The organism is Bradyrhizobium sp. IC4059, assembly GCF_020193615.1.
Classification (GTDB): Bacteria; Pseudomonadota; Alphaproteobacteria; order Rhizobiales; family Xanthobacteraceae; genus Bradyrhizobium; species Bradyrhizobium yuanmingense.
The window spans coordinates 111,009-166,498 of sequence record NZ_JADYVH010000009.1; the positions used below are offsets into that span (position 1 = coordinate 111,009).

The 55,490-nt window shown below is 64.4% G+C and carries 56 protein-coding genes (1 of these 56 only partly in view); 23 read left to right on the forward strand and 33 right to left on the reverse strand.

Annotation, left to right across the window (positions count from 1 at the left end; genetic code table 11):
• A protein-coding gene (locus tag I6F12_RS26110; RefSeq protein ID WP_225128591.1) for an MFS transporter crosses the window boundary here: on the forward strand, positions 1-1,161 show its 3' portion. The gene continues 465 nt to the left of window position 1, outside the view; 1,161 of the gene's 1,626 nt are visible here — the last part of the coding sequence; the start codon falls outside the window, past its left edge; its stop codon occupies positions 1,159-1,161.
• A 63-nt stretch (positions 1,162-1,224) separates the two neighbouring features.
• Here I6F12_RS26110 and I6F12_RS26115 read toward each other — a convergent pair whose 3' ends face one another.
• Genes I6F12_RS26115 through I6F12_RS26125 form a run of 3 tightly spaced genes read right to left on the reverse strand, consistent with a single transcriptional unit; the run spans position 1,225 to position 2,511 of the window.
• Entirely contained in the window at positions 1,225-1,698 is a 474-nt protein-coding gene (locus I6F12_RS26115) for a secondary thiamine-phosphate synthase enzyme YjbQ (RefSeq protein ID WP_225113009.1), read from the reverse strand.
• 13 nt (positions 1,699-1,711) lie between these two features.
• The gene (locus I6F12_RS26120) at positions 1,712-2,227 is read right to left on the reverse strand and encodes a hypothetical protein (RefSeq protein ID WP_225157616.1); all 516 of its coding nucleotides are present in this window, start codon (positions 2,225-2,227) and stop codon (positions 1,712-1,714) included.
• A gap of 41 nt (positions 2,228-2,268) precedes the next feature.
• Positions 2,269-2,511, reverse strand: a complete 243-nt coding sequence (locus I6F12_RS26125; protein ID WP_192893052.1) for a hypothetical protein — start codon at positions 2,509-2,511, stop codon at positions 2,269-2,271.
• A 75-nt stretch (positions 2,512-2,586) separates the two neighbouring features.
• On the opposite strand from I6F12_RS26125, the gene I6F12_RS26130 reads away from it, so the two are divergent.
• The 5 genes from I6F12_RS26130 (at position 2,587) to I6F12_RS26150 (ending at position 5,204) form a co-directional block, all read left to right on the forward strand.
• Positions 2,587-2,961, forward strand: a complete 375-nt coding sequence (locus I6F12_RS26130) for an AtpZ/AtpI family protein (protein ID WP_035996624.1) — start codon at positions 2,587-2,589, stop codon at positions 2,959-2,961.
• 98 nt (positions 2,962-3,059) lie between these two features.
• Positions 3,060-3,809, forward strand: a complete 750-nt coding sequence (locus tag I6F12_RS26135) for a F0F1 ATP synthase subunit A (protein WP_035996621.1) — start codon at positions 3,060-3,062, stop codon at positions 3,807-3,809.
• A gap of 52 nt (positions 3,810-3,861) precedes the next feature.
• Entirely contained in the window at positions 3,862-4,092 is a 231-nt protein-coding gene (locus I6F12_RS26140) for a F0F1 ATP synthase subunit C (protein WP_008541273.1), read from the forward strand.
• Between the two features lie 60 nt (positions 4,093-4,152).
• Positions 4,153-4,713, forward strand: a complete 561-nt coding sequence (locus I6F12_RS26145) for a F0F1 ATP synthase subunit B (RefSeq protein ID WP_036020580.1) — start codon at positions 4,153-4,155, stop codon at positions 4,711-4,713.
• Between the two features lie 5 nt (positions 4,714-4,718).
• The gene (locus tag I6F12_RS26150; RefSeq protein WP_035996616.1) at positions 4,719-5,204 is read left to right on the forward strand and encodes an ATP F0F1 synthase subunit B; all 486 of its coding nucleotides are present in this window, start codon (positions 4,719-4,721) and stop codon (positions 5,202-5,204) included.
• Between the two features lie 18 nt (positions 5,205-5,222).
• Here the strand turns inward: I6F12_RS26150 and I6F12_RS26155 are convergent, their stop codons facing one another.
• From I6F12_RS26155 to I6F12_RS26180, 6 genes are all read right to left on the reverse strand, one after another.
• Positions 5,223-5,417: a hypothetical protein gene (locus I6F12_RS26155; protein WP_225157537.1), complete on the reverse strand. Its 195-nt coding sequence runs from the start codon at positions 5,415-5,417 to the stop codon at positions 5,223-5,225.
• 16 nt (positions 5,418-5,433) lie between these two features.
• Complete coding sequence (locus tag I6F12_RS26160; RefSeq protein ID WP_035996613.1) at positions 5,434-6,084, reverse strand: hypothetical protein; 651 nt, start codon at positions 6,082-6,084, stop codon at positions 5,434-5,436.
• Positions 6,085-6,184: 100 nt separating this feature from the next.
• Positions 6,185-6,772 carry a GNAT family protein gene (locus I6F12_RS26165; RefSeq protein ID WP_035996611.1) on the reverse strand — a complete coding sequence of 196 codons (588 nt, stop codon included), beginning with the start codon at positions 6,770-6,772 and terminating at the stop codon, positions 6,185-6,187.
• Positions 6,773-6,807: 35 nt separating this feature from the next.
• Positions 6,808-8,097, reverse strand: a complete 1,290-nt coding sequence (locus tag I6F12_RS26170) for a pitrilysin family protein (RefSeq protein WP_036020577.1) — start codon at positions 8,095-8,097, stop codon at positions 6,808-6,810.
• Entirely contained in the window at positions 8,094-9,512 is a 1,419-nt protein-coding gene (gene thrC / locus I6F12_RS26175) for a threonine synthase (RefSeq protein ID WP_225157538.1), read from the reverse strand. The genes I6F12_RS26170 and thrC overlap by 4 nt, the downstream gene beginning before the upstream one ends.
• Positions 9,513-10,064: 552 nt before the next feature.
• Positions 10,065-10,709, reverse strand: coding sequence for a response regulator transcription factor (locus I6F12_RS26180; protein ID WP_028178165.1), 645 nt, complete (start codon positions 10,707-10,709; stop codon positions 10,065-10,067).
• Between the two features lie 86 nt (positions 10,710-10,795).
• On the opposite strand from I6F12_RS26180, the gene I6F12_RS26185 reads away from it, so the two are divergent.
• The gene (locus I6F12_RS26185) at positions 10,796-12,133 is read left to right on the forward strand and encodes a histidine kinase (protein ID WP_225128518.1); all 1,338 of its coding nucleotides are present in this window, start codon (positions 10,796-10,798) and stop codon (positions 12,131-12,133) included.
• 1 nt (position 12,134) lies between these two features.
• Here I6F12_RS26185 and I6F12_RS26190 read toward each other — a convergent pair whose 3' ends face one another.
• The 9 genes from I6F12_RS26190 to coxB form a co-directional block, all read right to left on the reverse strand.
• A complete protein-coding gene (locus I6F12_RS26190; protein ID WP_035996598.1) occupies positions 12,135-12,500 on the reverse strand; it encodes a nuclear transport factor 2 family protein in 366 nt (121 codons plus the stop codon).
• A gap of 115 nt (positions 12,501-12,615) precedes the next feature.
• Entirely contained in the window at positions 12,616-13,371 is a 756-nt protein-coding gene (locus I6F12_RS26195; RefSeq protein WP_225157539.1) for an SURF1 family cytochrome oxidase biogenesis protein, read from the reverse strand.
• A complete protein-coding gene (locus tag I6F12_RS26200; protein ID WP_035996593.1) occupies positions 13,368-13,769 on the reverse strand; it encodes a DUF983 domain-containing protein in 402 nt (133 codons plus the stop codon). The genes I6F12_RS26195 and I6F12_RS26200 overlap by 4 nt, the downstream gene beginning before the upstream one ends.
• A 97-nt stretch (positions 13,770-13,866) precedes the next feature.
• A complete protein-coding gene (locus tag I6F12_RS26205) occupies positions 13,867-14,763 on the reverse strand; it encodes a cytochrome c oxidase subunit 3 (RefSeq protein WP_035996590.1) in 897 nt (298 codons plus the stop codon).
• 78 nt (positions 14,764-14,841) lie between these two features.
• Positions 14,842-15,495 (reverse strand): cytochrome c oxidase assembly protein, encoded by a 654-nt coding sequence (locus I6F12_RS26210; RefSeq protein ID WP_035996588.1) that lies wholly within the window; start codon positions 15,493-15,495, stop codon positions 14,842-14,844.
• A gap of 5 nt (positions 15,496-15,500) precedes the next feature.
• Positions 15,501-15,677: a hypothetical protein gene (locus I6F12_RS26215; RefSeq protein WP_035996586.1), complete on the reverse strand. Its 177-nt coding sequence runs from the start codon at positions 15,675-15,677 to the stop codon at positions 15,501-15,503.
• Entirely contained in the window at positions 15,674-16,618 is a 945-nt protein-coding gene (locus I6F12_RS26220) for a heme o synthase (protein WP_035996584.1), read from the reverse strand. The genes I6F12_RS26215 and I6F12_RS26220 overlap by 4 nt, the downstream gene beginning before the upstream one ends.
• 61 nt (positions 16,619-16,679) lie before the next feature.
• The gene (gene ctaD / locus I6F12_RS26225; RefSeq protein ID WP_035996582.1) at positions 16,680-18,296 is read right to left on the reverse strand and encodes a cytochrome c oxidase subunit I; all 1,617 of its coding nucleotides are present in this window, start codon (positions 18,294-18,296) and stop codon (positions 16,680-16,682) included.
• 83 nt (positions 18,297-18,379) lie between these two features.
• Positions 18,380-19,234 carry a cytochrome c oxidase subunit II gene (gene coxB / locus I6F12_RS26230; RefSeq protein WP_035996579.1) on the reverse strand — a complete coding sequence of 285 codons (855 nt, stop codon included), beginning with the start codon at positions 19,232-19,234 and terminating at the stop codon, positions 18,380-18,382.
• Between the two features lie 458 nt (positions 19,235-19,692).
• Between coxB and I6F12_RS26235 the strand changes: the two genes are divergently transcribed.
• The 7 genes from I6F12_RS26235 (at position 19,693) to I6F12_RS26265 (ending at position 26,724) form a co-directional block, all read left to right on the forward strand.
• Entirely contained in the window at positions 19,693-20,226 is a 534-nt protein-coding gene (locus I6F12_RS26235; RefSeq protein ID WP_225157540.1) for an invasion associated locus B family protein, read from the forward strand.
• Positions 20,227-20,338: 112 nt separating this feature from the next.
• Complete coding sequence (gene tldD, locus I6F12_RS26240; RefSeq protein ID WP_225157541.1) at positions 20,339-21,766, forward strand: metalloprotease TldD; 1,428 nt, start codon at positions 20,339-20,341, stop codon at positions 21,764-21,766.
• Positions 21,763-22,542 (forward strand): signal peptidase I, encoded by a 780-nt coding sequence (lepB, locus tag I6F12_RS26245; protein WP_225157542.1) that lies wholly within the window; start codon positions 21,763-21,765, stop codon positions 22,540-22,542. Before tldD ends, lepB begins: the two co-directional genes overlap by 4 nt.
• Positions 22,543-22,708: 166 nt before the next feature.
• Positions 22,709-23,845, forward strand: a complete 1,137-nt coding sequence (locus I6F12_RS26250; protein WP_225157543.1) for a radical SAM protein — start codon at positions 22,709-22,711, stop codon at positions 23,843-23,845.
• On the forward strand, positions 23,832-24,683 hold the full coding sequence (locus I6F12_RS26255; protein ID WP_225157544.1) for a hypothetical protein: 852 nt from the start codon (positions 23,832-23,834) through the stop codon (positions 24,681-24,683). The genes I6F12_RS26250 and I6F12_RS26255 overlap by 14 nt, the downstream gene beginning before the upstream one ends.
• On the forward strand, positions 24,680-25,930 hold the full coding sequence (locus I6F12_RS26260) for a hypothetical protein (RefSeq protein ID WP_225157545.1): 1,251 nt from the start codon (positions 24,680-24,682) through the stop codon (positions 25,928-25,930). The genes I6F12_RS26255 and I6F12_RS26260 overlap by 4 nt, the downstream gene beginning before the upstream one ends.
• Positions 25,930-26,724 carry an exodeoxyribonuclease III gene (locus I6F12_RS26265; protein WP_225157546.1) on the forward strand — a complete coding sequence of 265 codons (795 nt, stop codon included), beginning with the start codon at positions 25,930-25,932 and terminating at the stop codon, positions 26,722-26,724. The genes I6F12_RS26260 and I6F12_RS26265 overlap by 1 nt, the downstream gene beginning before the upstream one ends.
• Before the next feature lie 20 nt (positions 26,725-26,744).
• On the opposite strand, the gene I6F12_RS26270 is transcribed toward I6F12_RS26265, so the two are convergent.
• The 3 genes from I6F12_RS26270 to I6F12_RS26280 all read right to left on the reverse strand — a co-directional run bounded on the left by I6F12_RS26270 (position 26,745) and on the right by I6F12_RS26280 (position 29,389).
• Positions 26,745-27,311: a PAN domain-containing protein gene (locus I6F12_RS26270; protein ID WP_225157547.1), complete on the reverse strand. Its 567-nt coding sequence runs from the start codon at positions 27,309-27,311 to the stop codon at positions 26,745-26,747.
• Between the two features lie 113 nt (positions 27,312-27,424).
• The gene (locus tag I6F12_RS26275; RefSeq protein ID WP_225157548.1) at positions 27,425-28,795 is read right to left on the reverse strand and encodes a glutamate--cysteine ligase; all 1,371 of its coding nucleotides are present in this window, start codon (positions 28,793-28,795) and stop codon (positions 27,425-27,427) included.
• A 99-nt stretch (positions 28,796-28,894) separates the two neighbouring features.
• The gene (locus tag I6F12_RS26280; RefSeq protein ID WP_035996519.1) at positions 28,895-29,389 is read right to left on the reverse strand and encodes a MarR family winged helix-turn-helix transcriptional regulator; all 495 of its coding nucleotides are present in this window, start codon (positions 29,387-29,389) and stop codon (positions 28,895-28,897) included.
• Between the two features lie 608 nt (positions 29,390-29,997).
• On the opposite strand from I6F12_RS26280, the gene I6F12_RS26285 reads away from it, so the two are divergent.
• Entirely contained in the window at positions 29,998-30,306 is a 309-nt protein-coding gene (locus I6F12_RS26285) for a hypothetical protein (RefSeq protein ID WP_225113003.1), read from the forward strand.
• 374 nt (positions 30,307-30,680) lie between these two features.
• A complete protein-coding gene (locus tag I6F12_RS26290) occupies positions 30,681-31,025 on the forward strand; it encodes a hypothetical protein (RefSeq protein ID WP_225157549.1) in 345 nt (114 codons plus the stop codon).
• A gap of 50 nt (positions 31,026-31,075) precedes the next feature.
• Here the strand turns inward: I6F12_RS26290 and I6F12_RS26295 are convergent, their stop codons facing one another.
• Genes I6F12_RS26295 through I6F12_RS26310 form a run of 4 tightly spaced genes read right to left on the reverse strand, consistent with a single transcriptional unit; the run spans position 31,076 to position 36,789 of the window.
• On the reverse strand, positions 31,076-33,289 hold the full coding sequence (locus I6F12_RS26295) for an FAD-dependent oxidoreductase (RefSeq protein ID WP_225157550.1): 2,214 nt from the start codon (positions 33,287-33,289) through the stop codon (positions 31,076-31,078).
• Positions 33,290-33,308: 19 nt separating this feature from the next.
• A complete protein-coding gene (locus I6F12_RS26300; RefSeq protein ID WP_109142204.1) occupies positions 33,309-34,517 on the reverse strand; it encodes an acetyl-CoA C-acetyltransferase in 1,209 nt (402 codons plus the stop codon).
• Positions 34,518-34,572: 55 nt separating this feature from the next.
• The gene (locus tag I6F12_RS26305; protein WP_036042688.1) at positions 34,573-36,363 is read right to left on the reverse strand and encodes an acyl-CoA dehydrogenase C-terminal domain-containing protein; all 1,791 of its coding nucleotides are present in this window, start codon (positions 36,361-36,363) and stop codon (positions 34,573-34,575) included.
• 39 nt (positions 36,364-36,402) lie between these two features.
• Positions 36,403-36,789, reverse strand: a complete 387-nt coding sequence (locus tag I6F12_RS26310) for a nuclear transport factor 2 family protein (protein WP_036020541.1) — start codon at positions 36,787-36,789, stop codon at positions 36,403-36,405.
• Positions 36,790-36,984: 195 nt separating this feature from the next.
• Here I6F12_RS26310 and I6F12_RS26315 point away from each other — a divergent pair, with 195 nt between their 5' ends.
• The 3 genes from I6F12_RS26315 to I6F12_RS26325 all read left to right on the forward strand — a co-directional run bounded on the left by I6F12_RS26315 (position 36,985) and on the right by I6F12_RS26325 (position 43,362).
• Complete coding sequence (locus I6F12_RS26315) at positions 36,985-37,572, forward strand: PadR family transcriptional regulator (protein ID WP_225157551.1); 588 nt, start codon at positions 36,985-36,987, stop codon at positions 37,570-37,572.
• 368 nt (positions 37,573-37,940) lie between these two features.
• Positions 37,941-41,366 carry a tetratricopeptide repeat protein gene (locus I6F12_RS26320; RefSeq protein ID WP_225157552.1) on the forward strand — a complete coding sequence of 1,142 codons (3,426 nt, stop codon included), beginning with the start codon at positions 37,941-37,943 and terminating at the stop codon, positions 41,364-41,366.
• A 352-nt stretch (positions 41,367-41,718) separates the two neighbouring features.
• A complete protein-coding gene (locus I6F12_RS26325) occupies positions 41,719-43,362 on the forward strand; it encodes a lysine--tRNA ligase (protein WP_225157553.1) in 1,644 nt (547 codons plus the stop codon).
• 9 nt (positions 43,363-43,371) lie between these two features.
• Here I6F12_RS26325 and I6F12_RS26330 read toward each other — a convergent pair whose 3' ends face one another.
• A complete protein-coding gene (locus I6F12_RS26330; RefSeq protein ID WP_081492859.1) occupies positions 43,372-44,028 on the reverse strand; it encodes a helix-turn-helix transcriptional regulator in 657 nt (218 codons plus the stop codon).
• 292 nt (positions 44,029-44,320) lie between these two features.
• Here I6F12_RS26330 and I6F12_RS26335 point away from each other — a divergent pair, with 292 nt between their 5' ends.
• Positions 44,321-44,665: a DUF952 domain-containing protein gene (locus tag I6F12_RS26335; RefSeq protein WP_225157554.1), complete on the forward strand. Its 345-nt coding sequence runs from the start codon at positions 44,321-44,323 to the stop codon at positions 44,663-44,665.
• Positions 44,662-45,759, forward strand: a complete 1,098-nt coding sequence (locus I6F12_RS26340) for a quinone-dependent dihydroorotate dehydrogenase (protein ID WP_036020519.1) — start codon at positions 44,662-44,664, stop codon at positions 45,757-45,759. Before I6F12_RS26335 ends, I6F12_RS26340 begins: the two co-directional genes overlap by 4 nt.
• A gap of 123 nt (positions 45,760-45,882) precedes the next feature.
• Here the strand turns inward: I6F12_RS26340 and I6F12_RS26345 are convergent, their stop codons facing one another.
• The 5 genes from I6F12_RS26345 to I6F12_RS26365 all read right to left on the reverse strand — a co-directional run bounded on the left by I6F12_RS26345 (position 45,883) and on the right by I6F12_RS26365 (position 51,110).
• On the reverse strand, positions 45,883-47,208 hold the full coding sequence (locus I6F12_RS26345; RefSeq protein WP_225157555.1) for an MATE family efflux transporter: 1,326 nt from the start codon (positions 47,206-47,208) through the stop codon (positions 45,883-45,885).
• Between the two features lie 3 nt (positions 47,209-47,211).
• A complete protein-coding gene (locus tag I6F12_RS26350) occupies positions 47,212-47,946 on the reverse strand; it encodes an MBL fold metallo-hydrolase (protein WP_225157556.1) in 735 nt (244 codons plus the stop codon).
• A gap of 27 nt (positions 47,947-47,973) precedes the next feature.
• Complete coding sequence (locus I6F12_RS26355) at positions 47,974-48,279, reverse strand: DUF6460 domain-containing protein (protein ID WP_035996474.1); 306 nt, start codon at positions 48,277-48,279, stop codon at positions 47,974-47,976.
• A 135-nt stretch (positions 48,280-48,414) separates the two neighbouring features.
• The gene (locus I6F12_RS26360; protein ID WP_225157557.1) at positions 48,415-50,076 is read right to left on the reverse strand and encodes an ATP-dependent DNA ligase; all 1,662 of its coding nucleotides are present in this window, start codon (positions 50,074-50,076) and stop codon (positions 48,415-48,417) included.
• Positions 50,073-51,110, reverse strand: a complete 1,038-nt coding sequence (locus I6F12_RS26365) for a ligase-associated DNA damage response exonuclease (RefSeq protein ID WP_225157558.1) — start codon at positions 51,108-51,110, stop codon at positions 50,073-50,075. Before I6F12_RS26365 ends, I6F12_RS26360 begins: the two co-directional genes overlap by 4 nt.
• A 66-nt stretch (positions 51,111-51,176) precedes the next feature.
• Between I6F12_RS26365 and I6F12_RS26370 the strand changes: the two genes are divergently transcribed.
• Together I6F12_RS26370 and I6F12_RS26375 are read left to right on the forward strand one after the other, a co-directional pair.
• Positions 51,177-52,103: a methyltransferase domain-containing protein gene (locus tag I6F12_RS26370; RefSeq protein WP_225157559.1), complete on the forward strand. Its 927-nt coding sequence runs from the start codon at positions 51,177-51,179 to the stop codon at positions 52,101-52,103.
• Between the two features lie 115 nt (positions 52,104-52,218).
• Positions 52,219-53,448, forward strand: coding sequence for an ABC transporter substrate-binding protein (locus tag I6F12_RS26375; protein WP_109142196.1), 1,230 nt, complete (start codon positions 52,219-52,221; stop codon positions 53,446-53,448).
• A 182-nt stretch (positions 53,449-53,630) separates the two neighbouring features.
• Here I6F12_RS26375 and I6F12_RS26380 read toward each other — a convergent pair whose 3' ends face one another.
• Both I6F12_RS26380 and I6F12_RS26385 read right to left on the reverse strand, forming a co-directional pair.
• Complete coding sequence (locus I6F12_RS26380) at positions 53,631-54,473, reverse strand: amidohydrolase family protein (protein WP_225157560.1); 843 nt, start codon at positions 54,471-54,473, stop codon at positions 53,631-53,633.
• Positions 54,474-54,476: 3 nt separating this feature from the next.
• Positions 54,477-55,454, reverse strand: coding sequence for an aldo/keto reductase (locus I6F12_RS26385; RefSeq protein WP_036020513.1), 978 nt, complete (start codon positions 55,452-55,454; stop codon positions 54,477-54,479).
• Between the last annotated feature and the right edge of the window lie 36 nt (positions 55,455-55,490).

Here is a 55,490-nt window from a genome sequence, read left to right on the forward strand (position 1 = left end):
CTCGGCCTGTTCCTGTCGCTGCTGGTGATTCTGTTCACCCGCACCGCGCTCGGCGAGGCCGATTTCGCGGCGTGGGGCTGGCGCATTCCGTTCCTCGTCTCCGTGCTGCTGCTCGGCATCTCGGTCTGGATCCGGCTCCGCCTCAACGAATCGCCGATCTTCCAGAAGATGAAGGAAGAGGGGAAGAGTTCGAAGGCGCCGCTGACGGAAGCCTTCGGCAATTGGCAGAACGGCAAGCTGGTGCTGCTCGCCCTGCTCGGCGGCGTCATGGGCCAGGGCGTGGTCTGGTACACCGGCCAGTTCTACGCGTTGTTCTTCCTGCAATCGATCCTGAAGGTCGACGGCTACACCGCCAACCTCCTGATTGCGTGGTCGCTGCTACTCGGCACCGGCTTCTTCATCGTATTCGGTGCGCTCTCCGACAAGATCGGCCGCAAGCCGATCATCCTCGGCGGCTGTCTGATCGCGGCGCTGACCTTCTTCCCGATCTTCAAGATGATCACGTCCAACGCCAACCCGGCGCTGGAAAAGGCCATCGAGTCGGTCAAGGTCGAGGTGGTGGCCGATCCCGCCAGCTGCGGCGATCTGTTCAACCCAGTCGGCACCCGCGTGTTCACCGCGCCTTGCGACACCGCACGCGCCTACCTGTCGCAATCGTCGGTCAGGTACACGACGAGTTCGGGTCCGGCCGGCTCGGGCGTGAAGGTCGTGGTCAACGGCAAGGACGTGCCCTACGCCAACGCCAAGGACAGCAACCCGGCGGTTCTCGCCGCGGTGCAGGCGGCCGGCTATCCCAAGGCGGGTGACACCGGCATCGTGAAGATGTCGCATCCGTTCGACGTCTTCCGTCCGCAGCCGGCGGCGATCATCGGCCTGCTGTTCGTCCTGGTCCTGTTCGTGACCATGGTGTACGGCCCGATCGCGGCGATGCTGGTCGAATTGTTCCCAACCCGCATCCGCTACACCTCGATGTCGCTGCCCTACCACATCGGCAACGGCTGGTTCGGCGGCCTCCTGCCTGCCACCGCCTTCGCCATCGTGGCCTCGACAGGCGACATCTATGCCGGTCTGTGGTACCCGATCATCTTCGCCTCGATTACCGTGGTGATCGGCTTCCTGTTCCTGCCGGAAACCAAGGACGTCGACATCAAGGCGACCTGATCGCAGCAGCAATCGACGACACCAACCGGCCGCGGTCTCCGCGGCCGGTTTTGCTTTGTGTGGTTATCGATCGCTGCCGATGAATTGCAGCACGATCTCACGGCGGTGCGGGCGGCTGCGATGCTCGATCAGGTAGATCGCCTGCCAGGTGCCGAGCGCGAGCTTGCCGCTCAGGACCGGGACCTGAAGCGAAGTCTGCGTCAGCATGGTCTTGATATGGGCCGGCATGTCGTCCGGCCCCTCGGTATCATGGGTCCACCCCGCGTTCTCCGGCGCGAGCCGTGACAGCGCCGTCGTAAGATCGACCAGCACGGAGGGATCGGCGTTCTCCTGGATCGTCAGCGAGGCCGAGGTGTGGCGGATGAACAGCGTCAATGCACCCTCGCCCGCCCGCGCCTCGGCGATGAATCGTGCGGCCTCGCTGGTCAGATCGGTGAAGCCGCGGCCAGGCGTCTGCACGGTGAGCAGTGCCGATGTGACGGTCGTGGCCTGTACGGACGATGGTGCGGAGCGGGTGACGGATCTGGCAGATGTCATGGAGGGGCACGCATCAGATCTTCCCCGACACGTCTTTCTGCACGCGGTTGGCCATGTCGATCAGCCGCCGCCAGGCCTTTTCCAGGAACGACATCATGCGGTCGACGTCCTGCTCGCTCGGCAGCGGGATCTCGATCTTGCGCTCGCCCTCGGCGACCTTGGGCTCGGGCTTCCTGAGTGGATCGGATTTCGGCAGCGCCTCGTCGATCTTGCCCGATACCGTTGGCCCCGCCGCGAGCTGTGCCTTCAGCCGCTCGACGTCGGCCTGGAGCCTGCCGATCTCGGCGTCGAGCGCGGTCCGCTCGTCGGGCACCGCGTAGCAGGCCCAACCGGCGCCGTTCCTGGTGCAGGTCGACACCGTGCCGGTGCGCGTGTCGAGCCGCAGCACGCCCTCGGGGATGGGCGTCATGCTGTAGCGGCCATTTTCGCCGTCGGGCGTAGATTGCGCGGCCGCGAGGCCGCCGCTGACTACCATCACCGCGGCCGCCGCCGCGAGCCATGATGTCGTGGATGACGTCGCAGGTCTCATCATTGTCTCCGCCCGGCACTGCTGCGGCTGCGGTTGCAATTCTACACCCCCAGCCGGCAATCCGCCGCCAAAAAGCCGCCCCCGAAATCAACGAACGCGGCGGCTTCTTTGATCCCGCGAGCGCGGCGAAAGCACGGCTGCGTCCGCCGTTCGCAAGCAGACCTGCTGCGGTGCGGCGTCACGCTGTGTGCAGCGCTGCCGTGCGCGTCAATATCATCAAGTAAATCAAATACATAATCGGAAGGGACGCAATCGTGACTTGGCTTGACTTGATTATAGGCCATCAGTATGGTCCGCGCGGCTTTTGAGGGTGACGGGCGCAATTTCCATTCAGCCGCAGCGTTTCGGGTCTTCGTTGCATGACACAGGGCACGGGACACGGCGAGGATGGAGATCGCGATAGATCGCCCGAGGAAGCCGCGCTTTCCGATCGGCTCGGAAATCTTGATCAGCGGTTGTCCGAATTTCGCGACCGCCGGGCCAAGACCGAGCAACCCGCAGGTGACGATGGAGACAAAGCGGCCAGAGCCTCGGCGATGGCGCTTGGTTTCCGACTATCCTCGGAGTTGATCGCCGGCGTCGCTGTCGGAGCGGGGATTGGCTGGGGGTTCGACCACTTGCTGTCGACGTCGCCTTTCGGATTCATCGCGTTCCTGCTGCTGGGCTTCATCGCCGGCGTGGTGAATGTGGTGAGAACGGCAGGCGCGGGTCCGAACAGGCGCGGTGGTTCGTAATTGGCCTAGCCGGGTTAACTGTCGTGCCGCTCGCCGGCACAGCCGGCCGACCAATCTTCACTGGTCGGCTTGTCCAGCAGACGAGAGATGCCGCGCGGATGAAAATCGACCCGATCCATCAGTTCAACGTCGAACCGCTCTTCACGATCGGCCGTATCGGCGATCACACGATCGCCTTCACCAATGCCTCTCTGTACATGTTCGTCGCGGTGGGGATCATCGCGCTGCTTCTGCTCACCAGCGGCAAGCAGCTGGTTCCGGGGCGTCTGCAGTCGGTGGCAGAGCTCTCCTATGAGTTCGTGGCCAGCATGATCCGCAGCACTGCCGGAGCGGACGGCATGCGGTTCTTCCCGCTGATCTTCTCGCTGTTCATGTTCATCTGCGTCTCGAACCTCGTAGGCATCGTTCCGTACACGTTCACCGTGACGAGCCATCTCATCGTCACTGCGGCGCTGGCGCTGCTGGTGTTCTTCACGGTCCTGATCTACGGCCTCTACAAGAACGGCCTGAAGTTCCTGAAAGTGTTCGTGCCCTCGGGCGTTCCGGGCTACATCCTGCCGCTGGTCATGGCGATCGAGGTGCTGTCGTTCTTCCTGCGGCCGGTCTCGCACAGCGTTCGACTGTTCGCGAACATGCTCGCCGGCCACATCGCGCTGAAGGTGTTCGCCGGCTTCGTTGCCATGCTCGGCGCGTCTCTTGGCGTGGTCGGCTGGATCGGCGGTGTCATGCCGCTGGCGCTCGCCGTCGCGCTCACCGCGCTCGAACTGCTGGTCGCGTTCCTGCAAGCCTATGTGTTTGCGATCTTGACCTGTATCTACCTCAACGACGCCATTCACCCTGGACACTGAGTGATCCGGGTGCTTTTCCACCCACACCTGTCTTTCTTCCAAGGAGTCAAAAATGGATCCGCAAGCAGCTAAGTTTCTCGGCGCGGGCATCGCGTGCATCGGCATGGGCGGCGCCGGCATCGGCGTGGCCTTCATCTTCGGCAATTATCTGTCCGCAGCCATGCGCAACCCGGCAGCTGCTCAGGGCCAGTTCGGCAACCTGATCTTCGGCTTCGCCGTGACCGAAGCGCTCGGCATCTTCTCGCTGCTGATCGCTCTGCTGCTGCTGTTCGTCCCGCTCTGAACGCGTTTCGCGCCGCTTCCAGGTGGGAGGCGGCGCGTCTGACAGCAACAGGAGAACTCCATGGCTGAAAGTCATGGCGGCGCCAAAGGTACCGGCGCTCACACGGAGGCCGACGGCGGTCACCACGGCGGTGGCTTTCCGCCTTTCGAGAGCAGCACCTTTGCTTCGCAACTGGTGTCGCTCGCGATCGCCTTCGTCGCGCTGTATCTGATCGTCTCCCGGTTCGCGCTGCCGCGTGTCGGGGGTGCGATCGAGGCGCGTCAGAACAAGATCGAGGGCGATCTCGCCGAAGCGCAGAAGCTGAAGGACCAGTCCGAGGCGGCGCTCAAGGCCTATGAAGGCGAGCTCGCGTCGGCGCGCGCACGTGCACAGGCGATCGGCAACGAATCCCGCGAGAAGGCGAATGCGCAGGCGGAAGCCGAACGCAAGGCGCTGGAAGAGCAACTGTCCGCCAAGCTCGCCGAGGCGGAGAAGACCATTGCCTCGACCCGCGCGACCGCCATGAGCAACGTCCGCGGCATCGCGGCCGATGCAGCCGGCACCATCGTTCAGCAGCTCACGGGCGTCGTTCCGGATGCAACGTCGGTCAATGCCGCCGTTGATGCGACCTTGAAGGGTTAGTCTCGATGTTCTTCACACCTGAGTTTTGGGTCGCCGTCGCCTTCGTGATCCTGATGGTGATCTTCGCCTATGTGGGGGTGTTCAAGACGGCGATGTCGGCGCTCGATCATCGCGCCGCTCGTATCAAGGCCGAGCTGGACGAGGCGGCGCGCCTCAAGCAGGAGGCCACCAAGGTGCTCGCCGACTACAAGGCGCGCACTGCCGGTGCCGAGCGCGAGGCCGCCGACATCATCGCCAACGCGAACGCCGAAGCGGAGCGCATCGCAGCAGAGGCCAAGGCGAAATTGGAAGATTTCGTCACCCGCCGCACCAAGACCGCCGAGGGCAAGATCGCACTCGCCGAGGCTCAGGCTCTCGCGGACGTCCGGGCAGCCGCCGCGGAAGCCGCCGTGCAGGCTGCCTCCACGATCCTGTCGCAGTCAGTCAAGGGCCAGATCGCCGACGACCTGCTCGCCAAGGGCATCAACGAAGTCAGGCAGAAGCTGAACTGAGGGATTTGCCTTACCCAATCAAAAAGCCGGCGCGACGAGCGCCGGCTTTTTTGTCTGTCGGGTAACAGCATCCACAAGTGCGGTATCATCACCCACCTTGTGCGCACTTGCGCACTGGGGCGGGTGATCCAGTGCGCCGAGGCTTCTCAGTTCAAGCACCGCGGCCTCTGGAATACTGGATTGCCCGCCTTCGCGGGCAATGACAGCTGACATTGCCGCAAGATCTCCCCTACTTCTTCTTCTTCCCTCTCGGCTCCGGCGAGAGCGCCTGCGGGTCGAAGCCGACATAGAAGATGTAGGTATCGGCGACCGCGGGCGCCGGCACCGGATAGGCCAGATCCTCGGCGACGAAGGTGAAGGGCACGCTGCCGCCTTCCGACATCGCCACCGTGGTCCGGTAGGCCTTCGAGGCGATCACCTTCTCGCCGACGCCGCCCTGCACGACAGCGATGCGCAGCGGCACCTCGACGGAGGCAGGCGCCCCGGCGGGGCCGGCGATGACGCGGCCCTGGATGCCGATCCGGGCGGTGATGCCGGCACTGCTGCGCAAGCATTCGCGCGCCATCTTGGTGATCGAGGCCTGGAAGCGGATGTCATTGCCGACCGCCGGCTTGCCGCTGGCGCCGACCGCGTAGGTCGAGGCGCCCGCGCGCACCGTGACCTGCGGGCAATCGAGGTCGTCTTCGGCCGGCTGCCCGGGCGCAGGCGCCGGCTTCGGCTCCGCCGGCTCGTCGGACTTGCCGCCGAACAGGCTCTTGAAGCGGTCGGTCAACGACTGTGCCGCCACCGGCGAGACGGAGGCGAGCCCGACCGATAATGCCAGCACGACCGCTGCGCCCCGCCGCAACCTCGTCCGCGATGACCGAAGCTCCTGCACCATCAACACCCGTACTCCATGACAATGTTCCGGCCGGGTTATATCGCCAATATCGGCGAACCCAAGGCGGCAAAAAGGGATTTGGCTGCATCCATCAGGCTGCTCAGCCGCGGAAGTCCTCGTGCAGCAGGCCGAACAGCAGGTGATCCTGCCAGACCCCGTTGATGCAGAGATAGCGGCGCGCCAGGCCCTCGCGCGAGAAGCCGCACTTCTCCAGCACCCGGATCGACGGCGCATTGGTCGGGATGCAGGCGGCCTCGACCCGGTGCAGATTGAGCTCGCCGAACAGCGTCGGCAGCAGCACCCGGAGTGCGGCCGTCATGTAGCCGCGATGGGCATAAGGCTGGCCGACCCAATAGCCGATGGTGCCGGCCTGCACGATGCCGCGCCGGACATTGGCGAGCGTGATGCCGCCGACCAGGGCGCCGTCGAGCTCGCGGAAGATCAGAAAGGGATAGGAGCGGTCCGCGGCAATGTCCTCGGCATAGCGGCGCAGGCGGCGGCGGAAGCCGGAGCGGGTGAGATCGTCGGACGGCCAGATCGGCTCCCAAGGCGTCAGATAGTCGCGGCTGGTCTCGCGCAAATGAGCCCATTGCAGGAAGTCGGACATTTGCGGCGCGCGCAGGAGCAGCCCGTTGCCGCGCGGCGCCAGGGCGGCGGGTCCACTGGATGGCAGGCGAAAGAGGGCCATGTGATGCTTCCCGGGGCGAGGCCCGCGCGCGGCTCCTAATGCAGCCGCGCCTTGGCGCGCGCCCGTGTCAATCCTTCCGCAAAAGACACCGCCGTGTCCAGACCCCTGCCGCTGCCCAATGCGACGACCGCAGGCCGGCTGCGCGACAGGAGCGCACGGGCCGCGTCCCGCGTCGATTCGATGCTGACGGCGTCGATCCGGGCAACCAGTTCCTGCACTGTCTGCGGCCGCCCGTAGGCCAGCACATGCCGGGCGAGCTGCTCGGCGCGGGAGGAGCAGCTCTCCAGCGCCATCAGCAACCCCGCCTTCATCTGTGCCTTGGCTCGGGCGATCTCGGCCTCAGTCAGCGTCTCCACCGATTCGTTCATGATGTCGACCACGACCTCCATCATCTCCGGCGCATCGGCGGGATCGGTGCCGGTATAGAGGCCGAAAAAGCCGGTATCGGTGTAGGGGGCGTGGAAGGTGTAGATGGAGTAGCAGAGGCCGCGCTTCTCGCGCACCTCCTGGAACAGGCGCGACGACATTCCGCCGCCAAGGACATTGGTGAAGACCTGCAGCGAGAACAGCGAAGGATCGGTCTGCGGTACCCCCTCGAGCGCCAGCGTCAGATGCGCCTGCTCGAGCTCGCGATGCACCACCTTGGCGCCGCCCTGGCCGAACCGAGCGGCCTGCGGCTTCGGCCCGGGCGTCCCCTCGAAGCTCGCAAAACGCTTTTCGACCTCGGCGACGACCTGACCGTGGTCGACCGCCCCGGCCGCGGCCACCACCATGTCGGGCCCGCGATAATGCGTCGACAGATAGCCACGCAGCATGTCGCGGTTGAAGGCGCGCAGCGTCTTGGCGGTGCCGAGCAGCGAACGGCCCATCGGCTGGTCGGGATAGCAGAGCTCGTTCAGATGCTCGAACACGACGTCATCGGGCGTGTCCTGCGCGGCACCGATCTCCTGCACGATGACGTTCTTCTCGCGCTCCAGCTCGTCGGGCTCAAAGGCCGGATTGGCGAGGATGTCGGCGAGCACGTCGAGCGCGAGCGGCACGTCGGCCTTTAGCACCCGCGCGTAATAGGACGTGGTCTCGGTCGAGGTGCCGGCATTGAGGTCGCCGCCGACCGCCTCGATCTCCTCGACGATCTCGCGCGAGGAGCGCCTGGTCGTGCCCTTGAACGCCATGTGTTCCAACAGATGCGAGATGCCGTGCTCGTTCGGCTTCTCGTCGCGTCCGCCGACGCCGGCCCAGACACCGAGCGCCGCCGTCTCGAGGTGGGGCATCTCGTCGGTGACAACGGTGAGGCCGGAGGCAAGCTTGGACATCTCGACGCTCATCCGGCAACTCCCTGCTTTGCGGCGCGGCTGGCGGACAGCACGAACCGCTCGAGCTCGACCTGATCGTTCTTCATCACCCTCATGTGTTCGGATTTGGTCATCAGGCCGTCGAGCCAGGCCGGCAGTTGCGGCCGCTGGCCGCAAGCCGCCTCGACGGCGTCGGGGAACTTGGCCGGATGGGCGGTGGAGAGCACGATGCTCGGCACCTTCGTATCGGTGGTGTCGCGGTCCGCGACGGCGAGCGCCACGGCGGTATGAGGATCGACCAGCTCGCCTGCTTCGCGCCAGGCGGCGCGGATCGCAGCCGCAGTCTCGGTCTCGTCAGCGCGCCCGGCATCGAACTCCTCGCGGATCGCGGCGAGTGTCGCATCGGGTAGCACGAAGCGGCCGGACTGCTTCAGCTGTTCCATCAGGCGACGCACGCCGGCGCCATCGCGCCGGCCGGCCTCGAACAGCAGCCGTTCGAAGTTCGAGGAGATCTGGATGTCCATCGACGGCGATGCCGTCGCGTGCACGTCACGCACCTCGTAGATGCCGGTCTTCAGCGTGCGCGCCAGGATGTCGTTGACGTTGGCGGCGATGCGCAGGGTGCGCACCGGCAGCCCCATGCGCTTGGCGACGTAGCCGGCGAAGATGTCGCCGAAATTGCCCGTCGGAACGACGAAATCGACCGCGCGCGCCGGAGCACCGACCGCGACGGCAGAGGTGAAATAGTAGACCACCTGCGCGACGATGCGCGCCCAGTTGATGGAATTGACGCCGGAGAGCGAGGTCGCATCGCGGAAGCGATGGTTGTTGAACATTCCCTTCACGAGCGCCTGGCAGTCGTCGAAGGTGCCCTCGATGGCGAGCGCATGGACGTTGGCCGCGCCCGTCGTGGTCATCATCCGCCGCTGCACCTCGGAGATGCGGCCGTGCGGAAACAGCACGATCAGATCGACGTTCTCGAGGCCCGCAAAGGCTTCGACCGCGGCGCCGCCGGTATCGCCTGACGTCGCGACCACGATGGTGGTGCGCTGGCCGCGCTTTTCGAGCACATGGTCCATCAGCCGCGAGATCAGCTGCATCGCCACGTCCTTGAAGGCGAGCGTCGGACCGTGGAACAGCTCCAGCACGAACTGGTGCGGGGACATCTGGCGCAGCGGCACCACCGCAGGATGGCGGAAGGTGGCATAGGCCTCGTTCGCCATGCGCCCGAGCTCGGCGTCGGAAATCTCGCCACCGGCGAAGGGACGAATCACGTCGACCGCGACCTCCCAATAGGGGCGGCCGAAGAAGCCGGCGATCGTCTCGCTCGGAAGCTGTGGCCACACCGCCGGCACATACAGGCCGCCGTCGCGGGCAAGCCCGGTCAGCATCACGTCACAAAAGCCGAGTTCGGGGGCTTCGCCCCGGGTCGAGATATAGCGAGTCAAACTGCCCTCCAAAGGCGGCCGGGCCGGAGCTCGACCCTTAAGCCTTTGATTTTACGTAATTACTTGTCAACAGCCGGTGGCTTTGAACCACCATAGAGTGTTTTGCGGCATCGGGAAACCGCTTCCGGCGTACCCCCTCGCCCAATGAAAAAGGGCTGCGGCATTGCCGCAGCCCTTCTCTTGGAAGGCCTGTCGTTGTGTGCAGACCAGTTGCCTCGTCGGGGTCGCCGAACCCTCAAAACTGTTCCGGCAAGCTTTCGTCGCCTGTCACGAAATCGTCAAGTCCAAAACCCCGCGCGTGTCGAAAATGTTCCTATTCTTCCCGATCCGGCTCTGGTTCGCTTTTTGCAGTTGCAGCAAGTCCCGGCCGTGATCCTGACTCTGAACTCCGCTTTTTCCCGAATCAGTCGCGGGAACGAATACAGCCTCGGCCCATTGTGTCGGCGGATGGGTGTCAGCCCGTTGTCCAATGCATTGCCCGGCCAACGGCGGCGTCGATTCGTCGGCCGAACCGCTGCATCCCGGAGCAGCCGGTTCGGTCGATGGCGAAAGTCAGTTCATCCCGATTTCCACTGCGATCCGGATCAGGTCGGAATGGTTCTTGGCGCCAAGCTTCTGCTTGAGCAGGGACGTGGTGTTAGCGACCGTCTTGTAGGAGATGCCGAGCGCCTCGGCGACCTCGACGATCTTGTCGCCGCGTCCGAGCAAGCGAAGAATTTCGAGCTCCCGCGGCGTCATCTGTGACGCGGGGTTGGCCTTGATCGCCGCGCCGGAAAACGTCACGGCTTCCGCAAGCTGCGGCGAGATGAAGTTGTCACCCGCGACCACCTTGCGCACCGCTTTGAGCAGGATCCTGGGATCGTCGCCTTTGGAGACATAGCCCTGCGCCCCGAGCTCGACGGCCCGCACGACGAACGCCGGATCGTCGTTCATGCTGAACATGATGATCTTGGCGTCGGGGTCGTCCTTGCGGATGCGCCGCATCAGCTCGAACCCGGAGACGTCGGGCAGGCTGATGTCGATCACGGTGACGTCGGGCCGCTTGCTGACATAGGCGCGATGCCCGGATTTGGCATCGCTCGCCTCGTCAATGCGGATTGAATGGTCGGATGCGAACAGGGTGCGGCAGCCGGACAGCACCACGGGATGGTCGTCGACGATCAGGACCCTCGTCGCCAGCTTGGCGGTATCTTGCATCGCGCACTCTCTTGTTTTTCGACTCATAGCCCGCCGGGAATAAATGGAAAGAGCAAATCCGGCCGATACGCGTTAGAATTGACCTAATGTGGCGACGACTTTCGTTCCGAACGCAATTGTTTCTCCCGCTCGGCGCGAGCCTTCTCGCAGCCCTGATCCTGGGCGGCATATTACTGCAGATATTTGCACCAGGTCAGGTAGCTGATGAACACGAGCCGGCTCGACGCTCGATCCAGACCATCGCCGCCGCGCTCAACAGCACCCTGCGCGCATCGGACAATCCGCAAAAGACCCTCGATGCATTTGTTCAGTCCTTGGACGCCTCCACGGATATTCAATTCCGCCGCATGGACGGAGGTCCCCCGCCTTCTCCGAAAGACTTGCGCAACCTGAAGAAGGTTCCGCAATGGTTCGTCAACCTCATCACCATACCAGAGATGGAAGCGGCGTTTCCGATCGTCATAGACGGCAGACATGTCGGCGATATCGTGTTCTTCCCGGACATATCGGCCGACTTGTTCGAGAAGTGGATCGGCTTCCTTGCGCTGACCAGCCTGGTCGCTGTCCTGATGGTGCTCACCGGCACCGTTGCCTATGTCTTCGCCGGTTCGGCCCTGCGCCCCCTGCAACATCTCGGCGACGGTCTTACGCGGATTCGGCGCGGCGACTACGCAAGGCCGATCCCGGTCGGAGGACCGCCGGAGATTCGGCAGAGCTGCGAGGAAGCCAATGCGCTGGCAGCGACACTGGCGCAACTCAGCCAGGACAATCGCGATCTGATGCACCGCCTGGTGTCGCTGCAGGATGACGAGCGGCGCGATCTCGCCCGCGAACTGCACGACGAGCTCGGGCCCCTCCTCTTCAGCATCCGCGCCGGCACGATCGCGCTGACCGATGCCTCCGAGCCAACGGGACATCTCGGCAATTCGGCACAGGACCTGCTGCAATCGGTCGAGGCCCTGCAGCAGACCAACCGCCGCATCCTGGACCGGCTGCGGCCGCTCTATATCGAAGAGCTCGGCCTTTCGAGCAGCGTGCAAACGCTGCTCCGGAATTTTCGCAAGCAGGCACCTCATATCGTGCTGACGGATGCGATCGATCGCGATCTCAGCGCAATCGGCGGACCGCTGGCGCAGACCGTCTATCGAGTGATCCAGGAGGCACTGACCAACGTGCTGCGACATGCCAACGCGGGCAACGCACATGTGCAGGCGACGGTTGCCGACAAGACGCTCGTCGTCGAGATCTCCGACGATGGCGGCGGTTTCCCTGCGGACAACGTCTTCGGCCGGGGCCTGACCGGCATGCATGAGCGCGTGCGCGCGCTCAGCGGATCGCTATCGCTGTTGCGCGTGGATGACCGAACCTACGTGCGCTGCCGCCTTCCGGCGGAGACGATGCGGGACGTTCCGTCACCAGGCTAATTCAGCAGGCGCAACCATCATGCGCATTCTGTCGCGCCGGTTCGCACAGCGTGCTGCGGATCTTGCCATCCGGGCTGAAGCGGAACGAGGCCTGAATGCGCAGCGCGCCGGCGACGGAATATTCGAGGTGGACGCCGTGGGGCGCGGGATTGATCTCTTCCAGCCCGAACCCCGCCGAGGAGAAGGCGCTGAGCCGCGGCTGCCAATAGGCCTCGATCTCGCTCCGGCCACGAAAGCGCCGCGCGCCGTCGCAGGTGCATTCGAGCTGCGCGTCGTCGGCATAGAGGTCGAGCAGGGCTGTGAGGTCGCCCTTACGGCAGGCATCCACCCAGTCGACGATAATTCCCATCTGGTCGAAATCACTCACGCCGCACCCAATCTGCCGCGGACAATATTGGCGGCTTAGAACCACCCTCGTGAATATGCGCTGAATAATAAACCCCGGGCGATACCGGGTTCCCTCGATGGACCTGCCAATGAGCTCAGCTCTGCCGCCGGCCTCCTGCCCACACGCCGAAGGCGATGAGCACGGCGCCTGCAAGCGTGAACCAGGTGATTGCATATTGCAGATGGTCGTCCTTGAGATTCACCTGGAGCGGTCCCGGACGCGGGATGCCGTTCGCCGGCGCGGGCCGTTCGAGATCGATATAGAACGGCGCAACCGTGCCCCAGCCCAGCACGCTTGCGATTGCCAGATGATCGCGCACGAACCAGAGCCGCTTGCCGCGATTCTCCGCCGGAGTCAGCCAGCTTGGCGCCTCGGGAAAGCGCAGATAGCCGGTGAGCTCAACCGGTTGGCCCGTGACGAGCTTGTTCACCGCGCGATCCTCGACGCCGCGGTCCTGCATCGTGTTCTCGACGAAACCCGCGTCGATCACGACCATCTCGCCGCCGGGAAGCCGCGCCGGCAGGAACGCCCAGGTGCCGGGGCCGGAGGCGTCCTTGCGCACCGCCGAGCCGGAGGAATAGACCATTGCATCGGGGAGGGCTGCGTAGGTCGCGGTGAAGCTGACGCGGCGGAATTCGTCGCGGGCGGGATTGAGCGCGGCCCATTGCGCGGACGGCGGCAGCGCAACCGGCGCGGCCGCAAGCCGCTCGGTGAGCGCCGCAATCAACTCGTGCTTGGCGGTGCGGCGCTGCAGCTGCCAGACACCGAGCGCCACGAACACAGCCGTGAGGAACAGCGTGAACAGCGCGAAGCCGGCCACGGGGGCCTTGCGCGACGCAGGCTCGTTCATTTCGCGCGATCGACCAACCGGCCCGGCGCCGCCTTGTGGTGGAATTGCAGCGCGATCAGCAACGACTTCATCGAGCGCAGCGGCAACAGCGTGGTGGCGAGGATGAGCGGCAGCCAGAGCACCGCATGCAGCCAATATGGCGGCTGGTATTTGACTTCGACGATGAGGGCGCACGCGACGACGATGCCGCCGGCCAGCATGATGATGAAGATCGCCGGGCCGTCGCCGGTATCGATGAAGGCATAGTCGAGCCCGCAACGGTCGCATGCGGGCGCGAGCGTCAGAAAGCCCGCATAAAGCTTGCCTTGGCCGCAGCGCGGGCATTTGCAGGCAAGCCCACGCAGCGCGCTTTGCAGGACGGTGGTTTCGGACGGGGGTGTGCCGGCACTGTCGTTCATGATGGCGGACTCTATCACAGTTTCCGACGAAACTTCGGGCGGCCGGAAAGCGAAAGGGCGGCCCTGCGGCCGCCCTTCCTGATCGGTTCGATCGGGCTCAGTGCGCGGCGCTGGCCATGGTCTCGGCGCCGCGTCCCCAGACGTAGATGCAGAGGAACAGGAACAGCCAGACCACGTCGACGAAGTGCCAGTACCAGGCCGCGAACTCGAAGCCGAGATGCTGCTTCGGCGTGAAGTGGCCGGCATAGGCGCGGAACAGGCACACCAGCAGGAAGATGGTGCCGACCAGCACATGGAAGCCGTGGAATCCGGTCGCCATGAAGAACGTCGCGCCATAGACGTTGCCGCCGAAGGAGAACGCCGCGTGGGCGTACTCATAGGCCTGCACGCAGGTGAAGAGCGCGCCGAGCACGACGGTGAGGATCAGGCCATACTTCAGGCCCTGGCGGTCGTTCTCGAGCAGCGCATGGTGCGCCCAGGTGACGGTGGTGCCTGACGTGAGCAGGATCAGCGTGTTCAGCAGCGGCAGATGCCAGGGATCGAAGGTCTCGATGCCCTTCGGCGGCCAGGTGCCCGGGACCGCGCAGGCGCCGGGCTGCGTGCCGAGGCCGCAACCGAACACCGCATCGCGGGTGGCGTGGACGGCATCGGCCGGAAACAGCGCCGCGTTGAAATAGGCCCAGAACCAGGCGACGAAGAACATCACCTCGGAGGCGATGAACAGGATCATGCCGTAGCGGTGATGCAGCTGCACGACCCGGGTGTGATCGCCCTTGTACTGGGCCTCCTTGATCACGTCGGCCCACCAGCTCGCCATGGTGTAGAGCACGCCCACGGTGCCGACGCCGAATACGATCGGCGCCGCCGAGAACATGTGGTGCATCCAGGCGACCGCGCCGACCGCCATGATGAAGGCCGAGAGCGAGCCGACCGCCGGCCAGGGAGAGGGATCGACCAGGTGATAGTCGTGATGCTTGGTGTGCGCCGTGGCCATTTCCGTCTCTCTCCTCAATCCCGTGCCTGTCCGGCACTTATCCCCTTGCGTCCAACCGCCTGCGCGTGAGCCCTGCGGTCAAAGATTTCCCTTGCGCTTGTCGGCTTCGCCCGATGCCAGCGGTTTCACCACGGGATCGCGCACCGGATAGAACGTGTAGGACAGCGTGATCGTGCTCAGCCCGTCGTTCTCGTGGTCGGCGGCGATCGACGGGTCGACGTAGAACACGACCGGCATCTCGCGCTTCTCACCGGGTGCCATGGTCTGCTCGGTGAAGCAGAAGCAGTTGATCTTCTGGAAATAGGCGCCGACCGTCAGGGGCGCGACGTTATAGGCGGCCTGGCCCGCAGTGGCGCGCGCCGCCTGGTTGGTCACGGTGTAGAAGACCGTCACAACCTGGCCGATATTGACCTCGATCTCGCTCTGCTCCGGCTCGAACTTCCAGGGCAGGCCGGGCGCGACGTTGGAATCGAACCGCACCGAGATCTTCCGCGCGATCGGGCCCGTGGCCGGCGCAGAGGTCGCCACTTGCGTCGTGCCGTTGAAGCCGGTGGCGCGGCAGAACCAATTGTAGAACGGCACCGCCGCGTAGGAGGCGCCGACCATCAGCGCGACCACGCCGCCGCAGATGGACGCGACCACCACATCGCGCCCCAGCCCGCGGCCCTTGCCCGGGTTGCGATGGCCCGGCTTGGCGCTGACGTCCTGCGATATGGTGGGCTCGTGATCCATGTTTCCTACATCGGCCGCACGAGCACGGCCGGCCCCTTGACCATGGTGACGGCGAAGAACAGCACCACGAGCACGCCGAGCGCCAAAGCGATGGCGATGGAGCGCTGACGACGGCTCTTCCGCTGCGCCTCGGTGAGGACGATTCCTTCCGGCTCGGGTTTGTCGGCCATCGCGGTGATCATGCGCCCCCAACCATCGGAGCAAGCGCCCGGTACACGACCTCGGCCAGCAGGGTCGCAAACAGCGCGAACAGGTACAGGATCGAGAAGGCAAACAGCTTGCGAGTCGCGCGCAGCGACTGGCTGCGCTCGCGGCGGAGATAGACGTTGATGGCGAGCACCAGCATGCCGGCACCGAGGATCAGCGAAACCACGCCGTAGACGGCATCGAAATAGCCGAGCGCCCAGGGCGCGGCGGCGACCGCGATCAGCACGATGGTGTAGAGCAGGATCTGCAGACGCGTGGCGTCGGGACCGGCGACGTTCGGCAGCATCGGAATGCCGGCGCGCGCGTAGTCGTCGGAGCGGAACAGCGCCAGCGCCCAGAAATGCGGCGGGGTCCAGAAGAAGATGATGGCGAACAGCAGCAGCGGCTCGACATCGACCGTGCCCGTCACCGAGGCCCAGGCCACCACCGGCGGCAGCGCACCGGCGGCGCCGCCGATCACGATGTTCTGCGCGGTCCAGCGCTTCAGCCACATCGTGTAGATCACGACGTAGAAGAAGATGGTGAAGGCGAGCAGCGCACCCGCGATCCAGTTGACGAGGATGCCGAGCGTCATCACCGAGAAGAAGGCGAGCGTCATGCCGAACGCCATCGCCTCGGGGCGGGTGATGCGGCCGCGCGGGATCGGCCGGTTCGCCGTGCGCGACATCTTGGCGTCGATGTCGCCTTCGAGCGCCATGTTGAGCGCCCCGGAGGCACCGGCGCCGACGGCAATGCAGAGCAGCGAGGTGATCGCCAGCACCGGGTGGAAATGCCCCGGGGCCATCGCCATCCCGACCAGCGCAGTGAAGATCACCAACGACATCACCCGCGGCTTGAGCAATGCGAGATAATCGCCAACCTCCGCTTCGGAGATGTGGGGATTGATGTCGATGGCGTTGTGGTCGAGGACGGACACTTAGATCTACTCGCTTCGTTACAGCGCCGCGGCGCCCGTCACGGGCGCCGCGGGGGATTGGTTACTGCACGCGGGGCAGCACTTCGAACTGATGGAAGGGCGGCGGCGAGGACAGCGTCCACTCCAGCGTGGTCGCGCCGGCACCCCAGGGATTGTCGCCTGCCGGCACCCTCTTCATGAAGGCGTCCAGCACGCAGTAGAGGAAGATAAGCACGCCGAAGCCGGAGATGTATGAGCCGACCGACGAGACCAGGTTCCAGCCCGCGAACGCATCGGGATAGTCGATGTAGCGGCGCGGCATGCCGGACAGGCCGAGGAAGTGCTGCGGGAAAAACACCAGGTTGACGCCGACGAAGGTGACCCAGAAGTGCAGCTTGGCAAGGCCCTCATTGTACATGTAGCCCGACATCTTCGGAAACCAGTAGTACCAGCCGGCGAAGATCGCGAATACCGCGCCGAGCGACAGCACGTAGTGGAAGTGGGCGACGACGTAGTACGTCTCCTGGAGCACGCGATCGACACCCGCGTTCGCCAGCACGACGCCGGTCACGCCGCCGACCGTGAACAGGAAGATGAAGCCCACCGCCCAGATCATCGGCGCGCGGAATTCGATCGAGCCGCCCCACATCGTGGCGATCCAGGAGAAGATCTTCACGCCGGTCGGAACCGCGATGACCATCGTGGCGGCGACGAAATAGGCCTGCGTCGCCGAGGACATGCCGACCGTGTACATGTGGTGCGCCCACACCACGAAGCCGATGCCGCCGATCGCGACCATGGCATAGGCCATGCCGAGATAGCCGAACACGGGCTTGCGCGAGAAGGTCGAGACGATCTGGCTGATCATGCCGAAGCCGGGCAGGATCAGGATGTAGACCTCGGGGTGACCGAAGAACCAGAACAGATGCTGGAACAGCACGGGGTCGCCGCCGCCGTCGGGGGCGAAGAACGTCGTGCCGAAATTGCGGTCGGTGAGCAGCATGGTGATCGCACCGGCGAGCACCGGCAGTGACAACAGCAGCAGGAACACCGTCACCAGGATCGACCACACGAACAGCGGCATCTTGTGCAGGGTCATGCCCGGCGCGCGCATGTTGAAGATGGTGGTGATGAAGTTGATCGCGCCCAGGATCGAGGAAGCACCGGCGAGGTGCAGCGACAGGATCGCGAAGTCAACCGCCGGGCCGGGATGGCCCGAGGTCGACAGCGGCGCGTAGATGGTCCAACCCGCCCCGACGCCGTTGGAGCCCGGCTCGCCCTCGACGAAGGTCGACATCAAGAGCAGCGCGAACGATGCCGGCAGCAGCCAGAACGAGATGTTGTTCATGCGCGGGAACGCCATGTCTGGCGCGCCGATCATCAGCGGCACGAACCAGTTGCCGAAGCCGCCGATCATCGCGGGCATGACCATGAAGAAGATCATGATTAGGCCGTGCGAGGTCACGAACACGTTGTAGGTATGGGCCTCGTGGAAGACCTGCACGCCCGGATACATCAACTCGGCCCGGATCGCGATCGACATCGCCGCACCGATGATGCCGGCGACGACCGCGAAGATCAGGTACATCGTGCCGATGTCCTTGTGATTGGTCGAATAGACGTAGCGCCGCCATCCGGTCGGATGGGCATGCTCGTCATGATGCGCGTGATCGCCGTGTGCCGCTGCGCTCGTTGCCATTTTCAAATCCTGCCTTGCGTCCCATTCGGACCTTTGGAGGTCCCACCCTTATCGCTTTCAGTCCCTCAGGCCGCCCCCGGCGCTTACTGCGTCGGGCCGGCCGCGGAGGCGTAGGTGCTGGTGCCGCCGCTCGCAAATTTCTTCTTCGCCGTCTCGACCCAGGAGGCGAACTCCTGGTCGCTCACCACGCGGATCGCAATCGGCATGAAGGCGTGATCCTTGCCGCACAGTTCCGAGCACTGACCGTAGTACATGCCGGTCTTGGTAGCCTTGAACCAGGTCTCGTTCAGACGGCCGGGAATGGCGTCGATCTTGACGCCGAAAGCCGGCAGCGCGAACGCATGGATGACGTCCGCACCCGTGGTCTGGACGCGAATCACCTTGTTGACCGGCACCACCATCTCGTTGTCGACGCCGAGCAGACGGGGCTGCTTGTCCTGCGCCATCAGCGAATCGAATTCGAACTTGCCGTTATCCGGATAGGCATAGGACCAGTACCACTGCTTGCCGGTCGCCTTCACGGTCAGGTCCGCTTTCGGAATGTCGAGCTCCAGGAACAGCAGCCGGAACGACGGCACCGAAATGCCGACCAGGATCAGCACCGGGACGAGCGTCCAAGCCACCTCGATCAGCGTGTTGTGGGTGGTCCGCGACGGCACCGGATTGGCCTTCGCGTTGAACTTGACGACCACGATCACGAGCAGCGCCAGGACGAACAGCGTGATCAGAGTGATCAGCACGAAGAGGAAGTTATGGAACCAGACGATGTTGTCCATCACCGGGGAACCGGACTGCTGAAGCGTCCACTCCCACGGCGCCGGCTGCCCGAGCTCGGCCAATGCCGCACCACCCGTCGCCAGCGTGACTCCAGTCGCCACCAAGGCGATGGTGGCCAATCCCAGCAATTGCCGGCCCACCCGACCCATCGACATCCTCATGTCGTTCGCGCTCCCCTTCCGAGATCACCCCACGTGCATTCCCCTGCTTGCGGGAAACGCTTATTCGATCCGCCAGTCCGACAAACCGCCACGCAAGAATACCTCTAAGAGGAATTGGGGCCAGATCGCTAGAACGCGAAATCAAGCCTCTCAAACCATAATTCTTGATCTATCGCAATGCAGTCTTGAGCCCCGCCTGCCAGCCATCACCGGCAAGATATTTCCCAGCAAGATCAGACAAAAATACCGTTTCCCGGGACGCTGCGGCTTGACAGCGGAATTGCCCGCGGTAGGCACTGGAAGACTGCCACGCGGCAGCCTGATTCGTGCGGGCAATGGCGGTGTGGGCGGCGCGGAATTTGCTTGGGAATCGCCTTCAAGACGCCGTCATTCCGTATCAGTCCGCCAGATCAGTCCGCCAAGCGCGAGCAACCCAGGCGAGCAGAGGGACCGACCCGATGGGGCTTTCGAGATCGATGGCAAGGCCGGCGAACGGCATCCCGGCGCTCGCCGGCCTCGTGGCTGCGATGGTCCTGCTGGCGCTGCCGGGGCTCGCCCATGCGCAGGGCGCGGTGCGCTCCGTCCATGGCGACTGGCAGATCCGCTGCGACACCCCGCCCGGCGCCCAGACCGAGCAATGCGCCCTGATCCAGAGCGTGGTGGCCGAAGACCGCTCCAATGCCGGCCTGACCGTGATCGTGCTCAAGACCGCCGACCAGAAGAGCCGGCTGATGCGCGTGGTCGCTCCGCTCGGGGTCCTCTTGCCCTCCGGCCTCGGGCTCAAGCTCGACAACCAGGACGTCGGCCGCGCCGGCTTCGTCCGCTGCCTGCCCAATGGCTGCGTCGCCGAGGTCGTGCTGGAAGACAAGCTGCTCGGCCAGCTCCGCAGCGCCAAGACCGCGACCTTCATCATCTTCGAGACGCCGGAAGAAGGCATCGGCTTCCCGCTCAGCCTGAACGGACTGGGTGAGGGCTATGACAAGCTGCCGTAGCAGCGGCTAACCTTGACAATCCTTTTGTTTCCGTAATGTGAGGCTTCGCGCTCTCGCGGAACCGATCCGAAACCATTATCTTGCCCCACATCCCCGGCTAATGGACGGACGCATGACCAATCCTGCCACGACCTCCCTGCTCGACCGTGCCAATCTCGACCGCGACCAGGTTCGCAGCGAGGTCGCGCGTGGGCTTTCCGGCGCCGACGACGGCGAGCTGTTCCTGGAATACAGCCAGACCGAAGCGCTGATGTTCGACAATGGGCGGCTGAAGCAGGCGACCTACGACACCTCGCAGGGTTTTGGCCTGCGCGCCGTCAAGGACGATGCGGTCGGCTACGCGCATTCCTCCGACGTCTCGCTGCCGGCGCTGATCCGCGCTGCCGATGCGGTTGCCGCCGTGCGCGGCGGCTACTCCGGCAGCTTCTCGGCGCCGCCGCCGCATACCAATGTCCGCCTTTATGGCGACGCCAATCCGCTGGATGCGCCGGGCTTCGAGACCAAGGTCAAGCTGCTCGCCGAGATCGACGCTTACCTGCGCGACAAGGATCCGCGGGTGCGGCAGGTCAGCGTGAGTCTCGGCGCGACCTGGCAGGTCGTCGAGATCCTGCGGCCCGACGGTGAGAGCTATCGCGACATCCGTCCGCTGGTGCGCGTCAACATCTCCGTCGTCGCCGGCCAGGGCGACCGCCAGGAGAGCGGCAGCAAGGGCTATGGCGGCCGCGCCGGCTATGCCGAGTTCATCGAGAGCAGGAATTGGCGCGAGGCCGCCGACGGCGCGCTGCGCGAGGCGCTGGTCAATCTGGAGTCGATTCCGGCGCCCGCCGGCGAGATGGACGTCGTGCTCGGCGCCGGCTGGCCCGGCGTGATGCTGCATGAAGCGGTCGGCCACGGCCTCGAGGGCGACTTCAATCGCAAGAAGACATCTGCTTTTGCGGGCCTGATGGGCCAGCAGGTCGCGGCCAAGGGCGTCACCGTGGTCGACGACGGCACCATCGCCTCGCGCCGCGGCTCGCTGTCGATCGACGACGAGGGCACGCCGACCAATCGCACCGTGCTGATCGAGGACGGCATCCTGGTCGGCTACATGCAGGACCGCCAGAACGCACGGCTTATGAACATGAAGCCGACCGGCAACGGCCGTCGCCAGGGTTATGCCCATGTGCCGATGCCGCGCATGACCAACACCTACATGCTCGCCGGCGACCGCGATCCGGCCGAGATCATCGCCTCGGTGAAGAACGGCGTGTTCGCCGCGAATTTCGGCGGCGGACAGGTCGACATCACCTCGGGCAAATACGTGTTCCAGTGCACCGAGGCCTACAAGATCGAGAACGGCAAGATCGGGGCGCCGCTCAAGGGCGCCATGCTGATCGGCAACGGACCGACCGACCTGCATCGCATCCGCATGATCGGCAACGACCTCGCACTCGACACCGGCATCGGCACCTGCGGCAAGAACGGCCAGGGCGTGCCTGTCGGCGTCGGCCAGCCGTCGCTGCTGATGGAACGCATCACCGTGGGTGGAACCGGCGCATGAGCGTTGAAGACAAGGTCACGGTCAGCCCCAAGCGCAAAAGCAGCGGCTGGGGCGGACAGATCGCTCAGCTCGCCGGCATCGTCGCCGCGGTCTTCATCGCCAAGGGTGCGCTCGCCGAGCCGTTCTACGTGCCGTCGGGCTCGATGGAGCCGACGCTCCTGATCGGTGATGCGCTGCTCGCCTCGAAATTCCCCTATGGCTACGGCACCTCGTCGCTGCCGATCCAGATCAGCCTGCCGGAAAGCGGCCGCGTGTTCGCGGAGACGCCGAAGCTCGGCGACGTCGTCGTCTTCCGCTGGCCCGGCGATCGTTCGCAGGCCTGGGTCAAGCGCGTCGTGGGCCTGCCCGGCGACCGCATCCAGATGCGGCAGGGCCAGCTCTTCATCAACGACCGTCCGGCCGAGCTGAAGCCGGACGGCGTCGGCGCCGCCGAGAACGACAGCGGCGGCAGCGAGCCCGCCTATCGCTATGTCGAGACGCTGCCGAACGGCGTCTCGCATCTGATCTTCAAGATGCGCGACAGCGGTCCGCTCGACAACACGCCCGAGGTGACGGTGCCGGCGGGACATCTGTTCGTGCTCGGCGACAACCGCGACAATTCCGCCGATAGCCGCGTGCCGCTGCGCTCCGGCGGCGTCGGCCTGCTGCCGATCGACAATCTGATCGGCCGTGCGGACGCCGTGGTCGGCTCCTGGGACCTCGGCATGCGCAGCCAGCCGGTATGGACCTGGCTGTCCGGATTCAGGCTGTCGCGGTTCTTCACCGCCGTGAAGTGAAGCTCCGGACAGCCTCGCCGCAGGGTTGCATCGACCAAGTAGCTGATGCAAGAATGGAGCGTCCCTCTCGAGATCGCTGGACAATCTATTCGGGGGCCCAATAACTAGTAGACAGTCAATTTCTCTGCACCAAATATAGCACTGATTCGCCGAAACAGGTTCGTTCATGCCAAGACTTTTCGAGCCAGATCCAGAATTCTCCTGTTATTTCAAGAATTTACATCAAGTTTTTATGTACATCACGGATCGCTGCAACCTTGAATGCGAGCAGTGCATATATAAGCCGAGCATCTCCCACTTCATAAACGAGGAGATAGAGCTCGAGACCGCACTGGACCTACTCACAACGTTTCGGGGAATTGGCGCGTCCAAGGTAACGTTTCTTGGCGGCGAGCCCACGATCTACGGGCATCGTCAAGCCGGTAGACCTCTGCTCGATTTGATCGAGGGCACACGGAAAATCGGGTACGAGTACATCCGGCTCGACACGAACGGACAAAAGACCAAACAGTTCTTGGGGGAGCCAAGCTTCAAGAAGCTAGATGAGATTGCGTTTAGCCTAGACGGGTATTCACCTGATACGAACGATCCGCTTCGCGGCAAGGGCACATTCATCCGGGTAGTAGATGCCATTCGCGAGGCAATTTCCGTCGGCTATCGTGTTACCATCACCTGTTGCGTCCAGAAGCTCTTTCTAGATCGGGGCCCGACCGGCGTGCTCAAGCTCGAAACGATGATACGTTTCGCCGAAGACCTTGGCGTCCACCAAATCAATTTTCACGACCTTTTTAAAGTTGGTATCCCCATGGATACCTGGACCGGAAACTTCGCACCAGAGCCGCACGAGTGGATGCCGGTTTACGATGAGGTCTCCCGGAAAATGCGGGAGCGGCAGTTTGCCATTTCGGTGCGTCTGCCCCAGTGCTTTGTGACCAAATCCGAATTTGCCAGGAACCCAGAATTCTACGGCTACTGCCCGGTCAAGCTAGGCGAACGAGTCATGGTGCATCCGAATGGCACAATTCGTATCTGCTCCAATCTTATCTGCACAGGTTATGGCGTTGCACGTTACTACGATGGACGCATCGAATGGGATCGCTCATCTGGAAATGAGACGGTTGGCCACGACTTGACCCGCCACACACCCTGCACCAATCGGAGCAGGCATCGGAAGTATGGCGACCTCGTTCCCGTCTGCTTCTCCTTTAAGCCCGGTCAAGAAGAACACGTTTGGCAAACAAGGCTAGACTGGGACAGTCGACAATCTCTGGAGAGCCAAAAGCGTGCGCTTGGACAAGGATGATGAACTCGCTCTGAGAAACACACTAACAGCAGCAGGCTTCTCCGGGCAGCTGCCAGAGTTCAGCTGCCTAGCGTTCAGCAAGCCTGACGCCGCTGGCAACAAAGCTGTTCACGCAAAAGCCAACGAGCAGTTGCTCGCGGCCCTGTTGGAAAATCAGCCTGGGCAATGCATCCACATTACCGGAGAAATGCGTGCACTCGCCGACCCATTCCACAGAAGGCTATGCGCGGAACTCGCCAAGAGATCAAAGACCCGTTTCATTGTCGTCTACAATATACAAGACGATTACCCCCAACTGACGGGCATAAACAAGTGGGCACAGACTTGGAAATCGAAAAATTGGACGGACCGCCTCTCGGCGATCAATCTAATAGGAGACTCGATTGTCGATGTACGCGGCAACAAGACTCTTTCTGATATTCAATACTCCGTATTCGGAAACAAGTATGTGCTCCTTCAGGAAAAGCACGTGGACGAGGGGGGATCTTCGACTCCTCTCGTAAAAAGAGTCTGGCTCTTAGAGTCTGAGGGCCTCAATGAGTTTTTTTCGGACCGAGCCACAAAAATTGCCGAGGAATCTAAAGATGTTCCAGAGGCTCTCTTCAAGAGATTTTCTGCAAAGATCCATGGTGTAGTTGCGCAGACCATTCTTAGAAAACTGGCGACCGGCGATACGATGTCCGCTGAGCAGGTCGTTGATGATGCGATGCGCCTGTTCGATCCCGAAGCTAAGACTGACTTAGATGCTCTAAAGGCCATAGGTTTCATAAAGGATGCCGGTGATGGCACCCTCTCCATCTCGGCGGAAGGAGATCAATATCTAAAGGCCATAAAATGACGTTTGATCGTGACCGACTCGTCACCTTCTGGAAGCAAGCAGTCGATCCGCTGCTTACGAACGGTCCATTTCAAGCGGCAAGAGAACAGCGCGATCAGAGAGGAATCGAGTTCAACGTCCGCATCATAACCTTGGGCGGAGAGTACGCTTTATCCCCTTACGTAGAAGGCCTTGGAGCCTTTCTTTGTACGTACGGATTTAACACCCATATAGAGCCTGGCGTTAGCGTTCCCATCTCGAAAAGAACTGATTTTCAGGATTCGGATATTATCATCGTATTCCCGTTGTCGAGTGATCTTGAGACTCTCTGCTTGGAACTCGCTCAAGACCATGCCGCTCGCATGATCGTGTGCGTACCCAGTGGAGACGATGGGAAGGTCTATTGCAGGCTGATCCGCGAGAAGTACGGTGTAGAAACGGTCACCCTCCAGGCTCATGATCCGCTCAAGGCAAACACTTGCCGATGCGGGGTAGATCTGGCGAGGCATTGCGCCAACTATCTCATGAAGAAGGTCAATCAGACCATCCGGCAGCTTCGTCTGAGGAATACCGTAGTCGTTCTCATTCATGGCATTCGGACGCGAGCTCTGTGGCAGGGTCCTATTCGTCAGACACTTGAAAGGGCAGGGCTCGTCGCGATTCCGACCAACTACAACAAACTAGACGTCGTTCGCTTTCTATTGCCATTCGAGTTTACGAAGAGACGTACCATTCGACGCGTGGAGTCTGACGTTCGTTCTGTCCGGGCGAAATTCCCCGAGGCCGATCTGTCAATTCTTGCACACAGCTTCGGAACCTTCATAACTGGACGGCTTATTCTCAACGAGGAGCATAACTTTAGTCGGATCGTATTATGCGGGAGCATTCTTCCAATAGAGTTCGAATTTGCGTCAGCGGCGAGCAGATTTTCTGAGATTGTGAACGAGGTTGGATCGAGCGATATTTGGCCAGCCGCAGCGGCTAAGCTAGGGAGAAGGTACGGACCGACCGGCAGTTTTGGGTTCAATCGGCCGTTCGTGAGAGACCGCAGACATGCCAAGTTCGGGCACAGTAGCTTTCTCAACGCCGAATTTTGCAAACGATTTTGGGTGCCTTATTTCTGTGATGGCGAAGTGGACGCGGGAGATGCCGATGCATCGCCGTCACTTCTCGTGCGACTCATCGACTCTATGCCCTCAGTCTGGGTGACATTCTGGGTCTCCATCGCCTTGTTGTCTTCGACTTCGATTTATCGATTCTTCTTCTGATGAAGATCGCCACGTGGAACATAAACGGTTTGAGGTCGAGTGTTCGCGCAGGCTTTCAAGAATGGCTCGGCGCCACGAAAAGCGACGTTGTTTGTCTTCAAGAAGTGAAAACAGAAGAAGATTTGCTCGGGAACCTCTGGTTTCCCGGATATAATGCATACTGGTTTGGCGCTGATCGATCGGGCTATAGTGGAGTTCTGACCCTCGTATCAACACGGATCAATCCAATTTCCATTCAAAAGGGGATCGGAGATCCTGACATTGATCGCGAAGGACGCGTACTTCTCGTGGAGCTAGGCGACCTTGAGATCGTAAACGTTTACGCGCCCCACAGCCACAGAGCACTTACTCGTCTCGATTTCAAACTGCACTTTCTTCGCCGACTTGAGGAGTTCATTGCGGAGCGGAGAAGGCGTGGTAAACCGCTAATTGTTGTCGGAGATCTAAACGTCGCCCTAGAGGAGCGGGACGTAGCTAATTACGCATCGAATCGGAAGAACGCCGGCTTTCTCCCTGAGGAGCGGTCCTGGCTCGATGCCTTCCTGAAGAGTGGTTTTTCGGACGCATTTCGCGTCTTTTGCGAGGAGCCCGGCCACTATACTTGGTGGAGTCCGATCAAAGGCGTCAGAGAGCGAAACATCGGATGGCGATTAGACTACATCCTCGTGGACAAGAGGCTCACACAGTCTCTCAAATCCTGCTTCCATATGCCCGAACAAAAGGGCTCCGATCATTGTCCGGTAATAGCGGAATTACTCCCGATCGCTCTCCAGATTGAGCCGTCAGGGAGCTAATCGCCGCTCAGAGAGCTGCCCTACCGCACCACGCCCGACGTGAACCCGGCCTTCCTTCGCGGCGGCTTGATTTCCTTCTTCAGGAAGCAGCGGGCCTCACGGCCGGTGTAACCGGGCCGGGCATAGGTGAAGGCGCGGCATTTGTTGTCGGCGGTGCAGGCCGCCTTGCAGGCCTCGACGCTTTCGCCGTCCTTGAGCTCGAAATTGCGCAAGTCGCCGCCCGGGCGGTCGATCGACGTCTCGACGCCTTCGACGCGAGGCTCGATCACACCGGCGCCGCGCACCCCCGAAATGCAGCAACTTCCCGGCACGCGGGCCGGCACGGTGTTCTTCAGCCAGCACACCGCCGAGCCGCCTTCGACATCGGGATAGTTGAAACTCCAGGAGCGGCAGCGGCGATCGCGCTCGCACAAAAGCGCGCAATCCTCGGGATCGCCGGAGGTGACGGGCGTACTGAAATAGTCGCCGCCGGGCCGGTCGAACGCCGTCTGGGCAAGCGCCGGCGCGCTCGCAAACGCAAGCGAAAGCAGCGTGACGGATGCCGCAGCGCTGGCCATGATGGCCCCGGACAGGCGGCCCTTCCTCATCGGAATAGCTTTCGAGTTATTGACGACGCTCAGGTTTTCCAGCCGATCATTTGATCGCCACAAACCTGTATGGGCGATGAACGGCTGAATCCCGGATGGCCGGCTTCAGAGGTCTAGAACGCGTATTCCGCGTAAGCTGGTTCCACCGAGCCCTTCCAGGGACCGTTGAACTTATCCAGCATCTCCTCGGCTGGCGTCCGGCCGGAATCGATGATGCGATCGAGCGGTTCGAGGTGCCGTGTTTCGTCGCGGCCGAGCTGGTCGATCCGCCCGCGCCGGCGCAGGCCGGCATGGGCAAGAACGAGGCATTCCTTGGCGACCTCGAACAAATAGCGGTCCTTGATCCGCGCCTTGAAGCCGAGGCGTGGCACGTCGTCGCGCAGCGCCTGGCGCTCATGCGAGGTCCAGTGCTTCACCAGGTCCCAGGCGGCATCGAGCGAAGCGTCGTCGTAGAGCAGCCCGACCCAGAACGCCGGCAACGCCGGCAAGCGGCCCCACGGGCCGCCGTCGGAGCCGCGCATCTCAAGATAACGCTTGAGCCGCACTTCCGGGAAGATCGTCGAGAGGTGGTTGGCCCAGTCCGACAAGGTCGGACGCTCGCCGGGAAGGTTGTTGTTGCGGCCGTCGAAGAAGGCGCGGAACGAGGAGCCCGAGACGTCAATGTACTCCTCGCCGCGCTTGACGAAATACATGGGCACGTCCAGCGCATAATCGACATAGCGCTCGAACCCCATGCCGTCCTCGAACGCCCACGGCATCATGCCCGCGCGCGCATTGTCGGTGTCGCGCCAGATTTCGGACCGGAACGAGAGGAAGCCGTTCGGCCTGCCCTCGGTAAACGGCGAATTGGCAAACAGCGCAGTTGCGACCGGCTGAAGCGCGAGCGAGACGCGCAGCTTCTTGACCATGTCGGCTTCGGAGGAGAAGTCGAGATTGGTCTGCACCGTGCAGGTCCGGTACATCATGTCGAGGCCGTATTGACCGACCTTCGGCATGTAATTGGTCATGATCTTGTAGCGGCCCTTGGGCATCACCGGGATATCGGCGCGCGACCAGGACGGCGTCATGCCGAGGCCGAGGAAGCCGATGCCGAGCGGGGTTGCGATCTCGCGCACCTGCGCCAAGTGCGCCATCAGCTCGCTCTGGGTCTGGTGCACGTTCTCGACCGGCGCGCCGGACAGCTCGAACTGTCCGCCGGGCTCGAGCGAGATGGCGCCGCCGCCGGTGACGTCGTAGAGGCCGATGATGTTGCCCTGCTCCATGATCGGCTCCCAGCCGAGCAGGAGCTTCATGCCTTCGAGCAGCGCGCCGATGCCGCGCGCGCCCTCGTAAGGCACCGGACGATGGCCGTCGAGCGTGAACGGCGTTTTCTCGTGCTCGGTGCCCATGCGGAACTCGGACGGGTCCTTGCAGCCTGCCTCGAACCACGCGACGAGCTCGTCGCGTGATTGCAGCGGCGTCATGTCGATCTGGTCTCGCGCCATATCAAACTCTAATCAAAAGCGCTTCGACCGAACGCGCGCGGGTGACAGGGACGGCCCGCGAACCCACCGGTTGCACGGGCGAGCGGGATTGCCGCGCGATCATCGCGACGGCATGGTTTCGTTGGCGGCCGCGGGCGGCAGTTTCATCTCGCCGCACGAGCAGCCCAGGCGATCGAGCAGATTGCTGAGCTTGACGGCGTCGGCGTCCGACAGTTTCGAACCGACATATTTCTCGATCGCGGCCGAATAGGCGCCCCACATCCGCTTCTGCAGCTCGCGGCCGGCTTCGGTGATCTCGACGAACTGGCCGCGCTTGTCGATCTTGCATTCGCGCCGCGAGGCGAGGCCCTCGTCGACCAGGCGATCGATCAGGCGCGAGGTCGAATATTGCGGGATCAGCATCTGCCGCTCGAGCTCGACCGGCCGCAGCTCGCCCGAGGGCGCCCGCGACAGTTCGAGCAGCGCGTCATACCAGGCCAGCGGTGGGAAGCCGGCCTTCTTCAAGTCCTGCTCGACGCAATCGAGCACGCGGCTCTGCACCCGCATCAGGCGGATCCAGGCGGCGGTTGCCTCGGTCGATGGTTTGCGTTTCATGGTCCCGCTCAAGCTCGTCGCCCGTCTCTTACTCCATTCGATGCACCTGCATCAATCTTGACTATTTCAAGCAGGTGCATGTAGTCGTTCTTTCGGCCGAGCCAAGCGTCAGGGGAAGGAAATTCCTCGAAACCGGATGGTTTCCCCGGTGTGTGCCCGCCGTCCCCGCCTCGTGCTCCTGGAGGCCAGCCCGCTCTGTGGCCTGGTCGAGGTCGATAGCGGCGCCAAGAAGCCCGAAATGGTGAGGATTATCTGAAGTTGGGGCCTCCTTCGGGCCAAGCCCCTGCGCTGGGCCTCGACGGCAATCAGATCGTGACGGAAGGCCAAGTGATTGTCCAGATGATCGCCGATCAGCTCTGGTCCGCCGTTCGCGAAGCGTGACGGGCGGGGTCGACGAAGAGCCGGACCGATGATTCGGCTCTTTGCTTGCGTCATTCGCAAATCCGATGATTCGCGATGCGCTGACGGGGATTTTACGAGCATTGTCCGGGTTAACAATAACTCCGCCTTTTGCGCTCCGCGGACGTCGCCATCCTTGTGAGAGCAATCCTCCTGTGCCTCAACTTCAGCGCGGGACAGGACGCTAACCGTCGGACCGGAAAGCTATTGTGACGACTGTAATCCTCCTCCTGCTCGCGAGCGCAATCACCGGCTTGGCGACGGGTCTATTCTTCCGAGTCTGGACTCTATTGCTGGTCTCGCCGGCGACTGCGATCCTTGCCGCGACGGTGCTTCAGACCTCGGGCTTTGGATTCTGGACGGGCGTTCCAATCGTCGTCGGCTGCCTGATTGCCGGCCAGGTCGCCTATTTGGCGGCGACGTTCTACGTGCACAGAGGTGAGCTTTCAGTACAGGACGAGATCGACGGCGAACCAGGCAAGCACGGCCAGCGCAACATCAAAGACGAGGACGAGTAAGACCAGGCCAAACCACGAAGGAATTTTTCTGCGCCACCGGAGGAGCCTGCGGCGGCGCCACGGCCGATCCAGCAGCAACAAGGGGGCGTATCTTACCGCAACGCCGGCTGCGCTGTCTTGAGACACCGTGGGGATCATTGCGGGACACCTTCAATGTCGATGGGCCATCCGGTGGATCATCAGCAAGAGCGGTGCCAGGGCGAAGCGAGCGTGGCCGGGGTGGATGGATTGGGTGCTGGGGTGAGACGAAAGCGCATCAATCGATGTGACAAGGCTCAAGGCAGAGCGCCCAAGCGATGATCCAGCCCTTCCTTTTGTGAACCATCTGGTCCGCGGCGACGTCGAAGGAGCATCTCCAGGAGACAATTGCCTCCATGAACTTGATCGTCCTCATGACCGCCGCCGGCGCGCCGCTGGCGATGCTCGGGCTCTCGACGCCGGTCGCGCCGGAACGCAATTGCATCTTCATGATCCATCCGCAGATCACCTCTTCCGTGTTCGAGAGCAGGGAAGGAAAGATCGTCTTTCCGAACCGACCGACCGAATATCCCTGCCGCTACGCCAGGACGAAGAGCGGCGCGGACGTCGCCTTCACCAACCAGAATGGCTGGCGTTTCGAGGTGCGCATTGGCCGCGGCGACGAAGGCAGCTGGAAGGCCCGTCTCGACGACGATGTCGTCGGAGGGCGCGCCTTCTCGCCGTTCGGCGACGGAAAATGAAAAAGGCCGGATCGACGATCCGGCCTTTTGTTTCTGCGTAACCTCTTCCGTCAGGCCGCCGCCTTCTTCGGCGCGAAGCGGCCGTAGAAGGTCTCGCCCTTCGCGGCCATCTCTTCCAAGAGCTTCGGCGGGGTGAAGCGCGAGCCGTATTTCGCCTCCAGCTTGTGGCAGAGCTCGACGAACTTCTTCGTGCCCATGAAGTCGATGTAGGACAGCGTGCCCCCGGTGAACGGCGCGAAGCCGAAGCCGAGTATCGAGCCGACATCGGCCTCGCGCGGATCGGTGATGACGTGATCTTCGACCGTGCGCGCCGCTTCCACCGCCTGCACCACCAGGAAGCGCTGCTTCAGCTCCTCGATATCGAGCGTATCGGGATCGAGTTGCTTCGGCTGCAAGGCCGAGAGTCCTGGCCACAGGCTCTTCTGGCCCTTGCCCTTCTCGGGGTAATCGTAGAAGCCCTTGCTGTTCTTGCGGCCGAGCCGGCCCTGCTTCTCGACCATCTCCACCATCAGCTTCTTCTGCTCGGGATTGATCGCGTTGGGGCCGAGATCGGCTTCGGTCGCCTTCATGATCTTGAGACCGAGATCGAGCGCGACCTCGTCCGAGAGCGAGAGCGGGCCGACCGGCATACCGGCCATCTTGGCGCAGTTCTCAATCATGGCGGGCGGCACGCCCTCCAGGAACATCTCGTTGCCTTCGGCGACGTAGCGGCCGACGCAGCGATTGGCGAAGAAGCCTCTGGAGTCGTTGACCACGATCGGCGTCTTGCCGATCTGGCGGACGTAGTCGAGCGCGGTCGCGAGCGCGACGTCGCCGGTGTTCTTGCCGAGGATGATCTCGACCAGCATCATCTTCTCGACGGGCGAGAAGAAGTGAATGCCGATGAACTTGCCCTGATCCTTAAAACTCTCGGCCAGCGAGGTGATCGGCAGCGTCGAGGTGTTGGAGGCGAAGATCACATCCGGCTTCAGATATTGCTGCGCCTTGGCAAAGGTCTCCGCCTTGACCTTGCGGTCCTCGAACACGGCCTCGATGACGAGGTCGACGTCCTTCAGCGCGGCGTAGTCCGCGGTCGGCGTGATGCGCGCGAGCAGCGCTTCGGCGTCGGCGGGCTTGGCGCGGCCCTTCTTGATCTGCTCCTCGATCACCTTCTGCGCATGCGCCTTGCCCTTGTCGGCGCTCTCCTGGTCGCGGTCGATCAGGATGACGTCGAGGCCGGCGCGGGCAGAGACGTAGCCGACGCTCGCGCCCATGAAGCCGGCGCCGATCACGGCGATCTTCTTCACCTTGGTCGCGGGCACATCCTTCGGACGGCGCGCGCCCTTGTTGAGCTCCTGCATCGACAGGAACAAGCTGCGGATCATCGCGGCTGCTTCCTTCGAGCGCAGCACCGAGGTGAAGTAGCGCGACTCCACGCGCAGCGCGGCGTCGATCGGCAACTGCAGGCCTTCATAGACGCAGCTCATGATCGCCCGCGCGGCCGGGTAATTGTCGTAGGTCTCGCGGCGATAGATCGCGTTGCCGGCCGGAAACATCATCATGCCGGCCTTGGAGAACACCGGACCGCCGGGCAGCTTGAAGCCCTTCTCGTCCCACGGCGCGACGGCCTTGCCGCCGCCCTTGATCCAGTCCTTGGCGGCTTTGATGAGGTCGGCTGCGGGCACGATGGCGTGAATCAAATTCAGCGCCTTGGCCTTGTCGACCGTGACGGGGTCGCCCTTGAGCAGGATGGTCATGGCGTCCTGCGGCGGCACCAGGCGCGGCACGCGCTGCGTGCCGCCGGCGCCGGGGAATAGGCCGACCTTGACCTCGGGCAGGCCGAGGCGCGTCTTGGGATTCTCCGCCGCGACGCGATAATGGCAGCACAGCGTGATCTCGAAGCCGCCGCCGAGCGCGAGCCCGTTGATCGCCGCCGCCCACGGCTTGCCTGAGGTTTCGATTCCGCGCAGCACCTGCGAGAAGCGCCGGCTCTGGTCGAACAGCATCTGGTTCGCCGCGGTCTCGCCCTGCTCCTTGAAAACCTTCGCATAGGCCTGGTTCATGCCTTCGAGCATGGACAGGTCGGCGCCGGCGCAGAACGCTTCCTTGGCCGAGGTGATGACGACGCCCTTCACCGCGGCATCCGCCGTGGTCGCCTTGACGATCGCCTCGAGCTCGTTGGTCGAGGTCTCGTCGAGCACGTTCATGGAGCGGCCTGGGATGTCCCAGGTGACGAGCGCAATACCGTCGGAATCGGTCTCAACCTTGAAGTTCTTGTACGACATGTTGGTTGCTCCTCAACCCTTAGACGCGCTCGATGATGGTCGCGGTGCCCATGCCGCCGCCAATGCACAGCGTGACCAGGGCGGTGGACTTGTTGGTGCGCTCGAGCTCGTCGAGCACGGTGCCGAGGATCATTGCGCCGGTGGCCCCCAGCGGGTGACCGAGCGCGATCGCGCCGCCATTGACGTTGATCTTGGCATTGTCGATGTCGAAGGCCTGGATGTAGCGCAGCACGACCGAGGCGAAAGCCTCGTTCAGCTCGAACAGGTCGATGTCCGACTTCTTCATGCCGGAGCGCGCGAACAGCTTCTCGGTGACGTCGACCGGACCGGTCAGCATCATCGCCGGCTCCGAGCCGATGTTGGCGAATGCGCGGATCTTGGCGCGCGGCTTCAGGCCGTACTTGCTGCCAGCTTCCTTGCTGCCGAGCAGCACGGCGCCGGCGCCGTCGACGATGCCCGAGGAATTGCCGGCGTGGTGCACGTAATTGACGCGCTCGATCTCCGGATGCGACTGCACCGCGACGCCGTCGAAGCCGCCCATCTGCGCCATCATCGTGAACGACGGCTGCAGCTGCGCCAGCGACTGCATCGTCGTCGAGGGGCGCATGTGCTCGTCCTTGGCGAGGATGGTGAGGCCGTTGATGTCCTTCACCGGCACCACGGATTTGTTGAAGCGGCCTTCGTCCCAGGCCTTGCCGGCGCGCTGCTGGCTCTGCACGGCATAGGCGTCGACGTCGTCGCGCGAGAAGCCGTACTTGGTGGCGATCAGGTCGGCCGACACGCCCTGCGGCATGAAATAGGCCGGCACCGCCATCGAGGGATCCATCGGCCAGGCCCCGCCGGAGGCGCCGATGCCGACGCGGCTCATCGACTCGGCGCCGCCGCCGATCACGAGCTCATGCTGGCCGCTCATGATCTGCGCTGCGGCGAAGTTCACGGCATCGAGGCCGGAGGCGCAGAAGCGGCTGATCTGCACGCCCGGGACGGCCTCGCCGAGGCCGGCCTTCAGCGCCGCGAAGCGCGCGATGTCGGAGCCGGCTTCGCCAACCGGATCGACCACGCCGAGCACGACGTCATCGACCGAATCCTCGGGCAGGTTGTTGCGGTCCTTCAGCGCCTTCAGCGGCACGGTCGCAAGCGCGAGGGCGGTGACTTCGTGCAGCGCGCCGTCCGCCTTGCCGCGGCCGCGCGGGGTGCGAACGTGGTCGTAGATGAATGCCTCAGGCATGACGCCCTCCTGATGTGATGTTCGGTACGATTGGGAGCAGGCAGCGGAAGCAGGCTCAGAAAGCTTCCGCCGGCAGTTCCATGATGGTGGCGCAGCCGGCCTGGATGCGCGCGAGATTGGCGGCGGTCTCCGGCAGCATCCGCTCCATGAAGAAGCGGCCGGTGACGAGTTTTGTGGAGAGATAGGGCGTCGCCCCGCTCTCGGCAATCTTGGCATTCGTCACCTTGGCCATCCGCGCCCACATGTAGCCGAGCGCGACGAAGCCGAAGAGATGCAGGTAATCGGTTGCGGCGGCACCGGCATTGTCGGGCTTAGCCATCGCGTTCTGCATCAGCCAAGTCGTCGCCTGCTGCAGATGGCCGAGCGAGGTCGAGAGCGGCGTGATGAAGGGCTTCAGCGCCTCGTCGCCGCCGTTCTCCTTGGCAAACGCCATGACCTCGCCGAAGAAGGCCATGATGGCGCGTCCGCCGTCGCGCGGCAGCTTGCGACCGACGAGGTCGAGCGCCTGGATGCCGTTGGCGCCTTCATAGATCATGGCGATGCGCGCATCGCGCACGAACTGTTCCATGCCCTGCTCGGCGATGTAGCCGTGGCCGCCATACATCTGCTGCGCCTGCACCGCGTTGGCGAAACCATAGTCAGTGAGGAAGCCCTTCAGCACCGGCGTCATCAGGCCCATGTGATCGTCGGCGGCCTGGCGGTCCTTGGGGTCTTCGGAGCGATGGGCGACGTCGCTCTTCAGCGCGGTCCACATCACGAAAGCGCGCGCAGCCTCGTTGAACGCGCGGATCGAGAGCAGCGTGCGGCGCACGTCGGGATGCACGATGATCGGGTCGGCTTGCTTGTCCGGCGCCTTGGCGCCGGTGAGCGCGCGGCCCTGGATGCGCTCGCGGGCATAGGCGACCGCGTTCTGATAGGCGACCTCGGACTGCGCGAGGCCCTGCACGGCGACGCCGAGCCGGGCCTCGTTCATCATCACGAACATGCCCTGCATGCCCTTGTTCTCTTCGCCGATCAGCCAGCCGGTGGCGTTGTCGTAGTTCATCACGCAGGTCGAATTGCCGTGGATGCCCATCTTGTGCTCGATCGAGCCACAGACGACGCCGTTGCGCGCGCCCACCGAACCGTCGGCATTGACCAGGAACTTCGGCACCACGAACAGCGACACGCCCTTGATGCCGGCCGGCGCGCCCTCGATGCGGGCGAGCACGAGATGGATGATGTTGTCGGCGAGATCGTGCTCACCGGCCGAGATGAAGATCTTGGTGCCCGTGATCTTGAAGCTGCCGTCCGCCTGCCGCACTGCCTTGGTGCGGAGCATGCCGAGATCGGTGCCGCAATGCGGCTCGGTGAGGTTCATGGTGCCGGTCCATTCGCCGGCCACCATCTTCGGCACGTAGGTCTTCTTCTGCTCGGGCGTGCCGTGCACCAAGAGCGCCGCGGTCGCGCCCATGGTGAGGCCGCCATACATCGAGAACGCCATGTTGGCGGAGATCTGGAATTCATTGACCGCCTGGCTCAGGGTCACCGGCAGGCCCTGGCCGCCATATTCGGTCGGCGCCGACAGGCCGAGCCAGCCGCCCTCGGCGACCTGCTTGAACGCCTCCTTGAACCCCTTCGGCGTGGTGACGCTGCCGTCATCCGCGCGCTTGCAGCCTTCGAGATCGCCGACGCGGTTGAGCGGCTGCAGCACCTCTTCGGCGAGCTTGGCGGCTTCGCCGAGGATGGCCTCGCGCACGTCGCTCGACGCATCGGAGAAGCCGGCGAGATTGTCGTAGCGATCGATCTGGAAGACGTCGTTGAGCAGGAAGTTCACGTCTTCGACGGGGGCTTTATAGATCGGCATAGTGGTCTCCCGGCATGGGGCTTGAGGAGGATGTTGGGCTTATGATTGGGCGGCGGCAAGCTGCTCCGCCATCAGGCGGTGCAGCATGTTGATCGCCTTGAGCGGACGCACCATCACCTTGAAGTGGGTGATGCGCCCCTCGCTATCGAAGCTGATGATGTCGACGCCGTTGATCTCGATGCCGTCGATGACATTCTTGAATTCGAGCACCGCGCCATTGTCGCTGCGCCACTCGCCGACATAGGTGAAGCCGGGGCCGCCGAGCACCTTCTCGGCGCTGGAGAGGTATTTGAAGGTGATGTCGCGGCCGCGCTGCGGCGTATGCACGACCGGGCTTTCGAACACGGCGTCGGGATGCAGGAGGTCCCAGAGCGCGGTGCGGTCGTGAGACTTCATGTAGGCGTACCAGGAATCGAGGCCGGTCATTCTCAGGTGCCTCCCTAGGCTAAGGGCAAAAGTGCGAAAACAACCCCATGCACAGTAGCGAGGAGATTGATTTCACTTGATTATTCAGCCGGGCCTGTGGCCCGCCTGCACGCTGCCTCATATGCACATTGACGCATATGCGCCGATGCGCATAAAGTCAAGCAGCTTGGTCAAACCTAAAGAAGGGGGCCGATCATGGCACTGGGCGACGCAATCCTCGCATGCCTGACGGAACGCCCGATGACGGGCTACGAACTCGCCAAGACGTTCGATTCCTCGATCGGCTTCTTCTGGAAGGCCGACCATCAGCAGATCTACCGCGAGCTCTCCAAGCTGCGGGACCGCGGCTACATCCAGGGCCGCGAGGTCGTGCAGTCGGGCAAGCCCAATAAACTGATCTATACGCTGACTCCCGAGGGCCGAACAGCACTGCGGCACTGGGCCGCGCGGCCAAGCACGCCGCCCTCGATCAAGGACGACCTCCTGGTGCGGCTGCATGCGCTCGACAGCATCGACATCGAGCCCATGCGCACCGACCTGATGGCCCGCCTGGAGCACCACCGCGACCGCCACGCCAATTACGAGCGCATCCTGAAGAAGCGCTTTCCCGACGGCACGGCGGAGGGACGGCTCGATCTCGGCAATCTGCTGCTGCTCCAGCTCGGCGCCCGCCACGAGCGGATGGTGGCCGATTTCTGCGAGGAGGCGCTGGAAGCGCTGTCGGCGATGAGCGGCAAGGCGACGGTGGTGCCGATCGAGGATGGCAAGCGCGAGAAGGGCTGAGGGCGCCGACGTTACGCGAGCCCTTTCCGCCTCCCCGCTGTCATCGCCCGCGAAGGCTGGCGATCCAGTATTCCAGAGACGGCGCGGCTAGAACCGAGGAGCCGCGGCGTACTGGATGCCCCGCCTTCGCGGGGCATGACACCGGTTTGTTTCGGGGCCGGATGCGCGACACAACACCGCCCCCAGTTCCCGCCGCCCAACTTTAAGACAGCCACGCCGCATTCCTTAACTCGTTATTTACCGTAACAGGAAAAAGTCGGTTTTCGAGGCAGACGACCCGCGCCAAATTCGATTGTCTTTGCAACCGGCACGCGTGGGGAAGCTGGAGGCGCCGGGGTGGGGTGCCGAAGTCGGAACCGGACAGAGTCATGAATTCGCGCGTATCGTGGAGTGTCGACGGCATCGATCCATCCGTCCGGGAGCGGGCCGAGGCTGCTGCGCGCCGTGCCGGCATGTCGCTCAACGATTGGCTGAACTCCACGCTCGGCGAAACTGCCCCGCCTAATTTCCGCGGATCCTACGATCAGCGTCCGCAGCACGTGCCGAGCCAAGGACCGAGTCAGGAGAGCCGCGAAGTCGCCGACATCCACCAGCGGCTCGACGCGATCACCCAGCAGATCGAGCGGATATCAAAACCCGCCCCGCGCCAAGAAGCCTCAAGACAAGACGCCTCAAGACCAGACGTCTCGCGCGAGCAGGGCGTCGCGCGCCAGCTCAACGATGCGATCTCGCGGCTCGACGCGCGCCTGTCGCAGATCTCCCGCCCACAGCGGCAACCGCCGCAGCCGCAGGCCCCTCGCCCCACCCCGGCCGAGACGCGCCAGCGCCAGGCCGATGCCGTCGAGCGCGCCGCCGCGCAGGTCTATCGCGGCTCGCCACCCCTGAGCCCGGCTTCGTTCGACGTCGCGGTCGCCGAGATCACCGCGCGCCAGAGCGAGCTCGACGGCTTTGCACCACGGCAAATGCCGCCGCGTGCCGCCCCGCCGCTTGCGCCAACGGCTCCTTACGCGCCGCCGATGGCACCGGACGCCCCTGCCTATGCGCCGCCACCGCCGCCGGGGCCGGATTTCTCCGCGCTCGAGCGCCATCTGCTCAAGATCACGAGCCAGATCGAATCGCTGCAGCGGCCCGACAATACCGAGCAGGCCATCAACGCCTTCCGCAGCGAGCTGGCCGAAATCCGCGCCGCCATCACCGAGGCGATGCCGCGGCGCGCGATCGAATCGATCGAGAACGAGATCCGCTCGCTGCACCGCCGGATCGACGAGACCCGCTCCAACGGCACCGACGGGCAGGTTCTTGCCGGCATCGAGCGCGCACTGTCCGACATCAAGCAGGTACTGCGCACGCTGACGCCGGCCGAGCAGCTCACCGGATACGACGAGGCGATCCGCAATCTCGGCGCCAAGCTCGACCTGATCCTGCGCGCCAATGACGATCCCTCGACCGTGCAGCAGCTCGAAGGCGCGATCTCCGCGCTGCGCGCCATCGTCTCCAACGTCGCCTCCAACGAGGCGCTGGCACGGCTATCCGAAGACGTACAGCTGCTGTCGTCCAAGGTCGACCAGATCACCCGCGCCTCCGGCCATGGCGACAGCTTCGCGGCGCTGGAGCAGCGCATCGCGGCGCTCACGGCGGCGCTGGAAACCCGCGAGCGGCCGCAGCCGTCCGAGAGCACCGAGCATCTCGAAGCTGCGATCCGCGCGCTGTCGGACCGTTTCGACCGCATGCAGGTCGGCAACGATTCCGCCTCGACCTTCGCCCATCTCGAGCAGCGTGTTTCCTATCTCCTGGAGCGGATCGAGGCCGCCGCCGATCCGCGCAACGGCAATTTGAGCCGCGTCGAGGACGGGCTGCACGACATCCTCAGGCACCTGGAACGGCAGCAGGCGACCTATGCGGCCCTCGCCGAGAGCCGCAGCTCCGCGCCGCCGCCCGATTCCGGCATGGTCGACCTCGTCAAGCGCGAGCTCTCCGACATCCGCTTCAGTCAGGCCGAGACCAACCGGCACACCCAGGACTCGCTCGAGGCCGTCCACAGCGCGCTTGGTCACGTCGTCGATCGCCTCTCGATGATCGAGGGCGATCTGCGCGCGGTGCGCACCGCGCCGCCTCCCCCCGCCCCACAGACGATGTCGATGCCGATGGCGGCGGCGATGGAGCCGGCGCCGATGGCGCGCGAGCCGCGGCCGCAACCGCCAGCACAGCCGCCGAAATACGATCCGAAGCCCGAGCTGCCCAATCCAGCTGCCGCGCAGGCGCCGCCGGCTGCCTTCGTCGCCGCACCGCGCGAGTTCCACGCCGCCACCCCCGCCGCGCCGCCGCCCGTGCCGGCGGCGCCGCCGGTTCCCCCGCGCGCGATCAGCGAGATCCTGGAGCCGCACACGGCGCGCGCTGCACTCGCGCCGGAACTGCCGCCGGATCACCCGCTCGAGCCGGGCACACGGCCGGGCGGACGCCTCGCCACGCCGTCGGAGCGCATCGCCGCCTCCGAGGACGCGATCAGCGGAATTGCCGCCGCGCCGAAGGAGCCGGTGTCGTCGTCGAGCTTCATCGCCGCCGCCCGCCGCGCGGCGCAAGCCGCCGCCGCACAGCCGCCCGAGAAGCCGGCCCGCGGCGCCAAGGCCGCGATCGCCCGCGCCAAGGAGAAGGGCCAGGAAGGCGGCTCGACCATCACCTCGAAGATCCGCTCGCTGCTGGTCGGCGCGAGCGTGGTCGTGATCGTGCTCGGCACCTTCAAGATGGCGATGAACCTGCTCGAAGGCGGCAGCTCGTCACCGACGCCGCAGGCGATGCAAAACATCCCGAGCGAGCCGGCACCGCAGCCGGCGCCGCCGCCGGTCGAGACCAAGCCAGCCGCGCCCGAGCAGATCACCCCGTCGATGACGTCGCCGACACCGATCGGACGGCAGTCGCAGAACAATGCCGCGCCGGCGCCTCTTCCCGGTTCCGGCGGCTCGGCCTCCGTTGAGATCCCGCAAGCGCCTGCCGCGGCGATGCCGCCGGCCTCAAGCGACGTCACCGGCGCGCTGTCGGGCACGAGTCGCGCCAAGCTCGGCGTCGTTCAGGTGCCGCCGAGCGAGAAGCTGCCTGACGGCATCGGCGGCCCGGCCTTGCGCACCGCGGCCATGAAGGGCGATGCGACCGCCGCCTACGAGATCGGCGTGCGCTTTGCCGAAGGCAAGGGCGTCGCCACGAATTACGACGAAGCGGCGAAGTGGTACGACCGCGCGGCGCAGGCCGGGGTCATTCCCGCAATCTTCCGCCTCGGCACGCTCTACGAAAAGGGCCTAGGGGTGAAGAAGGACGCCGACATCGCGCGCCGCTACTACACCCAGGCCGCCGAGCGCGGCAACGCCAAGGCGATGCACAATCTCGCCGTGCTCGATGCCGACGGCGGCGGTCGCGGCGCCAATTACAAGAGCGCGGCGCAGTGGTTCCGGAAAGCTGCCGATCGCGGCGTCGCCGACAGCCAGTTCAACCTCGGCATCCTCTATGCCCGCGGCATCGGCGTCGAGCAGAACCTCGCCGAATCCTACAAATGGTTCAACCTGGCAGCTGCCCAGGGCGATGCGGATGCCGCCGGCAAGCGCGACGACGTCGCCAAGCGCCTCGACCCGCAATCGCTGGCGGCCGCCAAGCTCGCGATCCAGACCTTCAGCGCCGAGCCGCAGCCCGACGATGCCGTCAACGTTGCGACCCCGAACGGCGGCTGGGACAGCGCACCGCAGGCCAGCGCGAAGCCGGCCCCCAAGCAAGTGGCGACGAAACGCTCGGCCTCAGCGGCGCATTGAGCCGCATCGCATTCGATCCGACGCGGAGACACTCCCAACCCTCCCCCGCAAGCGCATGGCTAGCGCATATGACTTGTGGCGGCGAGCTGCGCGCACGCCTCGTCCTTCGAGACGGCGCTAACGCGCCTCCTCAGGATGAGGCTAATCAGCATCAGTGCTCGTTGAAACCGCTGCCGCGCACTCCGCCCTCATCCTGAGGAGCCCGCCCAAAGCGGGCGTCTCGAAGGATGGCCGCAGGGAAAACTCCCAAATGCGCTAGCCCCTGCGCCAGCGGGAGACGGCTGGGGGAATCAGCTCGCAGCTTTTGCATTCTGCCGGGAAATCGCTATTTTCCGCGGCCCGGAGGCCCCTGATGTCCGTTATTGATCTAGCCGCAAACCCGAGCGAGTTGCGTGCGCTCGCCGAACAATCCAACGCCTGGCCGTTCGAGCAGGCGAAGGCCATTGTCGCGCGGCTGAAGAAAAGCCCGAAGGACGAGGTGCTGTTCGAGACCGGCTATGGTCCGTCCGGCCTGCCGCATATCGGCACGTTCGGCGAGGTGGCGCGCACCTCGATGGTGCGCCACGCCTTCCGCGTGCTCACCGAGGACAAGGTCAAGACGCGCCTTTTGGCGTTCTCCGACGATATGGACGGCTTCCGCAAGGTGCCCGACAACGTTCCGAACAAGGAGATGCTGGCCGCTCATATCGGCAAGCCGCTGACGCGGGTGCCGGATCCGTTTTCGAACGAATATCCGTCGTTCGGCGCGCACAATAACGCGCGCTTGCGCGCGTTTCTGGATCATTTCGGCTTCGACTACGAGTTCGCGAGCTCGACGGACTATTATACGTCGGGCCGCTTCGATGCGACGCTGCTGAAGATGCTCGCCGCCTACGATAAGATCATGGCGATCATCCTGCCGACGCTGGGACCGGATCGTCGCGCGACCTATTCGCCGTTCCTGCCCATCAGCAAGACCACGGGCGTCGTGCTGCAGGTGCCGATGATCCGCCGCGACGTGGCGGCCGGCACGGTGACCTATGTCGATCCCGACACCAACCAGGAAGTCGAGACACCCGTCACCGGCGGCAACGTCAAGTGCCAGTGGAAGGCCGACTGGGCGATGCGCTGGGTCGCGCTCGGCGTCGACTACGAGATGGCAGGCAAGGACCTGATCGATTCCGTGAAGCTGTCCGGCGCGATCGCCAGAGCGCTCGGCAGCACGCCGCCCGAAGGTTTCAACTACGAGCTCTTCCTCGACGAGAAGGGCCAGAAGATCTCGAAGTCGAAGGGCAACGGCCTGACCATCGACGAATGGCTGCGCTACGCCTCGCCGGAATCGCTCTCGCTGTTCATGTACCGCGAGCCGAAGGCGGCCAAGCGGCTGTATTTCGACGTCATCCCGCGCAATGTCGACGACTACCAGCAATTCCTCGACGGCTTTCCGAAGCAGGACGGCAAGCAGCAGCTCGGCAATCCGGTCTGGCACATCCACAACGGCAAGCCGCCGACGGGCGACATGCCCGTCACCTTCCAGCTGCTCCTGACGCTGGTGTCATCGTCGAACGCGGAGAACGCCGAGACGCTGTGGGGCTTCATCGGCCGCTATCGGCCCGGCGTGAGCCCGCAGACGCATCCGAAGCTGGATGCGATGGTCGGCTACGCCATCAACTATTACCGCGACTTCGTCGCGCCGACGAAGCAGTTCCGCGAGCCAACCGACACCGAGCGCGCGGCGCTGCAGGATTTGCGCGATGCGCTGTCGCAGCTTGCACAGGACGCCTCGGCCGAGGACATCCAGAACGTCGTCTACGAGATCGGCCGCCGCGAGCCGTTCCTCGACCAGGTCAAGAAGGGCAAGGACGGCCGCCCCGGCGTGACGCTGGATTGGTTCAACATGCTCTACCAGGTGCTGCTCGGCCAGGAGAAGGGCCCGCGCTTCGGCTCCTTCGTTGCGGTCTACGGCGTGCAGAACGCGGTCAACATGATCGACGGCGCGCTGGCGAGGAGTGCGTGAGCGGCGCAGTCACTGGCTCGCCCAGAGGATCCGCGCAACCCAGGCGACATCGCTCGCCGCGACCGTTCGCGCCTCCTGTGACGCATCGAGGGGCGCCAAGTCCAGGGTCTTTGCCGTGCGGCGCTTCAGGGTCGCAATCGTGATCTCGTCCGTCTTGATCTTGACCACCACGCGATCACCCTTGCGGATCGGCGCCGCAGGCGAGACCAGGATGATGTCACCGTCGCGATAGGCAGGCAGTAGCGCAGCGCCGGAAATCTCCAGCGCAAAGACTTGACCGTCCTCTCCGATCGGAAGCGCGATCTCGGTCCAGCCCCTGCCGGTTGGAAGACCGGCCTCATCGAAGGCGCCGCTCATTCCGGCCTGTGCAAAGCCGAGCAGCGGCACCGAGCCGCGGCCGCTTCCACCGTCGTCATCAATCAGCTTCGCAAAGCTGTCGATCGAGGCGTCGGCCGCCGCCAGCGCTTTTGCGATCGATTCGGTCGAGGGCCAGCGCTCGCGGCCGTCGGCGGTGACGCGCTTGGACCTGTTGAAGGTGGTAGGGTCGAGCCCGGCACGCTTGGCAAGGCCGGACGGCGACAGTCCGGCGCGCGCCGCCAGCCGGTCCAGCGCGGCCCAGATCTGGTCGTGAGTCAGCATCCTCTGCGCTTTGGCCTGTCTGACCATGGAAGGCCCAGCCCGTCGCAACTCAGGAAAACTGTCCTCAAATCAACCGGTTTTCCGTTTTTCGCGCAAGAGGCGACCGAGGCGGCGTTCGCAAACGAAACGGGTAGCCGTTCGCGTCAGGAAAGCGCGCAAAACGGGAATCTGGAGCCCCGTGCCGATTTCATCGGCGCGGAAAAGGCTCTAAGCCTTGAGTTCGGAAGGGGCGGGCTTTACGGTCGCGCCGGGGTTTCGAGGACCCGCGAAAAGCGAAAAAACCCAAGAGACTCAAAGAACAAACAAGGCTGCGGTAGCGGTGGTCAAGATCTACAAAATCTGTCCGGCCTCGGCCTGGCGCGAGGCGGAACGGCAGGGGGTCTACCGGGGCAGCGCAGATGACGCGCGCGACGGGTTCATCCATTTCTCGACCGCGGCCCAGGTTCCCGAGACCCTGCGCAAGCACTATTTCGGGCAGCGCGCGCTGTTCCTGGTCGAGGTCGACGGCGACGCGCTGGGCAGCGAATTGCGCTGGGAACGCTCGCGCAATGACGAGCTCTTCCCTCATCTCTATGGCGAGCTCGATCTCGGCGCGGTCCTTGCGGTGACGAACCTCAACACGCGCTCCGACGGCGGTCACGATGTTCCGGAGCTGTTGCCGTGATCCGCGCTTTCGACGCCTTTTCGCTGCCGGTGCTGCGCTGGCTCGATCCCGAGGACGCGCATCGCCTCGCGATCCAGGGCCTGCGCTTCCTGCCGCCGGTCAAGCCGCGCGCCGATGATCCCAAGCTCGCGGTGCGCGCCTTCGGGCTGAACTTTCCCAATCCGATCGGCATGGCCGCGGGCTTCGATAAGAGCGCCGAGGTGCCCGACGCACTGCTGCGGCTCGGCTTCGGCTTCGTCGAGATCGGCTCGGTGACGCCGAAACCGCAAGCCGGCAATCCGCGGCCGCGGCTGTTCCGGCTCGAGCGCGACGAGGCGATCATCAACCGCATGGGCTTCAACAATGACGGCGCGGAGGCGGCTCTGCGCCGGCTTGCCGCGCGCGCGCAGCACGGCGGCATCGTCGGCGTCAATGTCGGCGCCAACAAGGATTCGCCGGACCGCGTCGGCGACTACGTCAAGCTGATCGAGACCTTCGCGCCGGTGGCGAGCTATTTCACCGTCAACGTCTCCTCGCCGAACACGCCGGGCCTGCGCAACCTTCAGGAAGGCGCGCTGCTCGACGATCTGCTCGCGCGCGTGATCGAGGCCCGCGAGCGTGTCAGGCAGAAGGCCGGCGACACGCCGGTGCTGCTCAAGATCGCGCCGGATTTGAGCCTCGCCCAGCTCGACGACGTCGTGCAGGTCGCGCGCTCGCGCCGGGTCGACGGCATGATCGTGTCGAACACCACGGTCGCGCGGCCGAGCACGTTGCGTGAAGAGACGCGGGCGAAGGAGCAAGGCGGCCTGTCCGGCCGGCCGCTGTTCCGCCTGTCGACGCGCATGGTCGCGGAAACCTATGTGCGCGTCGAGGGCGCATTCCCGCTGATCGGCGTCGGCGGCGTGGATTCGGGCGGCGCCGCGCTGACCAAGATCCGCGCCGGAGCCAGTTTGATCCAGCTCTATTCCTCGCTGGTCTACAAGGGCCTCGGCCTCGTCGACGAGATCAAGCGCGACCTGACCTCCACGCTGCTCAGAACGGGGCGGGATTCGCTGGCCGAAATCGTCGGCGCCGATGCGGCGACGCTGACGGCGGAGGACTGGCCGGGGATGTAGCTCTTCGCCTCTCCCCGCCTGCGCAGACTTCGTAGCCCGGATGGAGCGCAGCGCAACCCGGGAAGCTATCGGCATGGACAAAGCCCCCGGATTACGCTGCGCTCCATCCGGGCTACGGTTCTTCTACGGCTTCACGAACGTCGCCCGGTACAGCGCCGGATACCTCGCGCCCTGCAAGCCGCCGCGCGCGACGTAGAACGCGATCAGCGCGCTCCACAGGCCGGTATTGCCGAACGATTGCAGCGCCAGCCAGACGGCGAAGAAGATCGCGAGCGAGAGCAGCATCAGATTGCGCATCTCCCGCGCCCAGGTCGCGCCGACATAGATGCCGTCGAAACCGAAGGCGAACACGCCGGGGAGCGGCGCCAGCACGATGAAGGGCAGGAACTCGCGCGCGGCGCGGCGGACGTCCTCGCTCGCCGTCATGACGTTGATGATAGCAGGGCCGAAGGCTGCGAACAGCACGGCGACGACAATTGCGAAGCCGAGCCCCCAGAGCAGCACCAGCCTGGTCGAATCCGCAAATCCCTTGGCGTCGCGGCCGCCAAAGGCGCGGCCGCAGAGCTGCTGGGCCGCATTGGCAAGGCCGTCGAGGAAGAAGGCGCTGACCAGGAGGAAATTGTTGAGCACGGAGTTCGCGGCCAGCGTGACGTCGCCGGCCCGCGCGCCCTTGGCGGTGAAGAACAGGAACACGGCGATCAGCGCCGCGGTGCGGATCAGGATGTCGGTATTCACCGCCAGGAGCCGCATCAGCTTGTCGCGATCGAACAGCGTTGCGCGAGGTATGGCAAAACCGCCGAGTGCATGGCGCCTGCACACGATCACGCCGAGCATGAAGCCGATCGTCTCGGACAGAAGCGCGGCGATCGCCGCGCCGGCAATGCCGGTGTCGTAGACCAGCACCAGCAGGATCGTCGCCACCATGTTGATGAGGTTGATGACGACCTGGAGCGCAAGGGCCGGATTGGCGCGGGCCTGCCCCACCAGCCAGCCGAGGATGACGTAATTGGCGAAGGCGAAGGGCGAGGACCAGATCCTGATCATGAAATAGGTCTTTGCGGCCTGCGTCACGCCCTCGCTGCCGCCCATCAGGTCGAACAGTGCGCCTGCCAGCGGCAGCTGCAGCACGATCAGCGCCGCACCGATCAGGCCGGCGACGATGAAACCGCGCACCAGGATCACGGTCTGCTCGCGCGTCTCGCCCGCGCCGAGCGCCTGCGCGGTGAAGGCGAGCGTGCTCATGCGCAGGAAGCCGAACAACCAGAACAGGCAGTCGAAGATGACGGACGCCATCGCGACGCCGCCGAGCAGCGCGGCATCGTCGAGCCGCCCGATCGCGGTGGTCGAGACCACGCCGATCAGCGGCGTCGTGAGGTTCGCGACCATCGCCGGACCTGCAATGGCGAAGACCTGCCGGCTACCGACGCGGTGATGGACGGGTGCGTGCATCTTTCAGAACACGAGCACCATGCCGTCTTCGGCGGCGAGGTGCTCGACCTCGCCCAGGCGCGACAGCATGTCGTCACTCATATGGGTGAGGACGAGCCGCTTGGCGCCGATGTCGGGCAGATGCTGTTCCAAGGTCTTCAGGCTGAGGTGATTCTTGACCACCTTCTCGTACATATAGGCTTCGGCGATGAAAAGGTCCGCGCCATGCGCCAGCGGAATGAGCGTCTCCGTCCATTCGGTATCGGCGGTGTAGGCGAGCGTGCGGCCCTCGGCCGCGATGCGATAGGCGAGGAACGGTCCGCCTGATTCGCCGTGCACGACCGGATAGGGCGTCACATTCACCGCGCCGAAGCGCTGGCTTTGCCCGGGCGCGAGCTCGACCACGTTCAGCTCGAAGCGCTGCTTGGTGTTCGAGGAATGCTCGAACAGCGCCTCCATCACCTCGCGCAGCCGCCTGTCGATGCCTTGCGGGCCCGCGATCGTCAGCGGCCGCGTTCGCCGCGAGAATTGCGCGTCGAGCAGAACGAACGGCAGGCCGGCAAAATGGTCACCATGGAAATGCGTGATCAGGATCAGGTCGATGTCGCCCCGATCGATCTCGAGCCGCTTCAGCGCCGGCAGCGCCGACGCGCCGCAGTCGATCAGGAAGTTCGCTTTGCGCCCCGAGACGTGGAAGCAGGTGTTGAGCCTGCCGCCGGAGCCGAAGGCATCACCGCAGCCGACGAACCGCAATTGCATCGGCTGCGCACTCCCTCAATCCGATCCTTACCGGCCGCGCGGCGCGCCGAACACGCGCGACAGCAGCCAGATCGGAATCACGATGACCGCACCAAGCAGGAAGTAGCGCCACAGCCAGTTCACCGCATCGAAGCCGAGGTCCCACAGCCGCTGGAACAACAGGCGGATGCTGTGGATGATGTTCCACGGGTCGAAGCCGATCGTCGCCAGCACCACGCCGACCAGGATCGAGAGCAGCACCAGGCGGAACGCGACCGCCAGCGGCGAGCCGCCGAGAAAGCGGTGCAGGCCGTCGCTGCGGCCGGCCGGCAAATCTCTGACGTCTTGGACCATCGCAAACTCCTCGCGGGGATTCGACCCCATTATAGGCACGGCGGGGGACATGGGGAACCCGCAAGGGGCCGTCAATCGGGTTACGGGAGTTTAATTCGGGCGGAAGAGGGAGCGCACCGTCCTCGTGGCAACAGTTCACACCTCGATCTCCGCCGCCTCGGCCTTCAACATCTTCTCCAGCGTCTCCAGCCGGTCGGCCTCGCGCGGCGGCTTGTCCCAGCGCAGGCGGCTGATGCGGGGGAAACGCATGGCGACGCCGGATTTGTGCCGGGGCGAGCGCTGCAATCCTTCGAAAGCGACCTCCAGCACCAGCCCCTTGTCCGCTTCGTGCACGACGTGGCGGACGGGGCCGAATTTTTCCGTGGTGTTGCGGCGGACGAAGCGGTCGATCTGCAAGAGCTCCTCGTCGGTGAAGCCGAAATAGGCTTTTCCGACCGGCACCAGCTCCTCGCCATTCTCGGTCTCGGTCCAGACGCCGAAGGTGTAGTCGGAATAATAGGAGGAGCGCTTGCCGTGACCGCGTTGCGCATACATCAACACGGCATCGATGATGTGCGGATCGCGCTTCCACTTCCACCATTGCCCCTTCGGCCGCCCCGGCAGATAAGGCGCATCGCGCCGCTTCAGCATGACGCCTTCGACGGCGTCCGCGTCCTCGCCGGCGCCGGCGCTCGCAGGATCCGCGCGTGCGGCGGTGAGTGCCTCCCAGCTATCGAAGGGTACGGTGGGCGAGAGATCGATGCGGGGATCGTCGAGCTTTGCGATGAATCGCTCCAGCCGCTCGCGCCGCTCGGCAAAAGGCAGCTCGCGCAGATCGTTCTCGTCGTCGCCGAGCAGGTCGTAGGCACGCAGGTGAATCGGAAACTCCTTGATCAGCTTCGGCGACACGACCTTGCGGTTGAGGCGCTGCTGCAACACGTTGAAGCTCTGCACCCGGCCCTCGCGCAGGATCAAGAGCTCGCCATCGATCGCGCCCGGCAGGCGCAGCGACGGCACGAGATCCGGAAAGCTTCCCGTGATGTCCTCGCCAGTGCGCGAATAGAGCCGCGCGGTGATATGGCCGCGCTCGTCGCGCCCGGCCACCGCCTGCACGCGGATGCCGTCCCATTTCCATTCGGCGATGTAGTCGGCGGGATCGAGCGCGGCGAAATCGTTGTCCTCGATCGCATGCGCCAGCATCACCGGGCGGAACGGCGCGGGATCGCGGTTGACGGGCTTGTCGCCGCGGCCTTCCAGCCAGGCGAACAGGTCGAGATAGGGCGGGACGAGCCCCGGCCAGATCAGCTCGATCTCGTGCGGGTCCTTGTCGCCGAGCGCTGCGGCCGCAGTCTTGGCAAGGCGCGCGGAGATGCCGATGCGCAAGCTCCCGGTGACGAGCTTCAGCAGCGCCCAGCGCCCGGTCTCATCTAACTCGTCGAGCCAGCGCTCGAGCTGCTTGGGCAGCTCGGTCTTGCCCAGCGTGCGCAGCGTGGTAACGACCTCGGTGAGGCTCGGTGGCGGCGGGTTGTTGTGGGCGGCGAGCGCGGCCTTCGGCCACATCAGCGCCACCGTCTCGGAGAGATCGCCGACATAGTCGTAGCTCAGCCCGAACAGCACCTCGTCCGTGCGTGCTGCGATGAGGTCGCGGATCAGCGCGGGCTTGGCGTGCTTGAAGCTGAGTGCGCCGGTCAGCGCAGCCAGCGCATAGCCGCGGTCGGGGTCGCCAACCTCGCGGAAATAACCGGTGATCAGCCGCAGCTTGTTGTTGCGGCCGGGCTCATAGGCGAGGCGGTCGAGCAGCTCGGCGAAGCGGTTCATGCTTCGGCCTCGGCTTGAATCGGCGTCTCGCTCTCCTCCTCGTCGCCATAGCCTACGAGGTCGAGCGGCCGTGCCTTCAGGCCTTTGCTCCGGCACCAATGCACCAGCGCATCTTCCTGGCCGTGGGTGACCCAGATCTCTCCGGCGCCGGTCGCCGCGATGGTCGCGGTGAGGCCGTCCCAATCGGCGTGGTCGGAGATCACCAGCGGCAGCTCGACGCCGCGCTGCCGCGCCCGGGCGCGCACGCGCATCCAGCCCGAGGCGAAGGCGGTGACGGGATCGGGAAAGCGCCGCGTCCAGAGATCGGAGGTGGCCGAGGGCGGTGCCAGCGTGATGGTGCCGGCGAGCGCCGCCTTCTTCATGCCCTTCACTGGTTTGAGCTCGCCGAGGTCGATCCCGCGGCTCTGATAGTAATGCGTAATCGTCTCCATCGCGCCATGCAGGTAGATCGGCGCGTCATAGCCGGCCAGACGCAGCAGCTTGATCACGCGCTGCGCCTTGCCGAGCGAGTAGGCGCCGACGAGATGCGCGCGCTCCGGAAACAGCGCGACCGAAGCCAGCAGCTTCTTGACCTCGTCGCTCGCATCGCCATGCCTGAAGACCGGCAGGCCGAACGTCGCCTCGGTGATGAAGACATCGCAAGGCACCAGCTCGAATGGCGCGCAGGTCGGGTCCGGCGCGTCCTTGTAGTCACCGGAGGCGACGATGCAGGTGTCCTTGCACGAGACGGCGACCTGCGCCGATCCCAGCACGTGGCCGGCCGGGTGAAACTTGACCTTGACGTCGCCGAGCCGGATTTCCTCGCCATAGCGGATGGCCTGGGTCGAGCCGGCGAAGTTCTCGCCGTAACGCAGGCGCATCATGTCGAGCGTTTCCTGTGTCGCCAGCACCGCGCCATGGCCGGCACGGGCATGGTCGGAATGGCCGTGGGTGATCACGGCCCGCTCCACGGGGCGGACAGGGTCGATGTGGAAGCCGCCGGGCTTGCAGCACAGGCCGGCAGCATTTGGCAGCAGGATGTCTTGCGGGCGCATGCCTGTTATATAAGTCGAACCATCACATCTTCGAGTCACTTACCCATTTCGTTTCCTGGTTCCTCAATGCCGCTCCGCCTGTTCCTGACCTCCGGCGATCTCATGGCCGACCGCCGCTTCGAGTTCGCGCGCGATCTCCAGCTCAAGGGCGACCTTCCCGCCGCGGCCGACCTCCTGGAGCAGGCGATCGAGCTCGCGCCCAACTTCACCTCGGCCTGGTTCACGCTCGGCGAGATTCGTCAGCAGCTCGGCGAGCGCGACAAGGCCATCGCGGCCTTTCGTGAAGCGCGGCGATGCGATCCCGGGGATCAGCACGGCGCCGGCCTGCACCTGATGCGGCTCGGCGATACCGAGATGGCGGAGATGCCCAAGGCCTACGTGCAGGCCTTGTTCGATCAATACGCGCCGCGGTTCGAGCACGCGCTGATCAACGATCTCGGCTATCGTGCCCCGACGCTGATCTTCAAGGCGGTGCTGGCGGCGCGCGTCGCCGCCAAGAAGCCCGCCTACTTCAAGCGCACCATCGATCTCGGCTGCGGCACCGGGCTCGCGGCCGCTGCCTTCGCCAAGCAGGTCGACCATTTCACCGGCATCGATTTGTCACCCGGCATGATCAAGGAGGCGCGGGCGACGAACCTCTATGCCGAGCTCGAAGTCGCCGACATGATCGAGGGCCTGCGCGGCAAGCCAGATGCCAGCGCGAACCTCGTCGTGGCCGCGGATGCGTTCGTCTATCTCTCCGATCTCGCACCGGTGCTGAGCGAAGTAAGGCGCGTGCTCGTCTCAGGCGGCGTGCTCGCCTTCACGCTGGAGACGCATGCGGGCGACGGCATCGTGCTCGGCGATGGCCTGCGTTATGCCCATTCCGCGGAATATGTGCGCAGCGCCATCGCGAAGGCGGGGATGAAGCTGCTGACTCTGGCGCCGGCCTCGCCACGCAACGAGAACAACGAGCCGGTGCGTGGCCTCGTCGTCGTCGCCGAGAAAACTTGAGTCTAGGCGCTAACGTCTGGCGATTTGAGCGTCATTGCGTCGCAAAGCTGCGACTTCCCACTTGCGAGCCGAGCTGCGATGTCAGCACAATGCGCGCATCAGGGAGAAAACAACAATGACCAAGAATCCATCGCGGCGCGATTTCAGCGCCGGCGCGCTCGCCACCATCGCCGCATCGACATTGCCCGCGCCCTACGTCTGGGCCGCGGAGAAGAAATACGATGCGGGTGCCAGCGACACCGAGATCAAGATCGGTCAGACCGTGCCGCATTCCGGCCCCGGCTCGCTCTACGGCGTGCTCGGCCGCGTCGGCGAAGCCTATTTCCAGATGCTGAACGAGAAGGGCGGCATCAACGGGCGCAAGGTCAAGTTCCTCACCATGGACGACGCCTACAGCGCGCCGAAATGCGTCGAGGCCACGCGCCGGCTGGTCGAGCAGGAGGAAGTGCTCGCATTGTACGGCTCGCTCGGCACCGCGCCGCAGACCGCCGTGCACAAATACCTGAACTCCAAGGGCGTGCCGCAGCTCCTGCTCAACACCGGCGCGTCGAAGTGGAATAATCCGAAAGAGTTCAAGTGGACGATGGCGGGCCTGCCGCTCTATCCGACCGAGGCGCGCATCCTGGCGCGCCACGTCGTCAGCGTGAAGCCGAACGCGAAGATCGGCATCCTCTACCAGAACGACGATTTCGGCCGCGACTTCCTCGGTCCGTTCAAGAAAGTACTGGCGGACGCCGGCGGCACCGCGCAAGTGATCATGGAGCAGACCTACGATCTCACCGAGCCGACCGTCGATTCCCAGCTCATCAATCTCTCGAAGTCCGGAGCCGACGTCTTCTACAACATCTCGACCGGCAAGGCCTCGTCGCAGTCGATCCGGAAAGTGGCCGAGCTCGGCTGGAAGCCGCTGCACCTCCTGTCCGCCGGCTCCACCGGCCGCTCGATCCTCAATGCCGCGGGGCTCGAGAACGCCACCGGCATCGTCGCGATCCGCTACAACAAGGAGGTCGGCCTGCCCAAATGGGAGAAGGACCCGGACGTGATGGCGTTCGAGGAGCTGCGCAAGAAGTACACGCCGGCGATCGATCCCGACAACACCATCGCCTTCGCCGGCTACGGGCAGGCCGCCACGATGGCCGAGATCCTGCGCCGCTGCGGCAACGAGCTCACCCGCGCCAACGTGCTGAAGCAGGCATCGAACCTGCAAGGTTTCCACTCGCCGTATTTCCTCGATGGCGTCACCTACAGCTACACGCCCGAGGACTACACACCGATGAAGACGCTGTTCATCTCCACCTTCACCGGGAAAGACTGGGACATCTCCGACAAGCCGATGTCGGAGTAGCGAGGCGGGCCCCGTCGCCTTTTCCTTCTCCCCTTGTGGGAGAAGGTGGCGCGAAGCGCCGGATGAGGGGTATCTATCCACACGCGAGCTCGCGGAGAGAGACCCCTCACCCGTCTCGCCGCTTCGCGGCGAGCCACCCTCTCCCACAAGGGGAGAGGGTAAGACCGCACATCCACTGCAAATTAACCCAAGCGATACACAGCCTTGGCATTCACACCGAACGCCTTGTCCCGCACGCGCGGGCCGAGCCGCGCCAGGCAGGTCTCCAGCGCGATCTTGATCTCGCCGTAGCTTCCCGCGAGCAGGCATACGGGCCAATCCGATCCGAAGATCAGCCGGTCCTCGCCGAAACATTTTGCGGTGTGCTCCACGAACGGAATCAGCCGTTCCGCATTCCAGTCGTCCCAGACCGCCTCGGTCGCCAATCCCGAGATCTTGCACCAGACATTGCCGCAGGCAGCCAGCGCTGCGATGCGCTCGGTCCATTCCGCGCTCCCGCCGGCGGCAATCGGCGGCTTGGCGGCGTGATCCAGCACGAAACGCGCGTGCGGAAAGGCCTGCGCGGTTGCGATCGCCGCGGGCAGCTCGCGGCTGCGGACAAGGAAATCGTAAGCGAGATCGTGGGCGAACACGGCCGTGAGTCCGCGCTGGACGTCCTCGCGCAGCAGCCAATCCGCATCAAGCTCGTCGTGGACCTGGTGGCGGATGCCGACCAGCTTGTCGCCACCAGGCAGAGCGCGCAGCCGGTCGAGCGTCTCGCCGAGCGCCGCATCGGTGAGATCGGCCCAGCCGACCACGCCGATCACCGAGGGCGTCGCATCCGCGATACGCAGGAACTCCTCGGTCTCCTCCAGCGCTGAGCGGCATTGCACCAGGATGCTGGCCTCGATGCCGTTCGCCTGTAGCAGCGGCGCGAGATCGGCCGGGCCGAAGGCACGGCGGATCGGCGCCAGCTCGTCCGCTTCCATCCAGGGATAATCGGCGCGCGCCGGGTCCCAGAAATGCTGGTGGGCATCGACGATCATGCCTTAATCTCCGCCGGGAAGCGGCGCGCGCGCATCGACCAGCTTTCGCGTCCGCAGCTCCTGCCAGAATGCCGGCGGCACCGCCTTCTCGGACATCGCGATGTTGTCGGCGACCTCGGCGGCATTGCGCGCGCCCATCACGGCGACCGTCACCGCCGGATGGGCCATGCAGAATTGCAGCGCGGCGGCTTTCAGCTCGGTGCCGTGCCTGCGGCAGAGTTCGTCGAGCTCCAGCGCGCGTGCCACGAGCGCAGCATCAGCATCCTGATAGTTGAATTTCGCGCTCGCCCGCGGATTGGCCAGGATGCCGCTGTTGTAGATGCCACCGAGCAAGATGCCGATATTGCTGGCCTGGCACAGCGGAAATAGCGCATCCAGTGCGCCCTGGTCGAGCAGCGTGTAACGGCCGGCGAGCAGGAAGCAGTCGACCGGCACGGCCTCGGCGAAGCGAGCCAGCATCCCCGACTGGTTCATTCCGGCGCCGATCGCCTTGACCGTGCCGTCCTCGCGCAGGCGCTGGAGCGCGCGGAAGGCGCCGGTGACGGCATCGTCATAGTGATCGTCGGGATCATGCACGAGCAGGACGTCGACGCGGTCGAGGCCGAGGCGCTGCAGGCTCTCCTCCACCGACCGCATCACGCCGTCATAGCTGAAATCGAACACCGGCCGCTCGCGCGGCGTGCCCTTGTAGTGCTCGTCCTCCGGCGCAGCATTGTCCGGTGCGCGCAGCAGGCGGCCGACCTTGGTCGAAATGGCGTAGGAGTCGCGCCTCTGTTGCCGCAGGAAGGCGCCCAGCCGCCGCTCCGCGAGGCCGAAGCCGTAAAGCGGGGCGGTGTCGAAGAATCGGACACCGAGCGACCAGGCGCGTTCAATCGTCGCTTGCGCATCGGCATCGCTGACGGGCGAGAACAATCCGCCGAGCGGGGCTGAACCGAGGCCGATCGAGGTGACATCGAGAGCGCCGAGCCGCGACCTTTTCATTCCCATCGCCTTCCAGCAGTCGTCGTCCATTCCAAA

What these genes read in the sequence shown, in the direction of transcription:
- I6F12_RS26275 (WP_225157548.1), bottom strand. Translation starts at nt 28,795, where the DNA reads ATGGCGCGAGACCAGATCGACATGACGCCGCTGCAATCACGCGACGAG.
- I6F12_RS26360 (WP_225157557.1), bottom strand. Translation starts at nt 50,076, where the DNA reads ATGAACCGCTTCGCCGAGCTGCTCGACCGCCTCGCCTATGAGCCCGGC.
- I6F12_RS26235 (WP_225157540.1), top strand. Translation starts at nt 19,693, where the DNA reads ATGGGGCTTTCGAGATCGATGGCAAGGCCGGCGAACGGCATCCCGGCG.
- I6F12_RS26325 (WP_225157553.1), top strand. Translation starts at nt 41,719, where the DNA reads ATGTCCGTTATTGATCTAGCCGCAAACCCGAGCGAGTTGCGTGCGCTC.
- I6F12_RS26115 (WP_225113009.1), bottom strand. Translation starts at nt 1,698, where the DNA reads ATGACATCTGCCAGATCCGTCACCCGCTCCGCACCATCGTCCGTACAG.
- I6F12_RS26380 (WP_225157560.1), bottom strand. Translation starts at nt 54,473, where the DNA reads ATGATCGTCGATGCCCACCAGCATTTCTGGGACCCGGCGCGCGCCGAT.
- I6F12_RS26145 (WP_036020580.1), top strand. Translation starts at nt 4,153, where the DNA reads ATGGCTGAAAGTCATGGCGGCGCCAAAGGTACCGGCGCTCACACGGAG.
- I6F12_RS26150 (WP_035996616.1), top strand. Translation starts at nt 4,719, where the DNA reads ATGTTCTTCACACCTGAGTTTTGGGTCGCCGTCGCCTTCGTGATCCTG.
- I6F12_RS26300 (WP_109142204.1), bottom strand. Translation starts at nt 34,517, where the DNA reads ATGCCTGAGGCATTCATCTACGACCACGTTCGCACCCCGCGCGGCCGC.
- I6F12_RS26270 (WP_225157547.1), bottom strand. Translation starts at nt 27,311, where the DNA reads ATGAGGAAGGGCCGCCTGTCCGGGGCCATCATGGCCAGCGCTGCGGCA.
- I6F12_RS26160 (WP_035996613.1), bottom strand. Translation starts at nt 6,084, where the DNA reads ATGGTGCAGGAGCTTCGGTCATCGCGGACGAGGTTGCGGCGGGGCGCA.
- I6F12_RS26320 (WP_225157552.1), top strand. Translation starts at nt 37,941, where the DNA reads ATGAATTCGCGCGTATCGTGGAGTGTCGACGGCATCGATCCATCCGTC.
- I6F12_RS26170 (WP_036020577.1), bottom strand. Translation starts at nt 8,097, where the DNA reads ATGAGCGTCGAGATGTCCAAGCTTGCCTCCGGCCTCACCGTTGTCACC.
- I6F12_RS26180 (WP_028178165.1), bottom strand. Translation starts at nt 10,709, where the DNA reads ATGCAAGATACCGCCAAGCTGGCGACGAGGGTCCTGATCGTCGACGAC.
- I6F12_RS26135 (WP_035996621.1), top strand. Translation starts at nt 3,060, where the DNA reads ATGAAAATCGACCCGATCCATCAGTTCAACGTCGAACCGCTCTTCACG.
- I6F12_RS26210 (WP_035996588.1), bottom strand. Translation starts at nt 15,495, where the DNA reads ATGGATCACGAGCCCACCATATCGCAGGACGTCAGCGCCAAGCCGGGC.
- I6F12_RS26355 (WP_035996474.1), bottom strand. Translation starts at nt 48,279, where the DNA reads ATGGTCCAAGACGTCAGAGATTTGCCGGCCGGCCGCAGCGACGGCCTG.
- tldD (WP_225157541.1), top strand. Translation starts at nt 20,339, where the DNA reads ATGACCAATCCTGCCACGACCTCCCTGCTCGACCGTGCCAATCTCGAC.
- I6F12_RS26295 (WP_225157550.1), bottom strand. Translation starts at nt 33,289, where the DNA reads ATGTCGTACAAGAACTTCAAGGTTGAGACCGATTCCGACGGTATTGCG.
- I6F12_RS26265 (WP_225157546.1), top strand. Translation starts at nt 25,930, where the DNA reads ATGAAGATCGCCACGTGGAACATAAACGGTTTGAGGTCGAGTGTTCGC.
- I6F12_RS26330 (WP_081492859.1), bottom strand. Translation starts at nt 44,028, where the DNA reads ATGGTCAGACAGGCCAAAGCGCAGAGGATGCTGACTCACGACCAGATC.
- I6F12_RS26375 (WP_109142196.1), top strand. Translation starts at nt 52,219, where the DNA reads ATGACCAAGAATCCATCGCGGCGCGATTTCAGCGCCGGCGCGCTCGCC.
- I6F12_RS26195 (WP_225157539.1), bottom strand. Translation starts at nt 13,371, where the DNA reads ATGAACGAGCCTGCGTCGCGCAAGGCCCCCGTGGCCGGCTTCGCGCTG.
- I6F12_RS26155 (WP_225157537.1), bottom strand. Translation starts at nt 5,417, where the DNA reads ATGTCAGCTGTCATTGCCCGCGAAGGCGGGCAATCCAGTATTCCAGAG.
- I6F12_RS26305 (WP_036042688.1), bottom strand. Translation starts at nt 36,363, where the DNA reads ATGCCGATCTATAAAGCCCCCGTCGAAGACGTGAACTTCCTGCTCAAC.
- I6F12_RS26205 (WP_035996590.1), bottom strand. Translation starts at nt 14,763, where the DNA reads ATGGCCACGGCGCACACCAAGCATCACGACTATCACCTGGTCGATCCC.
- I6F12_RS26125 (WP_192893052.1), bottom strand. Translation starts at nt 2,511, where the DNA reads ATGGCCTATAATCAAGTCAAGCCAAGTCACGATTGCGTCCCTTCCGAT.
- lepB (WP_225157542.1), top strand. Translation starts at nt 21,763, where the DNA reads ATGAGCGTTGAAGACAAGGTCACGGTCAGCCCCAAGCGCAAAAGCAGC.
- I6F12_RS26280 (WP_035996519.1), bottom strand. Translation starts at nt 29,389, where the DNA reads ATGAAACGCAAACCATCGACCGAGGCAACCGCCGCCTGGATCCGCCTG.
- I6F12_RS26200 (WP_035996593.1), bottom strand. Translation starts at nt 13,769, where the DNA reads ATGAACGACAGTGCCGGCACACCCCCGTCCGAAACCACCGTCCTGCAA.
- I6F12_RS26315 (WP_225157551.1), top strand. Translation starts at nt 36,985, where the DNA reads ATGGCACTGGGCGACGCAATCCTCGCATGCCTGACGGAACGCCCGATG.
- I6F12_RS26365 (WP_225157558.1), bottom strand. Translation starts at nt 51,110, where the DNA reads ATGCGCCCGCAAGACATCCTGCTGCCAAATGCTGCCGGCCTGTGCTGC.
- I6F12_RS26350 (WP_225157556.1), bottom strand. Translation starts at nt 47,946, where the DNA reads ATGCAATTGCGGTTCGTCGGCTGCGGTGATGCCTTCGGCTCCGGCGGC.
- I6F12_RS26290 (WP_225157549.1), top strand. Translation starts at nt 30,681, where the DNA reads ATGAACTTGATCGTCCTCATGACCGCCGCCGGCGCGCCGCTGGCGATG.
- I6F12_RS26385 (WP_036020513.1), bottom strand. Translation starts at nt 55,454, where the DNA reads ATGAAAAGGTCGCGGCTCGGCGCTCTCGATGTCACCTCGATCGGCCTC.
- I6F12_RS26140 (WP_008541273.1), top strand. Translation starts at nt 3,862, where the DNA reads ATGGATCCGCAAGCAGCTAAGTTTCTCGGCGCGGGCATCGCGTGCATC.
- I6F12_RS26310 (WP_036020541.1), bottom strand. Translation starts at nt 36,789, where the DNA reads ATGACCGGCCTCGATTCCTGGTACGCCTACATGAAGTCTCACGACCGC.
- I6F12_RS26120 (WP_225157616.1), bottom strand. Translation starts at nt 2,227, where the DNA reads ATGAGACCTGCGACGTCATCCACGACATCATGGCTCGCGGCGGCGGCC.
- ctaD (WP_035996582.1), bottom strand. Translation starts at nt 18,296, where the DNA reads ATGGCAACGAGCGCAGCGGCACACGGCGATCACGCGCATCATGACGAG.
- coxB (WP_035996579.1), bottom strand. Translation starts at nt 19,234, where the DNA reads ATGAGGATGTCGATGGGTCGGGTGGGCCGGCAATTGCTGGGATTGGCC.
- I6F12_RS26345 (WP_225157555.1), bottom strand. Translation starts at nt 47,208, where the DNA reads ATGCACGCACCCGTCCATCACCGCGTCGGTAGCCGGCAGGTCTTCGCC.
- I6F12_RS26250 (WP_225157543.1), top strand. Translation starts at nt 22,709, where the DNA reads ATGCCAAGACTTTTCGAGCCAGATCCAGAATTCTCCTGTTATTTCAAG.
- I6F12_RS26370 (WP_225157559.1), top strand. Translation starts at nt 51,177, where the DNA reads ATGCCGCTCCGCCTGTTCCTGACCTCCGGCGATCTCATGGCCGACCGC.
- I6F12_RS26215 (WP_035996586.1), bottom strand. Translation starts at nt 15,677, where the DNA reads ATGATCACCGCGATGGCCGACAAACCCGAGCCGGAAGGAATCGTCCTC.
- I6F12_RS26185 (WP_225128518.1), top strand. Translation starts at nt 10,796, where the DNA reads ATGTGGCGACGACTTTCGTTCCGAACGCAATTGTTTCTCCCGCTCGGC.
- I6F12_RS26130 (WP_035996624.1), top strand. Translation starts at nt 2,587, where the DNA reads ATGACACAGGGCACGGGACACGGCGAGGATGGAGATCGCGATAGATCG.
- I6F12_RS26165 (WP_035996611.1), bottom strand. Translation starts at nt 6,772, where the DNA reads ATGGCCCTCTTTCGCCTGCCATCCAGTGGACCCGCCGCCCTGGCGCCG.
- I6F12_RS26260 (WP_225157545.1), top strand. Translation starts at nt 24,680, where the DNA reads ATGACGTTTGATCGTGACCGACTCGTCACCTTCTGGAAGCAAGCAGTC.